The organism is Chryseobacterium sp. GP-SGM7, from assembly GCF_049166575.1.
GTDB lineage: Bacteria > Bacteroidota > Bacteroidia > Flavobacteriales > Weeksellaceae > Chryseobacterium.
In genome coordinates, this window is the sequence record NZ_JBMHFF010000003.1 from 288,064 (window position 1) to 345,734 (window position 57,671).

Consider the following 57,671-nt stretch of genomic DNA (forward strand, 5'->3'; position numbering starts at 1 on the left):
GCTTATATTATGTTGCAGGAATTATTTACTTCTTTGCATTTTTCACGCTTTATGCTTTCATGGCAAACGGACAAAACGGAATCAAAAGTTTTTGGAAAAATGCAGTTTATCCCACTTTGACAGCATTAAGCACCTGCAGCAGCTTTGCCACGATGCCTTCCAATTTAGCAGCTGCATCGAAGATTGGAATCTCAAATCAGGTTGCTAATCTGGTGATCCCTATCGGAACAACACTTCATAAAAACGGCTCGTCGATGTCATCAATTATTAAGATTTACGTAGCTTTTCAGATTATCGGAAGAGATTTTTTTGAGCCATCAAATCTTCTTTTGGCTATAGGAATTACTGTTTTCGTAAGCATTGTAGCGGGCGGAATTCCTAATGGCGGATATATTGGTGAAATGCTCATGATTTCGGTTTACAGTTTACCTCAGGAAGCTGTTCCTGCAGTTATTATCATAGGAACTTTAGTTGATCCTTTGGCAACTGTTTTAAATGCGGTTGGTGATATTGTGGCAGCTATGTTTGTGAACCGGTTTGTAAAGGTCTGATTGATGAAATTTTAATTTAAGCTTAAATGTCACTTCATTTCATGTTTAAAATAAAGAAAGCATCTTACGTGAGATGCTTTCTTTATTAATTTTATTCTTTAAACACGTAATATCTTGCTCCAATCAACACAGGATTTTCCAGTTCCACAGATTCCAGACCAAATCCTTTGTAATCGGGATTGACAGAATGCTGCAGTTGCTTTCTGTGGAGTTTTTCGTATGTATCAAAATCGATTGCTAAACGCTTGCGAAGATGATCAAATAAATTCCATTTTGAAACCACATTTTTCCAGTTCTCAGAAATTTTTCCGGCAAAAACTTTTGATTTTGAACCGCTTCCGTATGCAACAAAACCAATTTCCTCTCCGAATAATTCTTCATTTTCATTAAAAGAAGTCTGCAGTCCCGAAAGCAAAGCCATAAAAATTGAAGCAGTGTACATATTACCTATTTCAGAAGATGCACGCTGCGTTTTTTCAATTTTATTATTGATGAACTGAATGTAATTTTCAGATTTAGCGACCCCTTTCTGCTCTTCTGCATTTGAATAGGAAAGTCCTTTTTCTAAACTGTAAATTTCAGTAAAAACTCTTTTCCCGTGAAAAGCATACGGAAGATGGAAAATAATATATTTCCAGTTATCTGAAGGCTTTGTTTTACCAGAAACTTCCTCATAGTGTTGGTAAGCTTCTCTTATTCTGTCCTGATAACACTGGTTGGAATATTGTCCGTCAAAAACCGGTTCATCTGTAAAGATTTCTATTTTATCGGGAAAAGATTCGGGGGCGTTTGCTAAATTTTCTTTTTTAAAATGTCTTCTGGGTTTGAAAAAATCAAAAACACCTTCTGTAGAAATTCCCCAGTTATTTTCAATTTCAATTAAATCAGGTTTAGCAGAAACCAATAAAGCGACTGCGCCTCCACCCTGCGTATATTCACCAGAGGAAGCCAATTCGTATTTTGCATAGTCACTTGCAATTACCACTGCTTTTTTATCAGAATTTACCCTCACAAAATCAAGACAATTGTGAAGTGCATCAACAGCACCGATACAGGCAAAAGTAATGTCTACAACATCACAGTTTCTAAAACATCTTTCGCCAAACTCAGCTTCCAAAACCTTTTCTACCATGCCCATTGTATAAGTAGCCGTTGGTTTTGCTGCATCAATTGCGCTCTCTGTACCTAAATAAATACGGGAAATTTCTTTCGGGTTGAGATGATAATCTTTTATTAATTTTAATAATGCTTCTGCTGCAAATGTTGCAGCGTCTTCATGTACATCGGGCAAGCCCATTTTATGTAAACCCAACCCTTTTTCCAGCTTTGCAGATTCAATTCCTCTTTTTTCTGCTAAATCTTTAATTTCCAAATACAAAGATGGCACATAATAACTCGCTGCCTCAATTCCAAAACCCATAATCGTCAAATTTTAAACTAATTTATGAAAGATGTTGCAGAAAGACTGTAAATCATTCAAATTTTTAACAAATAAATTTCTAAAAAAGCATCTCGTTTGAGATGCTTTTTACTTTAATCTGATATTATTTGTGAATATCTATTTTTAATCTTAATGCTAAAATAAGCAGTCATTTTAATAATAGCCGCCATTCATAATATTATTTATTTAAAGCTTTCAATTGCTTTATTAATAGCATCAATCTGGGGATTAATGCTTGAAGCTTTCTGTGGATTTTGTTTAAGAAGTTCCATTTTCTTATTCAGACCATCTTTTAACATCTGGCTAATCATCATTTTTACTTGAGGATTATCTCCCATTTGTCCTTTAGCCTGATCTAAAATCTTTGTAATATTTTCAGTAGCTTTCAAATTATCTGAAGACATGATCCAGTTATATCCTTCTTCTGCTACTTTCCCCAATTCAGGATTCTGGAATTTGATGAAAGGGTAAAAAGCAGCAACCGGAGTAATATTTGCCATCTGGGAAGTCACTTTATTCTTAACGACAATCGGCAATAATTGATTCAACATTTCTTCTGAAGCACCTTCTAAATCAATTTTATCTGCTACAATATTAACTTTTGAAGGATCTACAGCAACAATTGCAGCCAGTGAATTTATTTTTACCGAGTTGGAAACTGCATTCATTCCTTTTTCAAAAACAGAAACGTATTTTTTATCTTTAGTTTTAGCTAAAGCCGCAATGGCAGCACCCTGAACTAGTGTTTTAGGATCATTTGAAGCTAATTTTTCTACATCCGCACCCAAATTTTTCATTTGTTCCGGAATACTTAGATCTATTAATTCCAAAGCCTTAATTCTTATTCTGAAGAAAGGATCTTTCAAAGCTGCAGCCAATAATTTTGTAGCCGCAGGATTTTTTCCTACCTGATCTTTAATACCATTCAAAGCAATATATTTACTTTTAAATTCTTTTGAACCTGCAAACTGTAATAAATTCTGCTCAGGAGTTTTAGAATCTGTAACATCCGCAAGCAAAATTCCATCCGAATTAATATTGATTAAATCAGGATTTTTAGATGAATCAAAAGTGAATATATTTTTTGCCGTGGCATTTGCCCAAACATTATATCTTTTAGGTTTTCCGTTGTCATAAACATCAATTGCCAAAGGAAATTCGAATGGTAAATCCTGAGACTGATTCAAAGTAACCGTAACCTGTTTTTTTACGGGTTCATAAGAAGTTGTATAATTCAATTTCGGATTTCCGCTGCCGAAATACCATTGATTGAAAAACCAGTTTAAATCTTTACCGGAAACTTTTTCAAATGATAACCTCAACTGATGCGCTTCCGCATTTTTATATTCATTGGTTTTAAGATAATCGTTCATTCCTGCAAAGAATGCATCGTCACCCAAATAATTTCTTAACATGTGGAGAATTCCTCCTCCTTTCTGATAGGTTACCAGATCAAAAACATCTTCACGAGAACCATAATCAAATCTTACCAAGTTTTTCTTAAAATCTGACGGATTGTGAATATAATGATTCACATCTTCCATCTGATGATAATCTGCCTGATCTTTTCCATATTTAAATTCATTCCAAAGATATTCTGAGTAATTTGCAAAAGATTCGTTAACCGTTAAATTACTCCAGCTTTCCGCCGTCACCAAATCTCCGAACCAATGGTGGAACAATTCGTGAGCAATCGTGTCTTCCCATTTATTTTCGTCGATTAATTGTCCCGGTTTTTGAAGAATATCACTTCCATGAAGCGTTGCAGTGGTATTTTCCATCGCACCGCTCACATAATCTCTGCCAGAAATCTGGGAATATTTCGCCCAAGGATAATCGTAACCTAACTTTTTAGAGAAAAAGTCAATCATTTCGGGAGTGTTTCCGTAAATCTGTTTTGCATACGGCTCGTATTCCTTTTCTATATAATAATCTACGGGAATGTTTTTCCATTTGTCTTTTACCACAGCATATTCACCAACTCCCATGAAGAAAAGGTACGTTGAATGCCTTTTATCCATCACCCAATGATCGGTTCTTTCTCCGTTGGATTCTTTTTTTGATTCTTTTAAAATTCCGTTGGAAAGAGTGACATATTTATCCGGAACGGTCATGAAAATTTCCTGTGTTGTCTTTTGATTCGGTTTATCAATTGTCGGAAACCAGGCTGAAGAAGATTCAGTTTCTCCCTGAGTCCAGATTTGTGTAGGTTTATCAGTGTCTTTACCCTGAGCATTGATGAAATAAAGACCTTTTGCATCACTGATTGCTTTGCTTCCCTCTTGTTTTACTTCATTAGGACGTGCTGTATATTTGATATAAGCTGTATAATCCTGATTTTTCGTGTAAGTTTTATCTAAATATATCTTTAAAACATCATCTTTATAATCATATTTTAAAGGCGATTTTTTACCATTATTGTCTAAAGCCACTTCATGAATCAGCATTCCTTTCGCATCGAGAATCAGTTCGTTGGTAGAGTAAAAATACGGAGAAGCTGTCAACCATTCTTCACCATTCATCTGTTCTTTTTGATAATCAAAATTCACTTTCAGTTTGGTGTGTTTAAGCTCAGTAACTTTAGTATGAGTTGCTCTGTAGACTTTTTCTCTTCCTGAAGTTTCTGTTTGTGCAGATACATTTGCGGAGAATAAAACTCCAAGTATTGCAACCGATAATATGGCCTTTTTCATTAGTATTGTATTTAAACTTGGCTACCAGAATCTCAATATTCTGAAGCTTATTTTTTTATTTTTTTTAGATTATTTTTTGATTAGAATGTTGAAAATATCGTTGACCAATGTTTCATAATCGCCCTTTTTCAGCTGTTCTTTTGTTTTTGAGAAAGCTTTTTTCAGTTCACTTTCGGGATTTTCATCGTCGATGATTTCAATATCATTAATTCCTTTTACCTGAAGTAAAAGTTCTTTTAATTTTTCTACATCGGTATTTTCTTCAATATTAATTTTAAGTGATTTCATAATGAATAAGTAGGAATTTAGGCCTTAAAGTTACAAAAAAAGTGAAGTTTGCGAACTTCACCAATATGATTTTATAGATCTAGAATTCTTTTTAATAGTTCTGGATTCTTTTTGTTGGCATGAAATAAAAGAATTTCTATCTTTTGAGAATTAATTTGTCTGAAAAATATTGTTACCTGCTTTTTCCCAATTAAAGCGGTTTGAATCTTTGAATCTTGATAATAAGGATATTTAATAACTTTTTCAATGTCATTTCTCATTACCTTAATCTCTTTTTGCGACCATCTATGTTTTAAGAAATCGTAAATCTCTTGTAATGAAATCAAGGCAATATCTGTTAGCCTGACTTCCATTATTTGAAAATATCATTCAATAGCTCGGGAGTAAGTTTTGTTGTTTTGCCATTGTCCGCTTGCTCAATACTTTTTTCTAAAACTTGGTTCAAAAGACTTCTATATTTCTCATCATCTATTTCATTTTCAGAAATCTCTACGCTTTTAATACCCTTAATTTCCTCAAGAATTTTCTTCAATAAAGAAACATCTGCATTGTCTTCTAGTTTTACAGTCAGTTCCATCTCATCAAATTTTAATCAAAGTTAATCAATTTATTACAAAAACTTAAATTGCAACAGGCGCTTTAATTCCCGGATGCGGATCGTAATTTTCTAAAGTAAAATCTTCAAAATCAAAATCAAAAATATTTTTGATTTCAGGATTCAGTTTCATTGTTGGTAAAGGTCTCGTTTCTCTTGAAAGTTGTTTGTTGACCTGCTCAAAATGATTATTATAAATATGAACATCGCCAAAAGTGTGAACATAATCTCCAACTTCAAGACCCGTAACCTGCGCAACCATCATCAATAAAAGCGCATAACTCGCAATATTGAATGGAACGCCCAAGAAAACATCTGCACTTCTTTGGTACAACTGAAGCGATAATTTTCCATCTGCGACATAAAACTGAAACAAAGCGTGACAAGGTGCCAAAGCCATATTCGGAATTTCGGCAGCGTTCCAAGCGGAAACTATCAATCTGCGGGAATCGGGATTTTTTTTGATTTGATCAATCACTTCGGAAAACTGATCAACCACTTTTCCGTCTGCTCCGCTCCAACTTCTCCATTGTGCACCGTAAACCGGACCTAAATCTCCGTTTTCATCTGCCCATTCGTTCCAGATGGAAACGCCATTATCTGTAAGATATTTCGTATTTGTATCTCCTTTGATGAACCAAAGCAATTCATAAATAATAGATTTCAAATGAACTTTTTTAGTCGTTACCAAAGGAAAGCCTTTCGATAAATCATAACGCAGCTGGTAACCAAAAACACTGCGTGTTCCCGTTCCTGTTCTGTCGGTTTTATCGGTTCCGTTATCTAAAATATGCTGGAGTAAATCGAGGTAGTTTTGCATTACTGGAAAAATGAGATGTTATAATATTTTACAAAAATACGGTAAATATTACCATATAATTTCAATTTTTTGATTGATATTATTCAACGAAAAAACTTCATTTTTATATTTTCCATTCATCGCTTTTGCCAATGGGGATTCCGGAGAAATACAGATGATTTTTTTGTTTTCGAAAGTAATTTCTCCTAAAGAAACAGAGATGAAAAACAACCCTCTTTCTGTCTTTACAATCGCTCCTTTCTCAGCTTTTTCAGAAGATTTTGAAAGAATCGTTTTCAGAAAATCTCGTTGTTTTAAAACTTCATTCAGTTGAACCTGAAGATTATTAATTTCCTGCTGAAGCATCTCTCTTCCCGTTTCATATTTGTCGCCCATCGAACTTTTGGTATCGTTGCTTGAAGCTCTGGTTTCGGTAATGAGCTTTTCGAAATTTTTAATTTTTTCGGAGAGTTTTAGTTTAATACTATCGATAAGTGAAGATTTATTCATGTTACATTTTGGCTGAAGCCTTCCTGAATTAATTAAAAAGCGAACTAAAGTCCGCTTCTGTTCATCGTTTTAAAGCTATATATTTTGATTTTATCTCGGAAGAAAATTTCTCACATATCTTTATTCAAATTATTTTTCAAAAACTGCATAGTCTGAAACTCTGAAGCTGAATTTTTGATCGTTGCTGAAATCTCTTTTTGTTTTATCAAAAACGTTGATAAAAACTCCGGATACATTTTCATCTTCAATAGTAAATTCAACCTCTTCTTTTGAAAAATTTAATACGGCTAAAACTTCATTCTGCTTATATTTTCTGATGTAAGCGAAAATTTTATCGTTTGCAGAAGTATTTAAAAGAAAAGTAACGACATTCGAATCACCGCCTCTTAAAGCAGGATTTGAAGATTTCAGATGTAATAAAGTTTTATAAAAATCAGCCATCTCATAATTATTCGTCCATTCTATCGGATCTTTCTCGAAAAACTCCAGTCTTTTTAAATTGGGAAGTTCCTGACCTGAATATAACAATGGAATTCCGTTCCAGGTTGCAGAAAATATCGCCATTGATTTTGTAATATCGCCATATTTTTCAAATTCGGTTCCGTTCCAGGAATTTTCATCATGATTGGTTGTAAACCATGCTCTCATTGAGGAATCTCCAATTTGAGAATATTGTTTGAGTAAATCTGTCAATTCACTTATCGGTTCATTATTTTTATAAAAATCAGCAGATTTGTGCATCCATTTCCAAGAATAACTTGCATCGAAAACTTTTCCGTATTCCGGACATTCCAATTCGTCAAACTCACCGATCCAGAAAAGAGGTTTTATTTTTTCGACTTCCGGTCGAGCTTCTTTCCAAAAATCAACTTCCACCCAAGAAGCCAGATCACACCTGAAACCGTCGATATTAGTTTCTTCAATCCAAAATTTCATCGCATCAATCATTTTTTGACGCATTTCTTTGTTTTGATAGTCCAATTCGATAATGTCGTCCATTCCGGAAGCCATTTTGAAAGTGCCGTTTTCTTTTAAATAAAATTCAGGATTGGTTTTCGTCCATACATGATCCCAACCTGTATGATTCGCAACCCAGTCGATAATTACTTTTAAACCTAACCGATGCGCTTTATTGACCAAGTGTATAAAATCATCCATCGTTCCGAATTCCGGGTTGACAGATGTAAAATCTGAAGATGCATAAGGACTTCCCAGACTTCCTTTTTTATTTTGCTGTGCAATAGGAGTAATTGGCATAAACCACAAAGTTTTTACGCCCATATTTTTCAGACGGGGCATTTCTTTTTCAAATGCTCTGAAAGTGCCTTCTTTGGTATATTGTCTTACGTTGACTTCGTATATATTAGTGGTGTGTTTCCAGTCTTGAGGTAAATCCATATTCTTTTTCATTTTAAAATAGCTGAAACAGTTTCTTTTCCGTAAATCAAGGTTTATCTAAAAACTGTCTTATAATTAAATTAAATATAACTTCTCGCTGATTTTACAGATTTAGCAGATTATGAAATAAAAAATCAGCTTAATCTGTAAAATCAGCGAGATGAAATACTTCAATTTAAACTCTAATAAGCTCAAATCTTCTACAAAAATAAGGAATTGAGTTTTAAATTTTATTAAAACAAAAAACCCTGAATGTTTATTCAGGGCTATATTTTAATTTTATCTTTCGTTGTCGTCGTCTTCATCATCGAAAACGTCGTCATTGTAGTCATCTTCTTCCTCGTCATCAAAATCGTCGTCTTCATCTGCAAAATTGGCGCTTCCACCACCGAAATCATCATCAAAACTAAAATCATCATCCATTAATGGCATTGTAGATTTTTTGTTTTTTGGTGAAGCTGAGCCACTTTTAACAGGAGCTTTCAAAGGCGCATTTCCGAATCTGTAAGTCGTGATCGGATAATTTACGCCTTTCGTTTCGTCTACAACTTCTATCAATTCGCAGAAAAACTCCCAAAGATCAAGAAAACCGTACTGGAATTGTGCTTTGTCACCTGCAGATTCGAAGGCTTCATCGATGTAAACATCTGACATAATTTCGCCATCACCATCATCACTCATATCTTCAAGAGGTACGCTTTTCACGACAGTACCGTCTTGCTCGAGAAGATTAAAGGTAGACAACTCATCTCCACTAAGATTGAATGCACTTTTAATTCCCAAATGTAAGTTCCAGAGTGTTTGTTTTCCTTTGATTTCTACATCGCGGAAAATATCTTCTTTCGTATCTAATATTACACGGATTTTATAAACCATATCAGTATTTCAATTACTTTTACCTTTATTTATTATGATAAATTCTTGTTGCAAATATATAATAAATGAGATTTTACAAAAAAATATTTAATGATTTTTTAGAAACTTTTTTTTCCTTACATTCCGCAAAATCATTTACTTTTTTCGAGCATAAAACTGAATTTTGTACCTTCCAGGTAAACGCTTTCTACCGTTATATTTTCATTATGAGCTTCCAGAATGTGTTTTACGATTGCCAATCCCAAACCAGAACCGCCCTGTCTTCGGCTTCGGCTTGTTTCTACGCGATAAAATCTTTCGAAAATTCTTGGTAAAAGTTCGGCTTTTATTCCCATTCCGTTGTCGATCACTTCGATGAGTACTTTATTTCTGAGAACACTTGTCTTCACTACGACTTTGGCTTCCTGCCGATTGGCGTAGTGAATAGCGTTTGAAATTAAATTAATAAAAACCTGCGAAACTTTTTGTTTATCTGCCTCCACAAAAATCTGGCTGTGTAAGGTCTGAAGCTGCAGAACGGTATTGTTTTTTTCGGCTTCCAGATCAAGAAGGTCAAATATTTCTTTTATCAGGATATTAACGTCAAATTTTGAAACGGTGAGGTTAATTTCTCCGGCTTCCAGACGGTTAATCATATCGAGATCATTTACAATTGCAATCAATCTTTCAACAGAAATTCCGATCCTTTCTAAATATTTATCACGAATCGTCATATTGTCTACTCCGCCATCGACCAGAGTTTCCACATATCCCTGAATGGAAAAAAGAGGAGTTTTCAGCTCGTGCGAAACATTTCCGATGTATTCTTTACGATAACTTTCCATTTCTTTCATCATATCCATCTCGGTGACTTTCTGTTGATTAAAATCAGAAAATCTTTCGCCCAATTCTTTCAGTGTAATATTATTCTGATCACTGTAAACAATTTCTTCGGGAAGAATTTTTGAGATTTTAATGACCTGTTTTTTAGCATAATAATTAAACAGCAGTTCAAGAACCACATAATTAATGATAAACATTAAAACAATACATACAAAAAGACCAATCTTAAACTGCGAACTATGGTAATAAATATCTTTCAGCGAATCAAATATGATTACTAAAACAAACATCACTAAGGTGAGGAGACATGATGAAACTAGGGTAAGTCTGTAAAATTTCAATTTTACAACATTTTGGGGTTGAATGTAAAGGTAGGAATTCTGAAATTAAACGATCAGTTTATATCCGATTCCTTTTAAAGTCTGAATGGTATTGATACCAAGTTTTTCTCTCAGTCTGCGGATGTGTACATCGATTGTTCTTTCACCAACAATAACGTCATTTCCCCAGACTTTTTCAAGAATTTCTTCTCTTTTGAAAACTTTCTCGGTGTTTGAAGCCAAAAGATACAATAAATCGAACTCTTTTTTAGGCAACAAAAACTGCTGACCGCTTTTTGAAACGCGGAAATTGTCTTTATCAATCACCAAATCGCCAATTTCGATTAACTTAGCATTATCAGAGACCTGAGAAGTCAGCTGAAGCAATGCATTAACTTTAGAAATAAGAATTTTCGGTTTGATAAGCTTTACAATATAATCGTTTGCTCCTGCCTGAAAGCCAGCCAACTGAGAAAACTCTTCGCTTCTTGCCGAAAGAAAAACAATAAGAGATTTTTGAAGTTCTTTTATTTTTCTGAGTTCCTGACAAGTTTCGATACCGTCTTTTTCGGGCATCATAACATCTAATAAGATCAAATCTGGAATAATTTCTTTGGCTTTATCTATACCTTCGTTACCGTTTGTAGCAGTATAAATGTCATAACCTTCTTTTTCCAGATTGTAAGACAGAATCTCTAGAATATCGAGTTCATCGTCTATTAGAAGAATTTTCTTTTGGTTCATTTTCAATTTTTACGGTTCAAAGTTAACAATTTTTGAATGACGGATTAACACAAAGGCTATCGTTCACATAAAGTTAACAATAATTTCCATTTCGTAATATTTAGTTAAGAAAAATTTAAATTTCCCTAAACCATTTACCCGACTAAACTTTTATTCCTTTGCACCGAAAGTAATTAGTAAAAAAGAAATGAATTTTAGAAAACTGAGTATCGCTGCGTTATTCCTTACCACAACAGGAACTTTGATGTACGCTCAAGAAAAAAATGACACTGTAAAAAACGAAAAGAAAATTGAAGGTGTTATCATTAAAGGTTCTACAAAAAAAGGTACCGAAGCCAATTTGATCAACATGCAGAAAAAATCTGTAGAAGTTATTGAAAGAGTTGGATCTGTACAGTTAGCAAAACAAGGTGTAGGCGATGCTGCCACTGCAGTAACAAAAGCTACCGGCACACAAAAACAGGAAGGTAGCGGGCAGATTTTTGTAAGAGGATTAGGCGATAGATATAATAGTACTACGCTTAACGGACTTACAATTCCTTCTGATGATCCTGAATTCAAAAATATCAATCTTGAAATTTTTAAAACTTCAATGGTTGAATATATCTCTTTAGATAAAGTATATAATCCTAAGTTTCTTGGTGATTTTGGTGGAGCAAACGTAAATATTGTTTCTAAAGAACATTCTGGAAAACCTTACTTCAGAATCGGATTGGGAAGTAGCATAAACTTGCAGACTTACGACAAAAAAGATTTTAAACTTCAGGATGGCGCACCTGGTTTCTTTGGATTTAAAGAAACGACTTTTATAAAAGGAAATCCTTACCAGACATACCCATTTACATCTAAATGGAATTTCAAAAATGCTGAAAATCCTTTTAATTCTGATTTGAATATTGAGGGTGGAGCTAGCTTCGGTAAAATTTCAGTATTTGCTTATGCAGGGTTTGAGAACAGTTATGAATTCAGTAAAGGTAGCGAAGGATTCTTTTTCGCTGACGGAACTCCAAATAAAGATTATAAAGATGTAGAGCGTTCGGCTTACAAAACAAACACTACAGGATTAATTAATTTAGCATATAAGATAAACAGCAATCATAAAATTAACTTCACTTCAAATTATATTCATTCATCTTCTCAGACAGCAAAGATTTATAGAGGATATTCTTATGATGTTGCAAGAAATGTGATTATTAATAGAGGAGACAATAAAATCACTGATACTTGGATCAACCAGTTATTCGGAACCCACAAACTTGGAGAAACCTGGACCGGAGATTGGGCTGTAGGATACAATATGCTAAACAGCAAAAGACCAGATCGTCTTCAAAATACCATAGATGCTGAAAACCTGAATCTGCTTGCAGGAAGTGCTATCAATAACCACAGATATTTTGATGAGTTAAAAGACAATACTTTTTTAGGACACGCAAATCTTACAAAAACTTTTGAAAACGTAAAAGTTACCGTGGGTTACGACGGATCTTACAAAGACAGAAGATTTGATAATACAACGATTGGTATGAACTTTAATTTCATTACCGCTGTAGATCCTAATAACATTGATGGTTTCATCAATGCAGGAAACAACAGTTTGTTTAGTTACCAAACTTTCCAACCGAGTGATAAACTTTTCACGCCATTCTATTATACAATCAAGCAAAATACTCAATCGGGACTTGCTAACGTAGATGTGACATTCTCTGATAAGTTTGTGGTACAATTAGGTGCACGTTATGACTTCATCGATATGCAAACAGCTTGGACGGATGTTTTAACAAATGGTGAAGTAAAAAAGAAAAATAAAACTTATAATAAGTTCTTGCCTGCCTTCAATGCAAAATATACTCTTAATGACAAACAGAATTTAAGATTATCTTTCTCAAAAACATATACACTACCTCAGCCAAAAGAAATTATTCCTATTGCATATTATGATGTAACAAGTAATAACTATGGTAACGCTTCATTATATCCTTCAGATAATTACAATGTAGATTTAAAATACGAAATCTTCCCTAAATCGGGTGAATTAATTTCAGTTACAGCTTTCGGAAAATACATTCAAAATCCTATCGCAAGAACTACATATTCTACAGCGGCACCAAGTGATATGACTTACTTCAATATTGCAAACTGGGGTTATATCGCCGGAGCTGAAGTAGAATTCAGAAAAGATATCTACTCTTGGAGCAATTCTAAAATTTATACATTCTTGAACGGAACTTATATGCATTCTGAACAGGAATTGAAGAGTGAAACAGAATTAGCAAAAGAAAACGAGGGAACACTTGCACAGTTCAGCGGACAAACAAAAGATGATATTCAGGGTGTTGCAGATTTTATCGCAAATGCCAATGTAGGATACAACTATAAATGGAATAACAATGTAAACAGTCTTGATTTTGTAGTTTCTTATTCTCGTGTGGGTAAAAACCTTTACTCAATCGGAACCAACGATGGTGGTAACTTCTACGAAATGGCAAGAGACATCCTTGATCTGAATTTAAACTTCACCTTAAACAATATCGGAATTGGCGTTTCAGCTAAAAACCTACTAAATCCGGATTTCAGAATACAGCAGGAAAACAAAGCCGGAATTTTTACTCACAAAGATTACACAAAAGGTCGTCAAGTGGGACTAAACTTATCTTATAAATTTTAAAAAATAGAAATAAATATTAAAAAATTAGTTATGAAAAAGACAATCTTAAAAGCAGTTTTATGTTTTTCTCTAATAGCAGCGTTTTCATCAACTGCAATCTCATGTAGTAGTTCTGATGATGAAACAACAGAAAACGTTTCTACATTAGATCCTAACAATTTTCAAGGTAAAATTGCTGCAGGAACTACGGTAACTTTAGATGCTTCAAAAGTATATAACCTTAAAGGTAAATTATCTGTAGAAAACGGTGCCTCTCTTATCATTCCTGCAGGTACAAGAATTGTAGCTTCAGAAGGTGCAACTTATATAATCGTAGAAAGAGGTGGGAAAATCTTTGTTAACGGTACGTCATCAAGCCCGGTTGTATTCGAAGGTTCTACTCATAAGCAAGGACATTGGGGAGGTCTTGTAATCTTAGGAAATGCTCCTTCAAACAGAAGTGCTTCAGGAACTTCAACTTCAGAATTAGGAGAACTTATCTATGGTGGTACAAACCAGGCAGACAGTTCTGGTTCTATAAAATATCTGGTAATCAAGGATAGCGGTTTCAAATATAACCCGGAAAAAGAATTCAACGGATTATCATTATTCGGTGTTGGTAGCCAAACTACAATTTCTTACGTAGCTGTTGTTGACGGTGCAGATGACGGTATCGAATTCTTTGGTGGAAATGTAAATGCCGATCACTTACTTGTTTTAGGCGTTGGTGATGATAGTATCGACTGGACTGAAGGATGGCAAGGTACAGCAAACTATATCTATGCAGCCAGAAAAAAACAATATCAAACTGCTGCCGAGCCAGGAAACAGAGGTGTAGAAGCAGATACTCAAGACACAAATGCTAATACTACTAACGGAAACGGTGCATCAAACCCTAATATTACCAACGCAACTTTCTTAGGAAACACTGCTGGATCAGAATCTCAAGGTCTTAAAGTAAGAGCTGGTTCTAACGGTAAATTCGACAATATCGTTTTAGCAAATTTCTCTACAGGTTTAGATTTTGAAACAGACAGAACTTTAGCTTGGTTCCAAAGTGGTTCTTACATTAAAAATTTAAAATTTGTAAATATTACCACTAAATCTAAGGCTAAAAACACTGCAGGAACTGCTGTAGATATTTCTACTGTATTTACTGAAAATTCTGCTGCTTTAGGAGCTGGAAGCGGAACTGCTTTACCAGAATGGGCAAAAGGTTGGTCAGGAGTTTCTTCATTCGATACTACTGATGCAATGAACTAATATCTAAGTAATTAGTTTCTTCATATCACATTCAAAACCAGGCCCGGAAATTTTTTCCGGGCCTGGTTCTTTTTATTGACATTTAAAGTTAAATATCAATTCATTTTGTTTTGAAGTGGGAAATATATAGAAAAAATGGTAATTTGGTCTTCTCATTCAAATAGATCAATAAAAATACCGTTGAAAGAGAAATAACCCGACAATTATGAAGAAAAATCACTTTAAAATAATCATTGCAGCTTTTATTATGGGGGTGTCATTCACTATTTATTCATGTAGTAAAGATGAAGACACGTTTACAACCATTACTCCTACAGGAATTGCTGTTGATCCTAATAATTTTAAAGGTGATGTTACAAACGAACAAGTTGTAACGCTTGATCCCATGAAAATATATAAACTTAATGGTATCGTTAAAGTAAAAAATGGCGGAACTCTGGTTATTCCTGCAGGAACAAAAATTGTGGCAACTACAGGTGCGGCATCTTATGTTTTAGTAGAACAGGGCGGAAAAATTTATGTTAACGGAACGGCAGGCTCTCCTATTTTATTTACCTCAGAAACAGCTGTAGCAGGAAATTGGGGCGGAATTGTAATTTGCGGAAAAGCTCCTGTCAACACAGGAAGTTTCAATTCATCAGAAATAGGAAATTTACCTTATGGAGGTTCAGAAGGAACAGATAATTCAGGTGCTTTAAATTTTGTAAGAATTGAATACGCAGGAGCAGAATTTACTACCGGAAAAAAATTCAATGGGTTATCTCTTTTCGGAGTTGGAAATGAGACAAGAGTTGAAAGTGTGGCACTCTTAAACAATGCTGATGACGGAATTGAAATTTATGGCGGAACAGTTAATATTTCAAATATTGTTTCTACTGGGAACAGCAACCACTCCATTAGTTATAAAGATGGCTGGATCGGAAGTGCAACAAATATTTATACCAAACGAAAAGCAGACGGTACCGGAAACACCGGAATTACCGGAATCAATAATTCCAGCAACGATAATGCTTCACCCAGATCAAATCCTACGATTAAAAACGTTACTTTCATTGGTGCAAGTTCAGGTGACTCAAATGGAATAAAATTAAAACAAGGAACGTTCGCTGTTTTAGACAATATTGTACTTTCTGATTGGTCAACAGGAATTAGCATTGAAAGCGATTCTACAGTAGCTCGTTTTAATGGTAAAAAGAAAATTACCCATGTTTTGTTTGATAACACAACCACAGAAGTCTTATTAAAATCTTCAGCAGGTACAACGGTTGCAATAATCGATACTACTTACACTAAAAAATCTGACGCAACGGGAGCCGGAAATGGAAAGCTTACTCCAACCTGGGCAATTGGCTGGTCAGGATTACAATAATTAAATTTAATGATAAAGTTCTTTAGAAATTTACAAACAAAAAGGATGAGGTTTACACTTCATCCTTTATATTTTTATGATTTAAAACGTTAAGAATACTGAAATTTCCTCACGGCTTCCAAAGTCATATCTATTTCTTTGTCTTTAATGGCATCACTGATGAAATACGTTTCGTAGCCACTTGGCGGAAGATAAATCCCGTTATTTAGCATCTGATGAAAGAAATTATTGAACAGTGAATGATTGGCATTTTGTGCTTCATCAAAATTAGAAACCGCATTGATGTGGAAGAAAACCGACATCATAGAGCCTTTTCTGTTGATTCTGTGGGCAATTCCTTTTTCGCTTAAAATTTTTCCGATTTCAAAATCCAGTGTTTCTGTCGTTTTTGATAATCTGTTGAAAAATTCCGGATCGTTTTTAATGATTTGCAAAGTCTTCAAACCTGCTCTCATTGCTAAAGGATTCCCACTTAATGTTCCAGCTTGATAAACTTCGCCTTTTGGGGCAAGATGATCCATTATTTCGTTTCTTCCTGCAAAAGCACCAACCGGAAGTCCGCCTCCGATTACTTTACCATAAGTTACCAAATCGGCTTTTACATTATATAATTCCTGCGCTCCGCCAAAAGCGAGTCTGAAACCAGTCATTACTTCATCAAAAATCAATAATGCGCCATTTTTATCACAGATTTTTCTTAATTTCTGAAGAAATTCGTTTTCAGGTAAAACACAACCCATATTTCCGGCAACCGGCTCAATAATTACTGCAGCAATTTCACCCTGATTATGTCTGAATAAATCTTCAACCTGCTCAAAATCATTATATCTTGCCAACAAAGTATCTTTCGCTGTTCCCTGCGTAACTCCCGGAGAATTAGGATTTCCAAAAGTTGCAGCACCGCTTCCCGCTTTGATCAAAAACGAATCGGAATGACCATGATAACAACCTTCAAATTTTATAAATTTATCTTTGCCGGTAAAGCCTCTTGCCAATCTTATAGCACTCATACACGCTTCCGTTCCGGAAGACACCATTCTGATCTGATCGATATTCGGAACATTTTCGGTGATGAATTTTGCAATTTCAGTTTCCAGTTCTGTCGGTGCACCGAAGGAAAAACCCTTTTCTGCCTGAATTTTTAATTCTTCCAAAACTTCAGGATGAGTGTGTCCCAAAATTGCCGGTCCCCAGGAATTGATGTAATCGATATACGTATTATCATCTGCATCGGTAAGATAAGCACCTTTTGCCGATTTCATAAAAACGGGAACTCCGCCCACTGATTTAAAGGCACGAACAGGAGAATTTACTCCGCCGGGAATGTATTGGTAAGCTTCTTCAAATAAAGCCGAACTTCTTTGGTATTTCATTTTGTTAGTTGATGATTGTCAGTTAATCGTTGATAGAATTTTATCAGTTTTAAAACCAACAACTATCAATCAAATCCCAACAACCAATTTTTAGTTTCTAGGTTTTTTATCGATTAAATAGATCAACTGTCCGGCTAAAGGCTTCTGACCTTCATCCATTCTGTTTTTGGCATATAATTTATTAAGCTTAATGCCAAATTTCTGTGCTATATCGTACATATCTTCACCAGATTCGGCTTTATAAGTAGGAGTATTTCCCTGAGAGTTTTTAGATTCAAGAAAGACTACTTCATTTTTGGCTAATGCTGTTCCTTCAAGCTCATTCCATTTTATCAGTTTACTTTCACTGATCTTAAATTTTTTAGCAATATACTGTACATCAGTATCTTCAGGAATCACAATATATTTTAAACCACCATTCGGATGACTTTTAATTAAAATAGAATTCAGAATTTCCGCTTTAGATTTTATTCGTTCTACTCTTTCCTGTTGCTGTGCATACGAAGTCGCTTTGTAAGGAACTTTCACGGTTACGGGAGCTGTTGCCTTTTTTGTAGGTTTTGCAGGTTTCATTTTTGCCATAAAAGTACGATCATCTTTCAAATCAGGATATTTTTTAAGAATAGCGTATAAAACTTCTTTAGAATTAACCTCATCAAATTCGTACAATTTGTATCTCTCAATTTTATCTATAAGAATTGATGCGTAACGAGGATTTGTAGCGTAGCCTGCTTTTTTCAAACCATGCGCCCAAGCTTTGTAATCTTTCATATCAAGATCAAAAAGTTTGGTGTAATATTTTCTTGTTGCCAAAAATATCGAGTGATCTTCATAAGATTGTTTAGGATCGTCATACACGCGGAAACATTCGTTTGGTGCATCATCGGTGTGCTTCATTGTTCTCCCGGTCCAGTCTTCTTTGCATTTAATTCCGAAGTGATTTTTCCCTTCCTGCGCCAAACGGCTTTGTCCGCCTCCTGTTTCCAAAAGCCCTTGTGCGAGTGTAATTGAAGCAGGAATTTTGTATTTTTCCATTTCTTCAACGGCGTATTGCGCAAATCTCTGGATGTACTGATCTTCTGTAGCCCAGGTCTGAGCCGAGAATTTTGATAAAACTAAAAGGCTAATTAGTAAGAATAGTCTTTTCATTTTTTATTTTTTTTAATAAACAAACACTTTAAATTACGTAATGAATGTTCTATAATTTTAAATTTATAGTATTAAATTTCTGTTCTGTTTTTGTAAAAGCAGATTGACTCCTTCAATTCCCTGCAAACCACCTGTATGAAAACAGAGGATCTTGCTTCCTTCGAGAAAATAATCAGCATCGATCATTTCAAAAACTTTCTGCATCATTTTTCCTGTATAGATCGGTTCTAAAGGAATGTCAAACTTCATTTTAAAATCATTGATAAAACGGATATTTTCATCATTTATTTTACCGTAGCCGCCAAAAGCAGCATCGGTGAGATGAAAATTTCTTTTTGAGGTTAATTCTGAAATTTTGCTTTCCAAAGAAGAATCATCAACTACTGCAAAACCGATAACCTTCTGATTTTCTTCACAAAACTTTGAAATCCCCGCCAAAGTTCCGCCGGTTCCAACTGCGGTGCAAAGATAATCAAAATCTTTTGTATCATTATTAAGCATCATTTTTACGCCCTGAACGGCATATTCGTTAGTTCCACCTTCCGGAATTATTAAAGCATCGGGAAATTCGCTCCGCAAAAATTCGGTCAGTTTTTCTTTGTGGCGATATTCTTCCCGAGTGACGAATTTTAAATTCATCCCGTTTCTTTTAGCGAAAACCAATGTTGGATTATGAAGCCATTTTTTTTCAAGTTCTTCGCCTCGAATGATTCCTAATGTTTTGATATTCGACAGATTTCCTGTTGCAGAAACGGCAGAAATATGATTAGAAAAAGCTCCGCCAAACGTAATGATAAAAGGGTTTTGGGGTTTAGTTTCTAAATAATTATTGATATTATAAAAAAGTTTCCAGTATTTGTTACCAGAAATTTGAGGATGCACTACATCTTCTCTTTTAATAAAAAGTTTTATATTTTTCTGAACCGGAATCTCCTGAATCGGAATTTTTTCTGATGGAATATTCAACATTTTAGAATGAAACTGTTTCGCAAAATTAAGGTTTTCAAATTATTTTAATAATATTTTAATTTTCATTTCATAAATTTTATGAAGCCCCAAAATTTTCTTTTTCGGAGATAGCTTAAATCGTGTTCCATCGCATAAGCTTCCCGTTCGAAAGATATTGATTTGTAGGCTTGATAAGGGTTTTTCAGCTTAAAAAAATGATAATAGTATTCTGCAATATATAGAATGTAAAAGAAAATCACCAGAAGCTCCAATTGCTGTCTGATGTGAATTTTTTCATGATTTATTAAGACTCTATTCTTCTTATCTTCAGGATTTTTGATGAAAATAAAAGGAAAGAGTGTAATGCCGTTTATTTTTGTATTTTTGAGGAGCTTTTGGCACACAATTATCATAATAACAAATATAAAAGTTTTGATTTAACTTATGGCTCTTTTTGATATCAAAGAGGGTGAAGACTTTTACTTCAACGAGCAAGGTTACAAAGTTTTTACCGAAAAATTTCATCTTAAACGGGGACATTGCTGTAAAAGCGGTTGCAAACACTGCCCTTACGGATATGATAAAAAGACTGACACATTTATAAAAACCAATAAAAAAGATAAATAAAATGAAGAAATATATTTTTATTTTGCTAGCGGCAAGTTTAGGTTTGTCATCTTGCAGCCCTTTTAAAGTACGTTCAGATTACGCTGAAACTGCATCTTTCACTTCTTACAAAACTTATAAAATAAGAATCGACGATTTAAAATTAAATGACATCGATAAAGACAGAGTTTTGAACGAATTGTCGAAACAACTACAAATGAAAGGTCTTCAATCTGGTGAAAACCCTGATTTGATCGTAAATGTAAAAGCAAATCACAAAAAAATCACCGACATTACGACTTCAAATCCCGGCGGAATGTGGGGATGGGGAGGCGGTTTCGGATGGGGAATCGGTATGAACAGAACCTGGTCTAGTAATTACAATGAAGGCGCAATTATTGTAGATATGGTTGATGCAAGAAGTCAAAAATTAGTTTGGCAGGGAATCGGCAGCGGAATTTCTGTTGACCGACCAAAAGCTAAACAAAAACAAATCCCTCAGATTGTAGCCGAAATTATGGCAAACTATCCTCCGGGAATGAAAAAATAAATTTTTATTTAAATTATATTGAGAGTCGACACAGAAATTTGTGTCGACTTTTTTGTTTTAAAACTTACAGTAATGATGATGCAATTTAAATAGAAATTAAAGATTAATTCAAACAAAACAGTTCATCTAAATTAATAATAATGTAATTTTACATTCACCAAATTATTATAATCTTACCAAATATTATATTATTATGAGAAAACTAATTTTATGCTTGATATTCTCACAGTTAGCTTTTGCACAAGCTCCTGCAGGATATTACAACTCCGCAAGCGGATTATCCGGCGCACAGCTCAAAACTGCCTTAAGCAATATTATTACAAACGGACATCAGGACAAGGGTTACAACGGTCTTTGGACTGCCTACAAAACCACAGATATCGATAAAAATTACGAAAACGACGGTTCTATTCTCGATATTTATTCTGAAAAACCAAGTTCCGCAGATCCTTATAAATTCACTCCGGGAAGCAATCAATGCGGAACGTATTCTACAGAAGGAAATTGCTACAATCGTGAACACATTGTTCCGCAAAGTTTATTTAATGAAGCTTCTCCAATGAGAAATGACATTCACTTCATCAGAGCTACAGACGGAAAAGTGAACGGAATGCGTTCCAATTATCCTTTCGGAAAAGTAGGAAGTGCAAGCTTTACTTCTTTAAACGGTTCTAAACTAGGAAGCTCATCTTCATCAGGATTTTCAGGGACGGTTTTTGAGCCGATTGATGAATTTAAAGGCGATGTTGCAAGAATGGTTTTCTATTTTGTGACAAGATACCAAACTCAACTTTCAACATTTTCCACAGGAAATATGATTGGAACTTCAGCATTTCCGGGACTTCAGACCTGGGAATTGAATGTACTTTTAGCTTGGCATAATCAAGATCCTGTTTCGCAGGCGGAAGTTAACAGAAATAATGCTTCTTACACTTTTCAGGGAAACAGAAATCCTTTTATCGATAATCCAAGTTACGTAAATCAAATTTGGGGTGGACAAGCTCCGACAACCGATACACAAGCGCCGACAACTGTAACTAATTTAACGGTTTCCGCAAAAACAACCAACACGATTTCTCTTTCTTGGAATGCTTCAACAGATAATATAGCGGTAACTTCTTACGATGTTTATATGAATGGAAGTTTGAAAACAAATATTAATTCGACTTCTACAACTGTTACAGGATTAAATCCATCTACAGCGTATAGTTTTTATGTAAAAGCAAAAGATGCAGCAGGAAATGCTTCTGCAAACAGTTCAACAATTTCTGCGACGACAAATGCAGCAACAAGTAACCCGAATACTACAGGTTGTGTAAATGAAACTTTTGAAACGATTCCGTCGGCAAGCGCATCATCTTATTCAACAAAAACCTGGACGAGCAACGGAATTACATGGACTGCAACAGATTCCAGAACCGACCAGACAATTTCTAATAAAGCGATTACTGTAAGAGACGGTTCGTTAAAATCTAGCAGCTCTGCAAACGGAATAGGATCTTTAACGGTTACAACTCAGCTTAAATTTAGCGGAAGTAACGGAAGTTTTAACGTTCAGGTAAATGGCGCAACAGTAGGAACAGTTCCTTACAGCACAACTGCAACAACGACGACGATTAATAATATCAATATCTCAGGAAATGTTGTCGTGACTTTGATGAATACCTCTTCAAGCAACAGAGTTGCAATTGATAATCTGAGCTGGACCTGCAACGGAACTTCTGCAAGAACAAGTCCGGCAACTAATAATTCTACAACTCAACAAAAAGAATTAAAAATTTCTCCTAATCCAATTTTGAATCAGGAAATTTTTGTGAAAGGTGAAACTGAAAACATCAGAAAAGCTGAAATTGTAAATCTTCAGGGAAAAGTAATGCAAGTTATCAACAATCCGTTTAAAAATGGAAAATCAATTAAGATAAACAGTCTTTTGCAGGGTGTTTACATTCTAAAGCTTGATGAATCGAATTTGAAATTTGTTATAAAATAATTATTTGATTTTCTACAATTCATCATAATGTCTTTTTTAACGCAAAGAGCACAAAGTTTTTTTAACTACTAATCGTTTTAAAGGTTCGCAAAGGCGTTTCACTCAGCAAAGACAATTATGAAAAATTAGGGATATTCAAAATAAAATTTATAAAGGCTTTTCAACATTTGAGACAGCCTTTTTTATTGATGACAAATATCTAATTTATGTAGAAATTGCAGCCCGGCTTGAGCGAAAATCCTTTTTTTGAAATGGAAAAAGATTGGCAAAAAAAAAGATTGACTTCGTCGAACCACTTTGTTAGGTTTGGGAGCGGAAGACATAAATGAGAAAAAGCGAAGGCTTTATCGAAATTTACGAACGAAATTCATATCTGCCAAAAATTTTCTCTCGCAGATTTAGGAGATTATGCAGATTTCAAAATATGAATTTTAATTCTTTAAAATAGAAAAGACCGCCTTTTTGAGACGGTCTTTGACTTTGTATATATTAATACTGAAAAGGTGATTTTCGAATTAAACCGGCCAGATTCCTTCATACGCTGAATTACCGTAATTGATTTTCTCTGCACTGATTACGAAGCTTATCAACATTGAATTTTCGTCTACTGCGTCGAAGTCTACTTCGTGCTGAATAACATAACCGTTTTCCCAGTTTAAAGTAATCAATGTTCCTTCTTCGTGAGATTTGTTGAAAGTAACTTCACCTGTTGTTGGCTTATATTTTCCGTTAAGAAGAGTTTCCAGGATGTCAGATTTTTCTGTTGCCTCGATCGTTAATTTAATAATTGCATTGGAAGGATCTGAAGCTACTCTACCAGAAACGTCTGTAGATCTTGAAACACTGTAATTCAGCTTTAACAATTTTTGTCCTTCGCCACCGTTGAATTTTAAGATTCCTCTTGAATTTGCTGCCATGATTTGTAAATTTTAATCGTTAATATTTTGTAATTTTTATACTTCAAAGATAAAACCAAGACAATTATTTTTCGAGTTTTTGAATCATTATTTTGAAATTTGTAGTAATTCTACGATTTGATGTCGTAAAACTACGATTAGTAATAAACATATATTAAACAAATCCTTACAAAACTTCATTTACAGAAAAATCAGTAGAATATTCAACGGAATATTCTTTATAGGAGTAAAAATTATTCATTTTTTTTATCATTCCGTTTTCTTTTGAAATGGTGAGATTTCCATTAAATTTAAAATCTTTTTCTTTTTGATTGCTTAAAAATTGATTTAATGAAATTTCCTCTAAATTATCTGATTTTTCTACCATTTGCTGAAGTTGAACGAAAGATTGATTTAAAAATATTTCAAAAAAAGATTTTCCGTTTCTAAATGGATTTCTGAATGATGAAAAATACATTTTCAGAAACCAGTCTTCTTTCATTTTCTTATCAAAAACGTCGGGATTCAAAACAACGTATTCAAATTCTTCAAGATAAATTTCAGCGTATTGATCGGGAAATACGTCTGAAAGTTTTGCTTTAATTTCATTAAAATTATTCAATATTTGCTTCGTTAGAGCTGTCCGTAAAATTTCACCTTTAGAATTTACATATATTTCAATCGGAAGTAGAGATTTAAACGTTGCAATGGCCATAAACTCCATTTTTGTGTCGTGAAGATTGGAAAATCTGTCTTTTGTGAAATGAAAAAGATGCTCGTTGAACTCATTTTTTATCCATTTCAAATTGGCGACATATGAAAAACGATTTTCACTGATTTTCCCTTCATCATTTTTAGATTCTGTAAAAACAACTTTAAAGTTTTGATTAAAATGGAAAGGATTAAAATTTATGTCCGGATTGACTTCGGGACTTTTGAACGGTGCATCATTTTTTGAATTATAGGTTTTAATTCTTCCTAAATCCGGCAACAAAAGTTTTTTCCCGGGAATCAAATCATTGATAATGAAATCTTCTTTGATACAATGATTGTTGTGAAATTCTTTCAGATAAGCGGGATTTTCAAGCTGGATTTCTTCTGCAATTTTTTGCAGCGTATCTCCGGGAAGTATAAAATGTACCATCATAGAATGACAAATATGGAGCTAAAAATTAAATTATTACAAATTACGGATATATATAAATTATTTGTTTCTCAATCTTAGTAAAAAATTTTCATTAACATTTTCAAATTTAACCTTACCAAAATCTTTTACAGTCCATATTTTATCCGGTATTTTCCTTTCATGATTGGCTTTATCAAAATACGTTTCTCCGTATTTATGCAGATAAATTTCATTACCATCAACCTTGAAAGTTATGTATGAATCCACTAAAACATAATCATAGCAAGTTTGCTGTTCGATGGTGAAGTAGTTATCTTTTGTTGCAACGGTGGAAAAACCTTCTGAAATACAATTTGAGTTATTAGAAAAAACCATATTATTATTTGATTTTTCAATTGAGCCACTTTTTGAAGACAGCAAGATTTTAAGAGGTAACACAAAATGAGTTTTGTCGAAATCATCTTTTGCTGTATCATTTTTGTAAACGGAAATTTTATCTTTTTTACCGTCTCTGTTTAAATCTGAAACAAATTCATTCAAAGCATTTCCGCCATTTTTATTCTGTTGAAGTTGTGCTAAATCCTTCTGAGCTTGTTTTGTAGAAACCGGATAAGCATCTTCTTTAGAAAAAATACATTTAGTTTTAGAAGTTTTGTCGACCATGAAAAAGATTTCATTTTTATTATCTAAAAAGATTTCTCCGTCTTTACAATTGTGAGTATTTAGCGATAAAGCCTGATTAAATTTAAAATCCTGACTATTAAATTTATACACAGTGAAATTTTGAAATTCTTCTGAATAACCCGGCAAAAACAGATAACCATCTTTTCCGTTGTATATGATTTTTACTCTTTTTTCAGCATTGACATAATCCGAATCGTAAGTAAAATTATACACTACCTGTTGAAAATCTCTAATCATTTTATTTTTAAAACTTGCTTTCAGGTAAGCTCGATCATCAACAAACTGAATTTTGAACAGGAAATCTGCAAAAAAAATCTCGAGATTTTTTTTAGAATTATCTTTATAATCAGATTTTACATTGAAGTGTATCTCTTTATAACTGCTATAATCTTCCTTTACAGCTGTCTGATTTTTTGCATCAGTTTCATTTACCGTTTTCCCGTCATTTCCTTTGCATGATAAGAAAACTAAAATGAACGAAAATAATATTAAAAATTTTGTTTTCATATTTTATCCTCCTTGAAGATTAATAACTCTACCTGCTTCTGCTCTTGTTTTCTGCTTCTGAATTTCAGCCTCAGACTGATCTGAAGGTCCTTTAAAATGTACATAATATCCTGGATTACATCTGTAATTCAGGCCTTGACCGACAGCATAAATCGTAGTAAATATTTCGAAGTGCAAATGCGGAGCACAAGTTCCTCCTACAACCCCCGAAACTCCTGTTTTAGCAATTACAGCGCCAGATTCTACCTCATCTCCTACAGCAACCAACACTTCATTTAGGTGAGCATAAAACAAAAATACATCCTGATCTTTATCAAAAGAAGGTCCCTGAGAAATTTCTCCACGTGCAGAATGTATAAGTGCGTATTCCCGTTTATGATTTTTGAAAGCTTCTTTATCGGTGATTTTTATTGTGACAGTATTACCATATCCTCCATGCCATTGTGCTTTGTGAACAACGCCGTTTGTACAGGCAAAAACATCTTCTCCTAACTCTGCAAAAAGATCGAGACCTTGATGAGTGCCTCCATTTCTTGTACTTCCAAAAAGTCCCCAGTTCTCACCGATACTGTCAATACCGCCACCGCCACTTTGCATATATAAAGTCGACATCGGATTCGCAACAGGTTCGTGCCATCCTGCAGATTCTTCACCGCTACATTCACTTACTTTGAAAGTAATGACTGTTTTCTGCAAATTCTGCCATCGGCTTTCTCGCGTAGGTGTTCTACTGTTGACAATATCTACAATAGCATCGAAATTCGGTCGCTCAACACCTTTATTGGCATGAGTTTGACAACCGTATTCTTCCCAGTATGCCATACTCGCAACGGTACCTTCATTAAGATTATTAATATTATTGGCATCGATATCAATTCCGAATTCTGGGTAATCGCTGTCTATTCTTGCATTTATTTTATCATATTTATTTTTAAATGTAATCTGAATGATTCCTCTTCCTCTGTACTTCCAGCCGTCTCCACTTGCAGCATCACCGTTTCCTTCACGGTTTGCATAAGCAATGTTAGCAATCATTTCCGGGTTTGATCTGTAACCATTCTGCGCACTTCTTCCGTATTGAAAAGCAAGATTGTTTGGTGGTCCATTTAATCTTCCAGTAGTTGTAAATCTAGAAAAATGCTCCGGAAGTTTTTCTGCAGCATAATCCAGACTTTCTCCGTTGCGAACATTGATAGATTCCCCAACTTCCTGTAATACCTGAGCAAAAAACTGAGCTTTTTGTCTGCAAGTATCAAGACCAAATTTTGTATTTGCTCCGTTGAAAGCATTCATCAGCTGAGTTTTTTTCTCTTCTGTAGCTCCTGTAAATATTTCAGAAAGCTCCTCCATGGTTAAAACTCCGCAACGAGGACATTTTTTGGCAACTTCAAAATACGAACCGTCTGCTTTTAAGAAGTTTTTGTCATGAGATTTTTCACCTTGAGCTTTTACCTGAAGATAAAGCAGTTCAGGCATTTTTTTATGCAACTTAAATGTTATGGTATCGTCTTTCTGATAATTTTTTATTTCTAAAACTTTGATAATGTCATCAACATACGCATTTTTACCATCAGCAATTTTTTCATTATTTGCATTTCCGCTTTTTGCGTATCTAAGAACAGCATCTGCAACTGTTTTTCTAGAAGCATCATCCGTAACCTTATTTTCGGCTCCGAATTTATAGATATAATCGCCGTCTTCTTTACCTTTGGAAACTTTATCTCTCCAGATTTTTAAATCATCATTAGATTTTGGTCTCAAATGAACAGGAATCTTAACCATTCCATTTTCAATCCTTCCTATAAATTCAGATTTTTCCGTTCCGGGAACTTCTCCTGAAGACGGAGTAGCCTGATTCATTTGTTCCTCCGTAATTTCTAAAATCGGTAAAACAGAATCTGCGGAGCCTTTGATTAATCCATCTTTTTCTTTGATGATAATTGTAGCCTGTTTGTCGCTTAACCCAGAACCAGCGGTTTTTGCAACCAGATATAATTTCGTGTCTAAAGGTGAATTATTAACTCTCTTAAACTCTTCTCCCAGCTTAAATGTTGGGAAAGTTACCGTTTTATCATTTTGAGTATCGGTTCCGTATTCGTTTGCAGTCAGTGCAACAACAATTGCTTCCTGAGTTGTATATTTTTTATTGGTTTTTAATGTTTCCTGTACTTTTCCTAAAATGGTTTTGGCTACATTATCTTTTTGAGCAGCCGTTGCGGTTTGGTTATTGGCTTTCTTACCTCCAAAAGTATAAATATGATTTCCATCAGCCTCACCTGTAAGTTTTGTAAATTCTTTTTTAGCAAAATAAGCATCCAATAATTCTTCTATAGAAGAATCCTGAACTACGCTTACTGTTTTTCCTTCATTAGTCTGCGGAGTTGGTGGTTGTTCAGCCTCAATTTTACCTTGAGCTTCCTGATAATCGTACAATTCTCCCGATGGATTATTGCTTTGCCCGGCAACTCCTCTTTCTTCCATTTGCGAGGCAGACTTTTCAGCAGCCGGAGAATTTTCTGCTCTTGGCTGGGTATTATTTGATGGAGTTTCTGCAGGTGTTGATTGTTGTCTTTCAGCAGGCGTTGGAGCATACAAAGGATTGTTTAATTGATAATTATCCGTTGCATGTTTTATATGCGAAAAATATTCTACTGTAACATAAAATTCCAATTGTTTTATATCTGCTTCGCCTTGCATTGCTTTCTGCATTAATGCTCTTGTCAACATAAATTCTGCAACTGCAACTCCCGTCTGATCTACTCTGGCTTCTTTAGTTTCAATTAAAAGATTTTTTGCATTATGACCTTTGCCGGCTTCATCATCTTCCCAAAGCGTAAACTTTAGTTTTTTTCCATTCAAATTGACACACTGTGCACGAGCTCTCATTTTTTCGGTAAAACTAAAAACTGTTCCCGGTGAATCATCCACATATTGCAGTTCCACTTTTTCAATTTTTGGAATTGCAGCAGGTTGCGGAGTAATTTCTATTGTTGAATCACCACTTCCTTCCGGCTCAAAGAGATAGGCTTCAAGACGATACGTATGTTTTTGTGAAACTTCGCCAAATGTAAAATTACCATCGCCGATTTTTTTAATATTCGTTGTTGTAAACCTTCCGTTAGATCTTTTTTTGAATAATTCCCAAGTTACCCCGGAAGAATTACGCTGATTTTGAGGTGTGGAAGGATACCAGTCATCAACAGAATAAGTGGTTGCTTCACCTACTTTCGGAGAAGCATTTCCTGATATTTTTGAAACTCCTTTTTTTGACATTTCAGAAAATTTAATTGTTAGTAGGCGTCGATCTCACCTTCCGCTACTCTTTCCTTAAAGTCATTCATATCCACGAGAGGATTTATATGCCTGATTACTTTTGTATCAGCATTTTTCACATTCTTTTTACTCATTTCACCACGTTGTCCGTGATCTTTAATCGTGATTTTTCCGCCTGTTGTACACTGAAGTTCTGAAACTTCTGTGACTGCTTTCTTTCCCATTATCATCACTTTTTCATAGGTTTTCTGCCACTTTCCTGCCGGAGCATAAGCACATGGTAGATAACCACCAGAACTGGGCTTTAATTTACATTTTCCAAAACTCGGACCTGAAGGACTGAACTGAAGATCGTCTTCTGTAACGGCTAAATAATCTGCGTTACCGGCAGAATCATTCCAATAATTCTTATTGTGTGTACTGACGATATGCTTGGGAAACTGATCTCCTTTGTCACACTCGCATGTTCCTTTTTGAACAACGAAGTGTTTCCCATCATGAGATGATGATTGAGTAGACATATTTGTGATATTTGGTACTCAAAGATAACAAAAAGTAGCTTAACACAAAAGAACGGAAAATTAATTTTCCGTTCTTTTTATGCATAACTCATTAATGTTTAGTATATTCTGGTTCTTCTACAGGAAGCATTGTTGGCATAAAGTATTCGTTTAACCAATAAAATTCCTGTCCGTTGTGTTTAATTTTCACTGCCGGATTATTTCTGTAAGTCAGCATTCTGTCTGCGAGTTCTTTGTAATATTTAAAGTAACTTTTTGCTTCTTCGTTGGTGATGATATTAGATTTCGTCCAGCCTTTCAGCATAAATTTAGACATTTTCTCTTCTTCAGAATTATCAAAACCGGTACTTACGCCAACTGCATAAGACATGGGTTGCTTATACAATTCCCCTTTGTCTAAAAATTTCAAAGTAGGATTATATTTTTTTAATAATTTAATATATTCTCTTACCGCCCTACCTTGTTTAAAATCTGTTCTTGCAGCACCTGTATTGGCATAAACTTCAGAATAGAAAGCTTTCAGCTGATCGTATTCTGTTTCAGAAATAAGAATCCCTTTTTCTATCCCTGCTTTGTAATCCATTAACTCTTTTGGAATATATCCTTTCGCTAAAAACGGATTTCCATAATTAATCAATTGAGCAGCAATTCCTGCAGGAACCGGGTTCGTTAACCCTGGATAAAGATATTTATATTTAAAATCAACCTCTGTCTTTCCGGCTCCAACCGTAGAATGAAAGCGTTCATTCAAAGATTTATCGATCATTTCATTATCAAAAGATACCTGAGCAATCAGACTATCGACAGATTTTACCAAAAGTCCAGGAGCTGTAATATCTCCTTTTTTAGGAAAAATCACAAATCCCTGAGCCATACTTTGCTTAGGAAAATCAAGCGAGAAGAAACCTGCATCGCCTTCGATCAGATTAAAATTATTTTTGGTTAAAACATCACTTTGCTTGATAATTTTTTGTTTTTTTAATTCAGCTACATTCTTTGCGGTGTTGGTAACAATATTTTCAGACATCAATACAAAATCATTGTAAGTATCGGAAGAACGTGCATTGGTCTGGAACATGATCAATTTTGCCTGAGCCTGAGTTAATGAACCAATAACACCGGACATATTTCCGCTTCTGTCGGCTGAAGTACCTATTGTAATGACAATATTGGTTTCATCAGGAACGTTAGAAAGTAAATTCCCGGCAGCAATTAGCCCTTCATTTAAGGGCTGGTTTCCCATATTACTCGGACAGTTCATCTCATTGGTTTTTTGCTCGATAAAACTCATCACCGTATTGTAATCATTGCTTAAAGGTGACGGAGCCACATTTTCTCCACAAGAATTGTTTTTGTAAAGCACAACCCCGTATTTGATTGATTCAAAATAATTAGGCTTTTCAAATTTTAACTGAAGATCTTGTAAAAGCGATCCTACAATGGGAATATAGGGTGTATTTGAAGCACTTATGTCTAAAACGAATACAATATTTGCTTTTTTATTTTTATCAATTATTTCTTTGTAGCGGTCAAAATTAATAGGATCTCCCAGTACGTTTTTAACAAAATTTTTGCTGTAATCTAAAACATTCGTAAAATATTTTGTTCTGGTATCCGGTTTTGCTTCTTCGGCTAAAGACAATGTTACAGGAAAAATATTTTCAAGTGGTGGTCTTTTGTTCACATCCGTCAATAAAACAGCTGTTCGTTTTTCTGCATCTGCTCCACCCGGCGCACCTTCATGAATCCCTAAAGCTGTTTCTTTAATTCCTGTTGTATTTTTCATTTTAACGGCGGAGCGCTCTCCCCACGCTGAAATTACGTTAGAACTTACCCAACCGTATAAACCTTTACTGATGCTGTCTATATCGACTGATGGTTTTTTTCCTACTAAGAAACGCTTATTATTTTCTGCCTGTTTATACACATACACCATTTGACCATTCGGAATTTTTACATTGGCCGCCTCAATAAGACTTGGCGAATTAAAAACCATAATGGAATCATTTTTATAATATTTTTCAGCACTTTTGATGACATCAGGATTGCTTGGAACTACGGCAACTTTCACCGGAAAACCTGTTTTTTCGCTTTTCAAAGAATTATTCCAGAGCAAAAGATCAGATTCTGGAATCCAGCCGTAGGTTTTTATCTGTTTTGACGATACTTTTTTCATTAAAGCATCGGGAATATATTCCGCTACTTTTACCATTCCGTCCCGATGTTTCAAAACCATTAAAGGTTCTAAAAATTTAACTTCTTTATAAGATTTTTCATCGCTTTTATCAAGATAAGCTGTGTTTCTTGATCGATCCGAGATCGCAATCCACGGAACAGATTTCTTAGGAAAACCATTTACTACGGAAGCATTATCAATCTGCCCATATTGTTGTGGCTCAGGAGTTTTTTTTGAAGGTAACTTTACCTGACAACTCGTCAACATAACAGAAATACCTATGTAATAAGCCGCTAAAGGAAATTTATTTTTCATCTTAATTTTCTTTATAAATTGGTGTGATGCCCAAAAAAAGGGCTATTTTGTTATTTGCTTTGGTTGATATCAACTTTGGTTACACAGGTCATACCGTCATCATAATTCAACTTTACCGTCTGTATCACTATATTTTTATCAAACTGAAGACCCGCACAATACAGATAAAAATTGTTTACTTTACTGTCTGCAACTTTTACGATTGTATTTTCATTGTTACACAAATAGGTTTTCAGAAGATAATTGTAGTGCATATTAAAACTGTTGCCATTGGCAATCTGCTGCAGGTGATATTTAAAATCGTTATCTTTTTTAGCATACATTTCATCAAGAGTCGGCTCTTCATCCTGCATTGAATTATATGCCGGATCGACTTTAATATGATGTTCAATTGGTTCTAAATCTTTGTCTGTATAAAGTGTAACTATATAATTTCCTGGTTTTTGATATGCATAAATCGCCAGTTTGTCTTTAGAATCTATTTTTCCTGTTTCTCCGAATCTCCATGTAAAATTGGCAGCATCAGAAAGCGCACGAAACTGTACATTTTCATATTGCATTACCTGAGTCGGAGCATCAATTCTGGTAATTACGGATGCGCTATCTTTAGATTTAGGAATTCCTCTTGCAGAAACCATAATCGGGAAAGACTTAGAATATTTGTTATCGATAATCAAGGTTACATTATAATACCCCGGCTTACTGTAAAAATGTATTCCTTTGTCTTTGTCTGAAGTTTGCCCATCGCCAAAATCCCATTTTTTGAATTTAGCAAACGGTGTTTTATCCTGAAATCTTAAAGTATCACCTGTAAAAAGCGAAGACGGGAAAACTACTCCTTCAATATCACTCTCCGAATGAATGACCTTTTTTTGCAGCCACAATGCGACGAGTGCGGCAATAAGCAGTGTGGCAATTACACCAATAATGATGTTTTTCCTGTTCTTTTGAAAATAATTCATAGTAAGTTTTTGTGATGTGTTTTGTATATTTTCTGGTGTTATCTTGGGTTTAAAGCATTATTCCGATCTCTCAGAGTTTTGCTTTTTTCTTTGTATCCTAGTTGACAGTCTTCAAACTGTTTTTCGAATGTTTTCGTCGTTTCATTCATTTTCATGATTCTTTCTTTATCGACCATATTCATTTTAAAGAATTTTCCTATTTGTGGAAAAGCCATTTTCCGGGAATCGTTGACAACAACATTCTGGAATGTATTGGCTAAATCCTGCACTGCATATTCAGCATCATTCTTTTCTACAGGCTGCTGAATTTCTACAGATAATCTGTTAACTCTCGCCGAAGCGGTATCTATTAATTTTAGACCAATTTTTTGCTGCTGATCAAACTTCACCTTCTGATCCAAAATCTGTAACGAATTGGTATCTGCTTCAGAAAACGGTGATGCAAAACCTTTTAGAAAAATAACTCCCAGAAAGAAAAGTGCCACGATAAGCATTAATATGAGGTAAAAAAACTGATAGTGTTTTTCTTTTTTTGATAACGTAACTTGTCCCTGCATAATTTCTAAACTTTAAAATATAATTACCTTCTTCGCCCTGTAAAATTTCTGGTAGGATCTATTTTCATCTTGTTATTGATCTGATTGGATTTCCCTTGACATTCCTGAACATTACGAATCGCAATCTGTTGTTTAAAAGAAACATTGAGAATTTGACTCTTCAGATTAAGCATTGGTTTAATTTTCTGCATCAAAACTGCATAATGTTTTAAGTTATGGGCACTGTCGGCTGCCATAAGCTGTTGAGCTTCACGAACATTGTCGAGAATATAAGTACGTAAATAGTTATCGTTATAAGCTTTGTCAGAATCCAACAGCTCCATTCTTGCATAAATACTGTCAACATGAATACGAAGAAGGTTATCCTTGGCCAAAAGGTCACGGTATGCACGTACTTCTTCATCAACACCGGCAAGCTGCCTGTCGTAACTCTTAAAAAAGAAGAATACACTGGTAAATGAGATCGCAGATAATATAACAAATGAAAATATAAATTTCCAAATACCTGATCTTACATCAGATCTGTTTAGTTTTTTTTCTCTGTTAGAAGACATGTTTGTAATTTGGTTTGGAATGTGAAAATACTAAAAAAAGACTTATGCACAAAATTAAATTCAATGCATACAATAACTATTTACAATTTTTTAATGTAAAGTTTAATTTCCAGATCCGAAAGATTTTCATATTTTAGTCAACAGAATTTTATTCTGTACCACCAAATCATGATAATAGAATGAGTAAACTAATTACCAATATGGTACGGTTTTCTATTGCCGACAGCGATTTTTATTTTAAAAAAATAATGATCAAGACGCTTTTGGAAAACCCTTTCAATATGCTTCTCAATGATTGCAACAACGGTCACGAGCTCATTAACCGTATTTACAGAAGGCAGGAAGATGTTTTTATCATTGAATTATTTATGCCTGTTCTCAGCGGAATTGAAGCTATAAAATTCATCCGTAAAAACAATAACGAAACACCTATTATCACCTATTCCGGGACTTATCAGGAAGATATTGCAGAAATTTTATCTAAAATACCCAACATTTATTACTGTCAAAAAAACAGCAATACCATAAAAGATATTATAAAAGGGCAGATTTCCTCAAAAGATTTTGACTTTGACGCTTACTACAAATCATGGCAACAGCAACCTCTAGCAGTTCAGGAATATATGAACCGTCAGAAAAAAAGCCAGGAAGAACTGTCTCCCACAGAGATTCAACTGATGAAATTTTGCTACGAAGGTTTCAGCAATAAAGAAATCGGAGAAAAGCTTAATCTAAGCACACGTACCATCGATACATACATTAACAGACTTACAGAAAAGCTTGGTTTAAAAACAAAACTTCACCTCATTCGGTTCTGCGTAGAAAACGGATATTACAATTCCAGCATGTAAAAATGACGTCATTTCAGCGGCACTTTATACTAAACATAAAATTCTCAGCAGTTTATGCAAAATATTTTTTGTGTGAATTCGCTACTATTCCTTTTTTTTTACTAAATTTGCACACCTAAAATTTAAAATTTACAAAGGAAATGACAAAGGCAGAATTGGTAAACACCATCTCAAATAAATTGGGGACCGAAAAGAATGAAACACAGAAAGTTGTAGAAGCTTTTATGCAGGAGATCAGAACTTCTATGTACAATGGAGACAACGTTTATCTAAGAGGTTTTGGATCTTTCATCGTAAAAACAAGAGCAGCAAAAACAGGGAGAAACATCTCTAAGAACACTGCAATCGAAATTCCTGCACACAATATTCCTGCTTTCAAGCCATCAAAATCTTTTGTGGAGAAAGTAAAAACTAAAGTTGCAGTAAAATAAAGAGAAATAAATTAATATTAACTAGTTACTAAAAATTTAACATTATGCCAAGCGGAAAGAAAAGAAAAAGACACAAGGTTGCTACACACAAAAGAAAGAAAAGAAGAAGAGCGAACAGACATAAGAAAAAATAATCTCCTTCGGGATTTTAATATATAATATAGTTGGTGATTTTTAAATTTTTTTAATGTTCACCGACTATATTTTGTTATGTAAAACAAGTAAAAATTTGAGAAAAATGATCCATCATATCCTCAAATTTCATCATCAATCTTTTTATCTTTAATTTTAAAAATGAAGAAAGAATTAATAGTTTCACACGAAGGTGATCTCACAAAGATTGCTTTACTGGAAGACGGTAGACTATGCGAACTTCATGAGGAAGAAGACAAAAATGATTTTGTAGTCGGTGATTTGTTTATAGGAAAAGTAAAAAAACTCGCTCCGAATCTTAATGCAGCATTTGTAAATATCGGTTACGATAAAGATGCTTTTCTGCATTACCAGGATCTAGGACCGCAATATCTTACGTACCGAAAATTTTTAAAAGATTCGGTTTCTAATAAACAGACAGCTTCAAGCCTGAAAAATTTTGAAATTCAGCCTGAAATTGACAAAAACGGAACCGTAGATAAGATCATCGCCAAAGATGATATCGTTTTATTACAAATTACCAAGGAGCCAATCTCCACAAAAGGACCCAGAATTTCTACTCAAATTTCTTTAACAGGACGTTTTTTGGTTTTGATACCTTTCGATAACAAAGTTTCTATATCAAAAAAAATAAGCAGTTCTGAAGAAAAAATAAGACTTCGCACATTGATTGACAGTATAAAACCGGAAGGTTTCGGCGTCATCATCAGAACAGTGGCAGAAGGAAAGAAAGTAGCTGATCTTCACAATGATATGAATCAGCTGATTCAAAAATGGGAGAATACTTTTAAAAATATTCAAAAAAATAAAGTCCCTTCTAAAGTCCTAAGTGAAGACGATAAAGCATCGTCTATTTTAAGAGATAACTTCAATCAGGATTTTGTAAACGTCTTTTGTGATGACGAGCAAATGGTAGACGAAATGAAAAATTATCTGGAAGTGATCGCACCGGAACGTAAAAATATCGTTCAGTTTTATGATTCCCATATTCCTCTTCTCGAATATTATAATGTTGAGAAACAGCTTAAACAAAGCTTCGGAAAACACGTAAATATTCCAAGTTCAAAAGGTGCTTATTTAGTGATAGAACATACAGAAGCACTGCACGTAATCGACGTCAACTCCGGAAACAATATTACCACCGGAAACACTGCCAATAAAGAACACGCACTGAATGTGAACAAAATGGCAGCTACAGAAATTGCAAGACAATTGCGTCTTCGTGATATGGGCGGAATCATTGTTGTAGATTTTATCGACATGACCAACCCTGATCACAGAAAAGATCTTTATGAACATTTCAGAACCGAAATGAGCCGGGACAAAGCCCGTCACAAGATTTTGCCACCAAGTAAATTTGGTTTGATACAAATCACAAGACAGAGAAACCGTCCGGAAAAACAGATCGACATAAAAGAAGAAAACCCCAACAAAGACGGAGAAATTATAGCTCCAATCGTCGTTGTTGAGAAAATGGAAGACACCATCAGAACCATCATGCAAAAAGGTGATAAAGGAAAACTTTACCTGCATGTACATCCTTTTGTTGAAGCTTACCTTACTAAAGGTCTTAAAAGCATTCAAATGAAATGGTTTTTGAAATATAAAAAATGGGTAACCATTATTCCTAGGGATTCTTTTAAGTATTTAGAATACAAAATCTACAATTCTAAAAAAGAAGAATTGAGCGGATATTCTAATTAAAAAAACATTTTACAGCCTCCTACTCCGGAGGCTTTTTTATTTTAATTTTTTCAATTTTTCATCATAATTTCCAATATTTAAGCTTAAATAGCAGAAAATACTGATTTTTTTAAATTAAATTTTAGGAATTATTCGTGTTAGTTTCAAGGAAATTTTTAGCAGTTCATTTGTCATTCTGGAAGAATCTAATTACCGTAAAATCTATCGTTAAGTTTTAATAAAATGAAAAAAAACTGTAAAATGATGGAATCAATTATTAATTTGGAACACTAAGTTCACTAAGATTTTAATTTAAAATATTTATGCATAAGTTTCGCAAAGCCGCTAAAGCTTATAAAAGTTTAAACATCTTTATTTTTGTGTGAGTATCAGAATTTATGGTATTTTAAATTTCTGATTAAATATTTCAAAATACTGATTGCAAAATTTAATTTTCAAAAAATAAATAATTCTCTAAGCAAATGTACAATTCCCTACTTGTTTATTAAATACACACTTAATACCACACAAAATCTTCGCTAAGTCTCTATTATAAACAACTTTAAATTTTCTAAAAAAACTAAAAATAAAAAATATTCACTAATACATGATTTAAAAACCATCAAATTATAGTTTTTACAATAAAATGCTCATTTTTTCAGCAAAAACATCAAATAAATGGATTATTTGGGCTAAAATGTGATATTTTTTCATTATATTTATATACTGAAAACTAAACCTGATGAAGCCTAAATTAACCATCTTTGATGAACCTTTGCTGTATGCGGAAGGTTTATCAAAACTCCTAGTTCAAGACAAGATTTTTAGTTCAATTGAAATCTTTAATTCATATGATAATCTTTTTAACCATATCAAAAATGACCCTCCCGACTTTTTAATGATCAGTTCCCGTATTTTAGTTCTTACCGAAATGCATTCTTCAATCGAAAAAATTCTCACTGAAAACAAAAGCATCAAAATCATTATTATCGGAAATTCTTTTGATGTATCATCGATCAGAAAACTTTTCAACAAGGGCATTAAAAGTTATCTCGATAAAAACAGTTCTTATGCTGAGTTTCTGAAATCAATTCAGTCGTTACTTCGGAATGAGATCTACATTTGTGAATACGCAAAAGAAATGATGATCAATTACATCAGTCATGAGCAGGAAAAACAGAATTCTCACATTAAAGATCCTTTAACCAAAAGAGAAATGGAAATTTTAAAACTTATCTGCGACGGATTGAGCAGTAAAGACATCAGCGAAGGACTTTTCATCAGCATTAACACAGTGGAAACACACAGAAAAAGAATTCTTTTAAAGCTGAATGTGAAAAATTCGGTGGGTGTTGTGAAATATGCTTTGGAGAATAATATTTTCAACTAAAAATTTAATCTTTAAAACAAAAAGATCTAAACTCAAAAAGTTTAGATCTTTTTTTGCTACAAATCTTATGAAATTAGATGCAAAAGTTTACAAAATTAATAAATATTTGAACTGCTTATTTAAATTTTGATGGTGCGATCAATTATGAATCTTAATTTTAACACAAAGTGCACAAAGTTTTTTTTTTAAAATCATTTTTTTTTAAGTTTCACTTATAAAAGATTTCTATTTTTGATGTATGTCCTTTTTAGGTCATATCCATAAAATCAACAGCCTTTTTGTCATTCCGGAGGGATCTAAATTATTTTTTTTCAGTGTATTAAGATTCTTTCAGAATGACAAAATAGAGATAAAAATTAATTATTGCAAACTATGCGTATGCATAATTTTTTCAATTATTTCAAATTACAAATAAGTTTATTTAAAGTTTTACTTTGTTTCTTATTCTCACAGATTTTAATCCCATTATAAATTTAACAACCTGCGAGAAAATGTTTAGTTAATAATCTTATTCATAATCCGGCATTTCGGCATTGGTAAAAAGTGTGGTTCGAACAAAATCAATCATTGAAGTATTCAGGTCAATAACTACGACGTTTTTCTGTGAAATATTATCATTGGATGTATTCATCAAGATAATCTGCGAGTCATTTGGTGAAAATCTCGGATCAAGATCGTTGGTTCCTGTAGGTTTATCACTTTCTGTAGAAACATCCAAAATCACATTCGTTACTAAATTATAAATAAAAATTCGGGAATCGAGTTGTCTGTAATTTGAATCCTGATAGCCTGAAACATCTCTTGTGTACAATAATTTTTGTCCGTCAACAGAAAAATTCAATCCGCCTGCAGCTCCGGAACTTCCACTTAAAATATTTTTAGTAACATTTCCAAGCATATCAATGATATAAATCTTCACATTATATCCGTTAAAATTGTTGGTTTTTAAAGCGATTTTACTGTTATCATAACTCCAGTCACATTCTGTAATCAAGCTTCCATCGGGTGTTGTGTACAATAATTGCTGACCGCTTCCGTCTTTGTTGATTCTATATAATTTATCAAAACTGGAGTAAATCAAAGTGTTTCCATTGGTACTCCATGCAAAATCCATCTCATAATTATTAAAACCTGAAACCGGAATCTGCGTTACTTTAAACGGGTTTGAACCGTCCGGATTTGCCGTATAAATATGAGTTCCGCCACCTTCAGTTCTTAGAAATGCAACTAAGCCTGCATTATTGTTTTTTCGCGGTCGCCAACTGTTGTACATGGTTTGTGTAAACTGAAAATGACTTCCCTGACTGTCACTTGAAACAATCACAAGATTTCCGTTTTGTTTTTGTACGTAATGATAACGGTTTGAAGGAACTGTACTGGTTGTAAACTTGAATACAGCACTCAAAACTTCTGGGTGAATACCATCTGAAACTGCAATCTGCCAAAAATAGCTCACTCCGTATTGTAAATTATTCAGTGTATAATTTTTAGCTGTAAGATCATTCACCTCAACAACGTTGGTATTGATATTATTTTTAACAATTAATCTGTACTTTAAAACATCAGAAGTATCGGGATCAGTAGAATTCCATTTTAATTCAACTGTTAAAGGTTGATTCACCGCATTATCAATCGGGCTCAGCAATACAGGAGTTGTAGGCGGCGAGTTTAAAGAATCATCATCGCTCATTTCAAAAACTATGGTAACGGTTTGATTTTCACCCTGAATATTGACTGCCTGAAAATTGGCAACATATCCCGACAATTCAGCCTTCACAGAATAATTTCCTAATGGAATATTTTTTATTTCGAACAAACCATCTTTATCACTAAATACGGTTTGCGTACTCGGCGTTGTGATTACTTTTGCATTGGGAATAGGTTCGTTGGTTCCTTTTTTCACAACTTTACCTTTAAGAACACCAGATTGTGATTGCTCTACCAATTCTTCGTTGCACGATCCTAAAGTGAAAAGTAAAACGAAAAGGGTAAATATTTTTATAAAAGTTTTCATATGTAGTTTTTATTTTTTTAGAGGTCATATGTTATCGCCAATCTTTACCACTGTTTTTTTACAAAGTTTACTAATGGCGATTTCATCATTATTAGTTTTTATTGCCAAAATAAAAGTTAAGACCTAAACCAAATCTCAAAGCATGATCATTTCTCTTTCCGTTTTTGAGAAGATCCCAATCATCTGAAAAACCTATATCGTATTGGGAAGAAAGTCTCACTCCAAGGTTTTTAAAAGCCAGATATTCAAAACCACCTCCGAATTGTGATTTGTATTTTACATCTTCAGTGGAAAACATGGCACCGACTCCGGCATAGATAAATGGTGAGAATTTATATTTTGGTAAAAGAAAATATTCTAAATTAAATTCGGGAGATATGAAAGTGCGTCTTCGAATCCCCTGGTTTTCCAATCTATATGCTGAAGCGTTTAATTCTACATTGAAATTTTTATCGAAAAAATATTTCACGCCACCTTTTAAACCAAACTGTGCAACAGGATTTACATAATCGTTTCTCACCTGATTAACTTCAACCTGACCAAATAAAGAAAATTTTGATCTTTCTGCAGTAGCGTAAATATTTCCAATTTGTCTGTTGGTATTTTTTTGAGCTTCCAAATCATAATCGTCTACAATTTTTTGATAGTTTGCCATGTTGTCTAATGACTTGCCCCAAATATTATCTTTAATACCTTCAATAATCAGTGATTTTACCGCTTTTTCGATCGCATCTGTTACAGCCAGCTGAATCGGTTCGTTCTGCGTGAAACCAACCTCAGCTTCCATTAACCTTTCAGTATCGATATATTTAAAAAAACTTCCGTTTACACTGGTAGAAAGGATGGTTTTAGAAACGTAAACGGTTTTTAGAATTTCACCATTTAAAGTAGAAACTGCACGAAGGTAAATCGTAATTCTGTCTTGTCTGTATTGTGAAGAAGCACCGATCCCGAAATATCTTGCGCCAATTCCGCCGGTCATAACATTGCTGTCGTAAGAAATTACTCCGCCTTCCAAAAGCATCCCTGCATATAATAATGGCGGTAAATTTTGACTGTTCTTATCTGAATCTTTTAAATATTCCTGTCTTGTAGACCGAATAATCTGTCTTTCGTTGAGAAGATTGGCAATGTTTTCTCTTTCGATGGGTTTAAACCACCTGCTGTCTTCCAAAGCTTTGATAAGGATGGTGGTTGTACCTTGCGGTACTGCAGTACTCCAGTTTGCCCCGTTTTCAGAGGGTTTATATTGCCCGGTCTGATCCCGGAACTTATAAACACCAATGACAATTTTCTCTTTAGGCAATGGTAAATTTCGCAATTCTGTGGTGTGAGCAGTAATCTCACCCATCGTTGAGACCTCTTTATTAGAAGTAAAACTCATTGCGGTTCCACACGATTGTAGGGCATACAATAAGAGCATACAGAATATAATTCTGATAGTTAAAAAAAATCTCATGGTATAGTTTTTAGTTTTTTTATTTTGGAATCACAATCTCAGACTGTTCTCCCGTATTGGTATCCAAGATACTGATCATCGTTCCCTGTGCTGTTGCAGTAATCTGCAGATAAAGAGAACCAAAAAGATAGTTTCCTGGCTGTATTACCCCACTTCCAAACTGATCCTGAAAAAGTTTTGAAGAAAGCTGGCTCAAAACCTGCCGGTTAAGACTCTGAGTAAAACTATCTAAAGAACTGGAGTTACCCAACAGATTACTGATTTTGTTATCGTCAAACTGATTTTGGGCGCTTGCGGAACTTAATAACCACTGGTAATTAAAGGTGTCACCACCAAAAGCAGGATTGATGGGTTTATAGACCAATTGTTGTGACTTTATCAGGCAAGTTCCTGACAAGAAAATTAAAAAAATTGCTATGGTTTTCATGGTAGCTGGTTTTAGTAGATAAATTCATTTTTCACAAGGTTTTTGCTCGCTGTAAATTCTTTAATGTATCGAAGAGCATTAAAAACCTGCTCGGTAATAAATTCTTCACTGGGATTGGTGACAAAGCCGTAGATCATTTTATCGTCAATCTCAATAGTAATCTGTCCGCTTGTACCTCTTGTCGGCAATTCAATAATTTTAATTGCAGAGCTGCTCTTTTCCGGAAGCTGATTGTATTGAATATAAAACTGGTCGTAGAAATCTTTGCCAACTTTTGTCTTCGTTTCGTCAATGGTAAGACCTCGCAATTCAAAAACGACATCACTTTCTACTTTTGCAATCTTATTTTTCAGAAAATTCTGATTGATTTCAAGACTGTCTTTCGAAATAAGTTTTTGGTTTTCTTCGTCTCTTATGTATAAATAAGCTTTAAGGGCATCATTTTTATCAAGATTTACGCTGAGTTCAGATAAAGATTTGGTTTCACCCGGATTTATAGAGAACTTTCCGCTTTGTTTATTGTTTGAAAGATTTCCGCTGCTTCCTTTTTTAATAGCGACCAGGAGATAATTTAGCTCTCTGTAAATGGAAGAATTATTAGTAACAGCCGCTTTCACTAAAAGCTGTTTCTCTATTACGTTTTTCTCAATTTTTGCAACAATGCCTTTATCTTCCTGTGCATATAAACAGACAGACAAAAAGATAAAGAAAGCTTTCAGAAATAAAAAGACTAAATTTTTCATAGAGATTTTATTAATAATTTCTCATAAATATCGTCTTATTATCACTTTTAATATTGAGATGTAAACCTTCTGAAATACTGTTGGTACCGGTTATATCTATAATATTATTATTTCCCTGGGTGGTAATTGCCGATTTACTTTCTTTAGTAGAAAAAGAATTATTAAAATAAATGCTGTTTTGATCACCGAGTTGCTGTATAACAATATTTGTTTTTGCATTAAGCTGTAAATCTGCATTGTTATTACTTCCCATTTGCACAACTTGTGAACCGTAAGATGTAGAAATTGCAGGATTTGAATTCTGAATACTGATCATATCGAGTGCATTTTGACTATTGATAAGATTCCAGTCTGTGGTCTGTGACTGTGTTGTTATTGCAAAAAGCAAAGCAAGGGTAATAAATATTTTCTCAAAAGTTTTCATGTTTTATTTTTTTTAAAGGTACTTGAATACAACGCCTTACGAAACACGTTAAACAGTTACTCACAAAAAATCACTGATTTCGGTTATTGCACACCGTATAAATACGCATAGACAAAAAAAAGAGAAACCGAAGTTTCTCTTGCAAAAAAATGTATTTTAAATTTACTGATTGACTGTCACTGTATTTGAATTACCCATTTGCATTGAAGTATGAGTATTACCGCTTGTCATTTGGCTTACAGCAGCCATGTTTCCATTACCGTTTTGTGTAACGTAAGACTCGTTACTGTTTGCTGCCATTGAAGATGAACCCTGGTTGATTGTTGCAGTGTTACTACTTCCGATTTGGTAGCTTTCAGAACTATTATCATTACCATATTGGTTAGCAATTAAATTATTGCTATTTCCAATAGACTGTTCTCCGATAGCGCTGTTATCATTTCCTTTTTGATACATTTTAACAGAATTCATATTTCCTGTGGCACTTGCAGAACCACTTTGGTTTGATCTTGCATAGTTATCATTTCCGATTTGGTCGATATCAGATTTGTTATAATTATTATTTTGAGTAGCAAATGCTTCATTATCATTACCATTTTGGTTCATGTCTAATGAATTACGATTACCAGTTTGGTCGCCATCTGCTAAGTTTCTCAAACCTGTTTGGTATTGTCCGGCTTCGTTATAACTTCCTACCTGATCCAAAGATGCATTGTTTCTGTTATTACTTTGCGACTGCATTGCTGCGTTGTAAATACCGCCTGATTGATTAGCAGAAACAACATTGTTGTTACCGTTTTGAGATTGTACATTCCAGGAAGAACCACCAGATTGATTAGTTGTCGCACGGTTTGAATTTCCGTTTTGATTTTGTGTTACAGAATTATCATTTCCTCCCTGTGTAGCAGAAGCATTATTTAAATTACCATCCTGATTCTGATTTGCAGTTTGATGAACACCGGTCTGTGTAGCAGTCGCAACGTTTAAGTTTCCATCCTGATCTTGAGATGCAGTATGTCTTTCACCAATCTGTGTAGAAGTAGCTCGGTTTAAATTACCATCTTGAACTTGATCTAAGTCATTTAAATATCCAACCTGAGTACCTGTAGATGTGTTAAAATTACCATCTTGAATTTGCTTAATATCATTTGCTGTACTCCAAGTTCCGGTCGGACGCACATAACTTCCTTGACTTTGTGAAGCTGTAGCTGTATTACTTAAACCGTCCTGATCTTGTTTAATATTAGATCTCACATCTGCACCGCCTTGTGTAGCTCTTGCAGTATTGAAGCTTCCTGCTTGTTTTTGATCAATCTTCGACTGCCATGTATATTCTTGTGTAGCCGTAGCTCTATTTAGAATACCATTCTGATCTTGTTTTACTTCAACTCCGCCAGCAGAAAAACCCTGTCCTTGAGACACGGTAGCTTCGTTTAACAATCCGTTTTGAGTTGTTTCGGCTTTGTTACGACCTGTATTACTTCTTTGTTTTACATTGATTGTGTTTCCTGTACCATTTTGGTCAGATACATTCTCATTACCAAATGTACTAAGACTTTGCTGCGTAACAGTAGCAGAATTACTGTTTCCGGTTTGTGTTACAGTATTATCACTGTTTTGGGCTAAAGCGAAGCTTGCTGATAGAACAACAAATGCTCCTGTTACTAATTTTTTCATTTTAATTAAAATTTAGTTGGTTAATAGTGAGACAAAGATAGAGGCACAAAATGAGGAAAAAACCACGGGAAAATAGTAAATTGAAAAAATCACTGGATGCAGTTTGTATTGTAACCGTTTCCAGTTTTGCCTTCTAACGGCTATTAGTTACAAAGTGAATCCGTATAATTACGGGGTAAGTTTTAATCTTAAAATTATCGATAATTAACATTTTCCGGCTTCCTTTCTACAAGATATATTAGTAAATTTGAGCTATGGAAAGTTTTGGAAAAGATCTTTTAAGAAAAATAAAAAATGCTGAATTGGCTGGCTCAAATGCACATGGTGTTTTTTCGCCGCCTTCCCGACCAATATTTACTTATGATGAGGTTTTAGAAAAAAATCCAAAATTTGCTGCCGTAAATATTGTTTTATATCTAAAAGATAATGAATGGTATTTTCCTTTAATTGTAAGAAGTACCAACGAAAGAGACCGACACAGCGGACAAATCTCTCTTCCGGGAGGAAAACGTGAAGAGATGGATAAAGATTTTGCCGAAACCGCCATTCGTGAAACATCCGAAGAAATAGGTCTTGAAAAACATTATGTAAGGATTATTCGAGAGTTATCACCAATCTACATTCCGCCAAGTAATTTTTATGTTTATCCGTATATTTCTTACACCAAAAAAAATCCGGAATTTATTTTACAGCAAAGCGAAGCGGTAGAAGTGATTGAATTTCCGATCACCTCATTTCTGAATTTACCAGACAGTCCTGAAATTATGGCGCTTCCGGGAGCAGGAGGTCATGAAGTTCCCGTCATTAATTTTAACGGATATATTATTTGGGGAGCTACAGCCATGATCCTTAGTGAATTCAGCCAGTTGATAAAAAAAATGTAATTTTGCACACAAATTGTTTGATTTAAAAAATGGCGAAGAAGAACATTTTTACCGACTCGTTCGGAACACCGTATTTCTTAAAAAGATTTATCATTTTTATTCTGGGAATTGTGTCTTACAGAAGATTCAACGGCTTCAATAAGCTTAAAATTACCGGAACAGAGAATTTAGTAGATCTTCCGGATTCAAATGTACTTTTCGTATCCAACCATCAAACTTATTTTGCTGATGTTGCAGCCATGTATCACGCTTTTTGTGCGGTAAATAATGGCTATTTGAATACGATTAAAAATCCTATTTATCTATTGAATCCAAGAGTAGATTTTTATTATGTAGCTGCGGAAGAAACGATGAATAAAGGGATACTTCCAAAAATATTTAAAATTGCAGGTGCGGTTACCGTAAAAAGAACCTGGAGAGCAGAAGGTAAAAATGTTAACAGAATGGTAGATCTCGGTGAGATTGACAATATTATGAAAGCTCTGGACAACGGTTGGGTTGCTACATTTCCTCAAGGTACGACTGCAGCTTTTGCTCAGGGAAGAAAAGGAACGGCAAAACTGGTTAAAAATCAGCGTCCAATTGTAATTCCAATTAAAATAAATGGCTTCAGAAGAGCGTTTGATAAAAAAGGTCTTCGTGTAAAAGTAACCGGAGTAAAACCAACAATGGAATTTAAAAAGCCATTAGACATCGATTACGATAACGAGAATGCCCAGCAAATTCTTCTTAAAATAATGACAGCCATTGAGCAGACTGAAGATTTTAATATTCTCCATACTTACGATGAAGAAATTAAAGCTAAAAAATCTGACCCAACCAATTCTCAAAACTAAAACGATAACAATGAAGAAGATTTTAGGAGTATTTTTAATTATTTTGATGGTACTTTCGTGTAACAGTCAGAAAAAATATTCAGATTTTGATATCAGTTATTCTAAAAGTGGTGGTTACGCACCGTCTTACGAAAACCTTTTAATTAAAGGAAATGATGCTCATTATTCCTTTGAAGGACAAGATAAAAAAATAAAGAAAAACTTTAAAATATCTAATGAAGACCTGAAAAAATTAGACGAAACACTTTCAAAAAACAATTTCAGGAGAATTCAGGAAGATCACAAGAAATTTTATGATAATGTGACAACATCCATCAACATTAAGAAAGGCGCAAATGAAAGCAGCAAGAATGATGGAAGTTTAATTATGCCTAATTACAAAACCAATTGGGAAAATATTACGGTACATTTTCAGGAAATCATTAATAACAACGTAAAAAACTAAGAAAATAAGTTGAGAACTCATTTCATTGCTATTGGTGGAAGCGCAATGCACAACCTTGCCATTGCTCTTAAAGATAAAGGATATCAGGTTACAGGTTCGGATGATGCTATTTTTGAACCCTCGAAGTCGAGATTAGAAAAAAAAGGAATTCTTCCTGAAGAATTGGGATGGTTTCCTGAAAAAATTACGTCTGATATTGATGCGGTAATCCTTGGAATGCACGCTCATCAAGACAATCCTGAGTTGGCTAAAGCAAAAGAATTGGGTTTAAAAATATATTCATATCCTGAATTTCTTTACGAACAGTCGAAAACCAAAACCAGAGTCGTAATTGCCGGTTCACACGGAAAAACAACGATTACATCAATGATTCTCCACGTTCTGAATTTTCATCAGAAAGAGATAGATTATATGGTTGGAGCGCAATTGGAAGGCTTTGACTGTATGGTAAAACTGACGGAAGACAACGATTTTATGGTTTTAGAAGGCGATGAATACCTTTCCTCTCCTATTGATTTACGCTCAAAATTTCTTTTATACCAACCCAATATCGCTTTAATGAGCGGAATTGCTTGGGATCATATCAATGTTTTCAAAACGTTTGACGATTATATTGAGCAGTTCAGAAAATTTGTTGCAAGCATTACGCCGGGTGGCGTTTTGGTTTATAATGAAGAAGATTCTGAGGTTGTAAAAGTAGTGGAAAATGCTGAAAATTATTTCAGAAAAATGCCGTACAGAACTCCGGAATACGAAATCAGCAACGGAAAAGTGCTTTTAAAAACCGAAATGGGAGACATTCCGCTTTCTGTTTTTGGAGCGCACAATTTATTAAATCTTGAAGGTGCAAGAAATATTTGCCACACTTTGGGAATTATGGATGAAGAGTTTTACGATGCCATCATGAGCTTCAAAGGCGCATCAAAGCGTCTTGAAAAAGTAGAAAGAGAAGACAAAGGAATTTTGTATAAAGATTTTGCGCACGCACCAAGCAAAGTAAAAGCTGCCGTAAAAGCATTCTGTGAACAGTTTAAAAACGAAAAAAAATATGGCTTTCTTGAACTTCACACTTATTCTAGTTTAAATCCTGTCTTTCTTGAACAATATGACCACGCAATGGACGGATTGGATGAAGCCATCGTTTTCTATTCTGAAGATGCTTTAAAAATCAAAAGAATGGAACCTATTTCTCCTGAATTAATTAAAGAGAAATTTGAAAATGAAAACCTGAAAGTCTTTACCAATGCCGAAGAACTTCATGCATACTGGGAATTATTAGATAAAACCCAAGGCGTTTATATGATGATGAGTTCCGGAAATTTCGGTGGTTTGGATTTAACAAAATAATAAAAAACTCCTTTCGATTTGAAAGGAGTTTTCTTTTATTCATAATCCTGAATGAGTTTTTCTAAGATTTCTTGTGTAAAATCTTCACTGTAATTCATAATAGATTGACCTACCCAAAGATTGACAAACTCAGCATTTTTAGTCGTTCTTGCGATTCTTCTCAATTCTCCCGTCAGTTTATTTTGATAAGGGTACGGTAAAATATATTCTGAATTTTCAATGGTTTCGATAAATTTGTTTCTGATTCCTCTTGCATAACGCCCAGAGAAACTTTTCGTTAAAACAATCTCATTTTCATTGACTTTTTTTAATCTTTCCTTTTCAAAATCCTGCAAAGCACTTTCTTTTGAAGCCAGCAAAATGCTTCCCACCTGAAAACCCTGCGCTCCCAATTCCTGCGCAGCTTTTAAAGTTTTACCATTATAAATTCCACCTGCATAAATCAACGGAGCTTTTACCAAATCATAAACCTGAGAAAGCAAAGAAAATCCACCGATTCGAGGGATATTTTCAGAAGCAAAACTTCCTCTGTGACCGCCTGCTTCAATTCCCTGAACACAAATAACATCAATTCCGGATTTTTCTAATTCTAAAGCTTCTTGTACAGAAGTACAAGTTCCTATTAAAACCGTTTCGTTTTCTTTTAATTTTTGAATGCTTTGCTGGTCTAAATTTCCAAAAGTAAAACTTAAAATTTTACAGTTTTCTGCAATTACAGCATCGATTTGTTCGTGATAAGAATTGACTTTAATATCTTCTAAATCAGTAAGATTGGTTTCTATATTATTTTTAAATGCCAATTCCTCAATGAATTTTTTGGTTTTAAAATACTGCTGTTTCAGTTCATCCGTAATTTCTGGGATCTGATGAACAAAAATATTGGCCGCAAAATGTTGATTGGTTAGTTTCTTTGTTTTTTGAATTAATTCAATGGATTTTTCAGCAGAAAGATCCGCCAATGCCAATGAACCTAAACAACCCGTTTTTGCAGCTGAAACTGTCATTTCCGGAGTACTTACGCCAAACATCGGAGCTTGAACAATGGGATATTTTGTGTTGAATATTTTGCTAATTGTATTTGAAAAATGCATAAATTTTCTTTTAAATCCCGCAGATTAAGCAAATAATACAGATTTCAAAATTCAACATCTGCTAAATCATCAAAATCCGCGAGAGATTCTGTTAAATATCCGCTACCACATTCAGCATCTTCTCTTCCCAAGCCGGATCTTTAGGATCAAAAAACAATCTTTTTCCGGTATCTAAAGAACGGACAACATTCATTTCATCTTCAGAAAGTTCAAAATCGAACACATCAAAATTCTGCTCAATTCTCGAAGGCGTCACCGATTTTGGAATCACACAGAAACCTTCCTGCAAATGCCATCTCAAAATTACCTGAGCAATTGATTTATTATGATTAAATGCAATCTTTTTAAGCAAAGAATTGTCTAAAAGTTCTGCATTTCCGTTTCCAAGCGGACTCCAAGGTTGCGTAATAATATTGTTTTCTTTGTTGTACACACGAAGTTCTTTTTGCTGGAAAATAGGATGCAGTTCAACCTGATTGATAACCGGAGAAACGGTAGAATTTGACTTTAATTCTTCTAATTTTTCAATCGTAAAATTGCAAACCCCGATTGCTTTGATTTTCCCCTCATTATACAATTCTTCCATCGCTTTCCAGGCTCCTGGAAAATCTCCGAAAGGCCAGTGAACAAGATACATATCAAGATAATCCAGCTGTAAACGGTCAAGCGTTCTCTGGAAAGCTGATTTTGTCTTTTCATAACTGTGATCCTGAACCCAGAGTTTTGAGGTCACAAACAAATCTTCACGGTCTACTTTACTATTCTTGATAGCATTTCCAACTGCAGTTTCGTTTTGATAAATTGCGGCGGTATCTATCATTCTGTAACCTACTTCAATTGCTTTAATGACCGCCTTTTCGCATTCTTCAAGGTTTTCCATCTGCCAAACTCCGAAACCTAAAGCGGGAATTTCAACGCCGTTATTCAATGTAATCACAGGTTGTCCTGAATATTTCTTTTGATTCATAATATTTTGTTTTGATCTTTTAATGTCTTTCAAATTTCGGATAAAGTTTTATAATTTGACACACTGATTTATTTAAAAAATTGATTTTTATAATATTTTTAACTACTCATCTTTTTATTTACAGAACTCGCCCCTCTCGAAAAAAAAAATTTTATTTTTATAAAAACAAAAAATGTATCACTCTATCAGAATTGCAAGTGCGGAAGATTATCCTAAAATTACGGAAATTTGGGAATCTGCTGTAAAAGCTACTCATGATTTCCTATCTGAAGCCGACTTTGAATATTTCAAAGAAATTATTCCTAAAGATTATTTGCCCAATCTCGAAGTTTATTTAATTTCTCTCAACAATGAAATTAAAGGATTTGGTGCTGTTTCAGAAGATACGCTTGAAATGCTTTTTATTCACAGTAATTCCCACGGAAAAGGCCTCGGCAAAATTTTATGCCAGTTTTTAAAAGACAAAACAGATTTTACAAAAGTGGATGTCAATGAGCAAAATCCACAAGCGATTGGGTTTTATCAAAAGATTGGATTTAAAAAAATTAGAAGATCAGAGAAAGATGGTTCGGGTAAAGATTATCCTATCATTCATATGAGTTTATAGATAATTCAGGAGCAAATTATAAGCTATTTCGGACTAATTTTTGTAAATTGGTTTAGCCAAATACATCTAGTTTAAACAAATGCCCACCAATACCTCTCCCCGTCAAACCGTAAAAAAAGTTCTGCCTTTGATCTTAGCAACTGCCATTTTCATGCAGATGCTCGATTCTACCATTCTTAATACTTCTTTGCCTTCTATTGCTAAAGATTTAGGAGAATCTCCACTGAATATGCAGAATGCTATCATCAGTTATGTTCTTACTTTGGCAGTTTTTATGCCTGCAAGCGGATTTTTAGCTGATAGATTTGGTACGAGAAGAGTTTTTGTTTTTTCTTTGGTGTTGTTCAGTTTGGGGTCTCTGTTTTGTGCGATTTCTCAGAATCTGACACATCTGGTGATTTCAAGAGTTATTCAGGGAGTTGGTGGAAGCTTGATGACGCCCGTTGGAAAATTAGCTTTAATAAAAACCTTCGATAGAAATGAGTTGCTAAAAGCAATGAATTTTGCAATTATTCCTGCATTGATTGGTCCGGTTCTCGGTCCTTTGGTTGGTGGTTACATGGTTGATTATCTTTCCTGGCACTGGATTTTTCTTATTAATATTCCGATTGGACTGTTAGGAATTGTTTTAGGTTTGAAATTTATGCCGAATTACAATTCGAAAGACACCGATTTTGATGTAAAAGGATTTTTAATTTTTGCAGCAGCTTCACTTTTATTATCCGTTTCGCTCGAACTTTTTGGAGATATGCAGAACATTACACCGGTTTTGGTGGTTTTCATTTTAGGATTTTTATTTCTTTATTACTATTATCACCACGCCAAAAGAGGCGGAAACCCTATATTTCCATTAAATCTATTCCAGGTAAGAACTTTCAGAGTAGGAATTGTAGGAAATCTCGCCACAAGATTAGGAATCAGTTCCGTTCCGCTTTTGCTTCCATTGATGATACAAATTGCGTACGGTCAATCTGCAGTGATTTCAGGTTGGATTATCGCTCCGATGGCTTTAACAGCAATGTTTGGTAAAACTTATGTTATTAAAATCCTCAATAAATACGGATATAAACGAACTTTAATGCTTAACACCATTGTAATTGGAACCTTAATTTGCTGTCTGGCTATTCCGGATATTCACACTTCGATATTTTGGTTTATTCCGGTGATTGCAATTTTAGGATTTTTTAATTCTATTCAGTTTACATCAATGAATACGATTTCTATTGCAGATTTACGAAACTTTCAAACCAGCAGCGGAAATTCCCTTTTATCTGTAAATCAACAGCTTGCAATAGGATTTGGAATCGCTTTCGGATTGATTGTTTTAAAAATTTACGAAAGCAATACCGAATTAATTCGAAACGAAACCCACAATGCTTTCCGGTATACATTTCTTACAATAGGGCTTCTTACGGTAGTTTCGTCGCTGGTTTTCAGGAGACTCCACGTTTCAGACGGCAGAAATATGAATGCTAAAGAATAAATTTCAGCCATCCTCAAAACTTATCACACATCAACTTCACTTGTGATAATGTGTAGTAATTTTGTTTAAATTAAAAAATAAAAATTATGAAAGCAGAATTTGAAAACATTCCATTGGTAAAAAATGAAGATAAAAAAAGATTTGAAATAGAATTTAACGGTCATTTTGCATTTATCGATTATAAAGAAACAAGTCAGCAAATTGCTTTAATTCATACTGAAGCCGAACCAGAATTGGCAGGAACCGGAGCTGCAGCAGCTGTCGTAGAAAAGACTTTGATGTATATTGAGGAAAGCAGCAAAAAGCTTCTTCCGTTTTGTCCATACGTTTTTGCATTCATCAAAAAAAATAAAGATTGGAAACGTATTGTTGATGAAAGATTTGAAGGTTACAACAAACTTTAATTTTATTGAACCGCAAAAGTCACAAAAAGTTTTAGCACACAATTCACATTAGTTTTTTAAAATCTTTGATTTCTATTTTGTGTTCTTATATTCATTGCAATTATACTTAAAAACAAAAGTATTTTTTGTGATTTTTGTGATAAAAATAATATGCTTACCTGTAAAACTTTAATTAAATTTAAAAACTAAAATCACCAATCATTATGTCGAATATAGGACTTATCATAGAAGAAAAATCTGCAGATATAGGAAATTTTTTGGTAGGAAGATTATTGCCTTTCCGCGAAAAAAGAGCAGTCGGACCTTTCGTTTTTATCGATCATATGGGATCTTCAGAATTGAAAGATTATCAGAACCTGGATGTTCCGCCGCATCCTCACATCGGGCTTTCTACACTGACTTATCTTTTGGAAGGATCTATTTTTCACAGAGACAGCATCGGAAGTGCTCGTGAAATAAAACCCGGAGCAGTAAACTGGATGACCGCCGGAAAAGGTGTTGTACATTCTGAAAGAACTCCGGAATATCTTAGATCAACTGACAAAAAACTTCACGGATTTCAGGTTTGGGTGGGTCTTCCGAAACATTTGGAGCAATCAGAGCCTACTTTTTATCATATTGAAGCCAATGAAATTCCGGTCTGGGAAGAAAACGGAATTCAGTATAAATTAATTGCAGGCGAAGCTTTTGGAAGAAAGTCTGCCGTTCCGGTTCACAGCAAATTATTTTTTATTGAAATTAAAACCAAGGAGGCCAAAAAAATCAGCATCGGAAAAGATCTTTACGGTGAAGCAGCAATGTATGTTTTAGACGGAACCGTTTCAACAGACAGAAATTCTTATGGCTCAAAACAACTGATGATTGCTAAAAACACCGAATTATGCGAATTTGAAATGAGCGAAAACGGTACAGTTTATCTTTTTGGAGGCGAACCGTTTGACGAAGAACGTTTTATATTCTGGAATTTCGTCAGTTCAGATAAAGAATTAATCGACAAAGCAAAAGTGGACTGGAACGACCAAAATCACGAATCTTTCCCTTTAGTTCCGGGAGATGAAAGAGAATATGTTCCGCTTCCGAAAGCTATTTTGAACAGAAAATAAATTTTAAAGCTTATTTTTTCGATTTTAAACCAATTTCTATGAAAAGAATATTTTTTCTATTATTAATCATTACATCTTTTTTAAGTAATGCTCAAACTGTTACTGAGCCTAAAAACAACCCCGCAGAATGGTCGCAAAGTTATGAGCCATTCAAAATCGTTGGAAATCTTTATTATGTAGGAACTTATGATCTGGCATCTTATTTAATTGTTACCAATAAAGGGAATATTCTTATCAATACAGGTTTGAAAGATTCTCTTCCTGTTATTAAAAATAATATCAAGAAATTAGGTTTTAATTATAACGACATTAAGATTTTAACATTAACACAGGCTCATTTTGACCACATGGGAGCAATGGCCGAAATAAAAAAAGAAACCGGAGCGAAACTGTACGTTGACGAAAAAGATGCTGCAGAACTCAAAAGCGGAGGAAAATCTGACTATGAAATGGGAAAATACGGAATCACTTTTCAACCTGTAAATCCTGATTTTCTTTTGAAAAATAACGATAAGATAAAATTGGGAAACACAGTTTTAACGCTGCTTCATCATCCCGGTCACACGAAAGGATCTTGTAGTTTTATACTTGAAACCAAAGATGGAAACAAAAATTACAAGATTTTGATTGCCAATTTGCCTTCGATCATCATTGATAAGAAATTTTCTGAGGTAAAAACCTATCAAAGTATTCAAAAAGATTACGCTTATACTTTCGAGGCGATGAAAAAAATGAATTTTGATCTTTGGGTAGCTTCTCACGCAAGCCAGTTTGACCTTCATAAAAAAAGAAAAGAGGGAGATGCTTATAATCCTAAATTGTTTATGGATAAAGAAAATTATTTCAAAAAATTAAAAGATCTGGAGAATGATTATCTTGAAAAAGTGAAGGAAGATTCAGTGAAAAAATAATTTAAATAATAAGAATATTAATCATGAAAATATTAGCATTTGCAGGAAGTACTTCTTCTACATCGATCAACAGAGAATTGGTAAAATTTGTTATGAAAAGTTTTAAGGAAGATGAAATCAATTTAATCGATTTGAATGATTTTGATATGCCTGTTTTCTCGGTTGACAGAGAAAAGAAAGGTTTTCCGGATGAAGCGCACAATTTTTTAAAGCAAATTGAAGAATGCGATGTCATTATCTGTTCTTTAGCAGAACACAACCGTTCTTATTCGGCTGCTTTTAAAAATATTTTCGATTGGGCTTCAAGAATCAATGTAAAAGTTTACCAGAATAAGCCAATGTTTTTAATGTCGACTTCTCCGGGAGGCTATGGTGGCGGAAATGTTATGAATACAGCAAAAACATTTTTCCCGAACTTCGGAGCCGATATAAAAGAAACATTTTCTCTATCTAAATTTTACGAAAACTTTGATTTGGAAAGTGGAGTTATCAACCCAGAAATGCTGAAAGATTTGAACGAAAAAATTGAAAGTTTTAAAAATAAAATCAATAACTAACCCATACATAAAAAACACAATAAAACAATATGGAAACACATGAATACGTAAACGGAGAAATCACAGTGATTTGGCAACCTAAAAAATGTATCCATTCTGCCATTTGTGTAAAAACACTTCCAAAAGTGTATAATCCCAAAGAAAGACCATGGCTGAAAGCTGAAAATGCAACACCATCAGAACTTAAAAATCAGATAGACTTATGCCCTTCCGGAGCATTAAGTTATAAATTTAATATTGAGAAATAATGTCAGTTATTGTAAAAGCAAGTTTAGGAACAACAAAATATTACACAGAAGTTGTCGCAGGTGAAAACCAATTAATAACCGACGAACCCGTTGATAAAGGCGGACAAAATAAAGGCTTCAATCCCTTTGAAATACTCGCAACATCTTTAGCGAGCTGTACCGCAGCAACTCTCAGAATGTACATCGACAGAAAAGAATGGAACGTTGAAAACATCGACGTAGAAGTAGAACTGGAAAATTTCCCACTGACAAAATTGGCAGTCTTCAAAAGAAACATTAGTTTTGAAGGAAGTGATCTCAGCGAAGACCAACTGAAAAGGCTTCATGCTATTGCAGATGCTTGTCCGGTACACAAAATATTACTTAACGAAATTCAAATTCAAACCAAATTTTCATAATATGATAGACATAAAACAAAACAACGACGAAAAACACGGAAGCTTCGAAGCAACAATCGATGGAAACAGAGCCGGATTAATGACTTATACTTGGGCAGGTGAAGAAAGATTCATTATCGACCACACCGAAGTAGAAGAAGCTTACAACGGAAAAGGAGTTGGAAAAGAAATGCTGATAAAAGCTGTACAGTTTGCAAGAGAAAATGGCAAAAAAATCATTCCTCTTTGTCCGTTTGCAAAAGCTACATTTCAGAAAAATGAAGATTTGCAGGATGTTTTGTAGAGTGAGGCTTAATATAAAGGCTAAGAAAATCCTACGGATTATATAGATTTTCTCTGATGATTGAGAATATTTTTTTGCCACGAATACACGAATAAATTTTAATAACTAAATGAAAAATTCGTGTATTCGCGGCTAACTTTTTATAGCAAATTAAAAAATCTGTGGTAATCTGTGTAATCTGCGTGAAATCTTAAACTACATCTTGCATTCATCATCCAACATCTTGCTACATTCTAAAAAAAACTATATTTGCTGAAATTAATTTCAAGCATGAATTCCGGAACTATCCTTTTGTTATTTGTTTTTGTTTATTTCATCGGTTTATTAGTAATCTCTTATTTTACAAGCCGAAACT

The 57,671-nt window shown here is 34.1% G+C and carries 57 protein-coding genes (2 of these 57 only partly in view); 25 read left to right on the plus strand and 32 right to left on the minus strand.

Annotated elements, in window-relative coordinates; translation table 11 throughout:
- Positions 1-551 carry the 3' end of a dicarboxylate/amino acid:cation symporter gene (locus ACOOWA_RS13750; RefSeq protein WP_421376029.1) on the plus strand. Its footprint begins 649 nt before the window's first position, so 551 of the gene's 1,200 nt are visible here — the last part of the coding sequence; its start codon lies beyond the left edge, outside the window; its stop codon occupies positions 549-551.
- 91 nt (positions 552-642) lie between these two features.
- Here ACOOWA_RS13750 and ACOOWA_RS13755 read toward each other — a convergent pair whose 3' ends face one another.
- The 11 genes from ACOOWA_RS13755 to ACOOWA_RS13805 form a co-directional block, all read right to left on the minus strand.
- Positions 643-1,971, minus strand: a complete 1,329-nt coding sequence (locus tag ACOOWA_RS13755; protein ID WP_421376031.1) for a hydroxymethylglutaryl-CoA synthase family protein — start codon at positions 1,969-1,971, stop codon at positions 643-645.
- 203 nt (positions 1,972-2,174) lie between these two features.
- On the minus strand, positions 2,175-4,685 hold the full coding sequence (locus ACOOWA_RS13760) for a M1 family metallopeptidase (RefSeq protein WP_421376033.1): 2,511 nt from the start codon (positions 4,683-4,685) through the stop codon (positions 2,175-2,177).
- 69 nt (positions 4,686-4,754) lie between these two features.
- The gene (locus tag ACOOWA_RS13765) at positions 4,755-4,973 is read right to left on the minus strand and encodes a hypothetical protein (protein WP_421376035.1); all 219 of its coding nucleotides are present in this window, start codon (positions 4,971-4,973) and stop codon (positions 4,755-4,757) included.
- A gap of 71 nt (positions 4,974-5,044) precedes the next feature.
- Entirely contained in the window at positions 5,045-5,326 is a 282-nt protein-coding gene (locus ACOOWA_RS13770) for a hypothetical protein (protein ID WP_421376037.1), read from the minus strand.
- Complete coding sequence (locus ACOOWA_RS13775; RefSeq protein ID WP_421376039.1) at positions 5,326-5,550, minus strand: hypothetical protein; 225 nt, start codon at positions 5,548-5,550, stop codon at positions 5,326-5,328. The genes ACOOWA_RS13770 and ACOOWA_RS13775 overlap by 1 nt, the downstream gene beginning before the upstream one ends.
- A 43-nt stretch (positions 5,551-5,593) precedes the next feature.
- Positions 5,594-6,388 (minus strand): thymidylate synthase, encoded by a 795-nt coding sequence (locus ACOOWA_RS13780; RefSeq protein WP_421376040.1) that lies wholly within the window; start codon positions 6,386-6,388, stop codon positions 5,594-5,596.
- Positions 6,389-6,436: 48 nt separating this feature from the next.
- Positions 6,437-6,877, minus strand: coding sequence for a hypothetical protein (locus tag ACOOWA_RS13785; RefSeq protein WP_421376042.1), 441 nt, complete (start codon positions 6,875-6,877; stop codon positions 6,437-6,439).
- 129 nt (positions 6,878-7,006) lie between these two features.
- Positions 7,007-8,275 carry an alpha-amylase family glycosyl hydrolase gene (locus tag ACOOWA_RS13790; RefSeq protein WP_421376044.1) on the minus strand — a complete coding sequence of 423 codons (1,269 nt, stop codon included), beginning with the start codon at positions 8,273-8,275 and terminating at the stop codon, positions 7,007-7,009.
- 279 nt (positions 8,276-8,554) lie between these two features.
- Positions 8,555-9,151 carry an IS1096 element passenger TnpR family protein gene (locus ACOOWA_RS13795; RefSeq protein WP_421376046.1) on the minus strand — a complete coding sequence of 199 codons (597 nt, stop codon included), beginning with the start codon at positions 9,149-9,151 and terminating at the stop codon, positions 8,555-8,557.
- A 131-nt stretch (positions 9,152-9,282) separates the two neighbouring features.
- On the minus strand, positions 9,283-10,314 hold the full coding sequence (locus ACOOWA_RS13800) for a sensor histidine kinase (protein ID WP_421376047.1): 1,032 nt from the start codon (positions 10,312-10,314) through the stop codon (positions 9,283-9,285).
- A gap of 45 nt (positions 10,315-10,359) precedes the next feature.
- The gene (locus ACOOWA_RS13805; protein ID WP_267266776.1) at positions 10,360-11,037 is read right to left on the minus strand and encodes a response regulator; all 678 of its coding nucleotides are present in this window, start codon (positions 11,035-11,037) and stop codon (positions 10,360-10,362) included.
- 187 nt (positions 11,038-11,224) lie between these two features.
- Here ACOOWA_RS13805 and ACOOWA_RS13810 point away from each other — a divergent pair, with 187 nt between their 5' ends.
- The 3 genes from ACOOWA_RS13810 to ACOOWA_RS13820 all read left to right on the plus strand — a co-directional run bounded on the left by ACOOWA_RS13810 (position 11,225) and on the right by ACOOWA_RS13820 (position 16,313).
- Complete coding sequence (locus ACOOWA_RS13810; protein WP_421376049.1) at positions 11,225-13,702, plus strand: TonB-dependent receptor domain-containing protein; 2,478 nt, start codon at positions 11,225-11,227, stop codon at positions 13,700-13,702.
- Positions 13,703-13,732: 30 nt separating this feature from the next.
- Positions 13,733-14,944, plus strand: a complete 1,212-nt coding sequence (locus tag ACOOWA_RS13815; RefSeq protein WP_421376050.1) for a hypothetical protein — start codon at positions 13,733-13,735, stop codon at positions 14,942-14,944.
- Between the two features lie 205 nt (positions 14,945-15,149).
- Positions 15,150-16,313 carry a hypothetical protein gene (locus ACOOWA_RS13820; protein ID WP_421376052.1) on the plus strand — a complete coding sequence of 388 codons (1,164 nt, stop codon included), beginning with the start codon at positions 15,150-15,152 and terminating at the stop codon, positions 16,311-16,313.
- Positions 16,314-16,402: 89 nt separating this feature from the next.
- On the opposite strand, the gene hemL is transcribed toward ACOOWA_RS13820, so the two are convergent.
- From hemL to ACOOWA_RS13840, 4 genes are all read right to left on the minus strand, one after another.
- On the minus strand, positions 16,403-17,686 hold the full coding sequence (gene hemL / locus ACOOWA_RS13825) for a glutamate-1-semialdehyde 2,1-aminomutase (RefSeq protein ID WP_421376054.1): 1,284 nt from the start codon (positions 17,684-17,686) through the stop codon (positions 16,403-16,405).
- 90 nt (positions 17,687-17,776) lie between these two features.
- The gene (locus tag ACOOWA_RS13830; protein ID WP_421376055.1) at positions 17,777-18,835 is read right to left on the minus strand and encodes a glucosaminidase domain-containing protein; all 1,059 of its coding nucleotides are present in this window, start codon (positions 18,833-18,835) and stop codon (positions 17,777-17,779) included.
- Positions 18,836-18,898: 63 nt separating this feature from the next.
- Positions 18,899-19,804: a 1-aminocyclopropane-1-carboxylate deaminase/D-cysteine desulfhydrase gene (locus tag ACOOWA_RS13835; RefSeq protein WP_421376056.1), complete on the minus strand. Its 906-nt coding sequence runs from the start codon at positions 19,802-19,804 to the stop codon at positions 18,899-18,901.
- Between the two features lie 62 nt (positions 19,805-19,866).
- Complete coding sequence (locus ACOOWA_RS13840) at positions 19,867-20,196, minus strand: hypothetical protein (protein WP_421376058.1); 330 nt, start codon at positions 20,194-20,196, stop codon at positions 19,867-19,869.
- Positions 20,197-20,227: 31 nt separating this feature from the next.
- On the opposite strand from ACOOWA_RS13840, the gene ACOOWA_RS13845 reads away from it, so the two are divergent.
- The 3 genes from ACOOWA_RS13845 (at position 20,228) to ACOOWA_RS13855 (ending at position 22,929) form a co-directional block, all read left to right on the plus strand.
- A complete protein-coding gene (locus ACOOWA_RS13845) occupies positions 20,228-20,410 on the plus strand; it encodes a DUF5522 domain-containing protein (protein WP_421376059.1) in 183 nt (60 codons plus the stop codon).
- 1 nt (position 20,411) lies between these two features.
- Positions 20,412-20,939 carry a DUF4136 domain-containing protein gene (locus ACOOWA_RS13850; protein WP_421376061.1) on the plus strand — a complete coding sequence of 176 codons (528 nt, stop codon included), beginning with the start codon at positions 20,412-20,414 and terminating at the stop codon, positions 20,937-20,939.
- Between the two features lie 193 nt (positions 20,940-21,132).
- The gene (locus ACOOWA_RS13855; RefSeq protein ID WP_421376062.1) at positions 21,133-22,929 is read left to right on the plus strand and encodes an endonuclease; all 1,797 of its coding nucleotides are present in this window, start codon (positions 21,133-21,135) and stop codon (positions 22,927-22,929) included.
- A 515-nt stretch (positions 22,930-23,444) separates the two neighbouring features.
- On the opposite strand, the gene tssD is transcribed toward ACOOWA_RS13855, so the two are convergent.
- The 9 genes from tssD to tssO (ACOOWA_RS13900) form a co-directional block, all read right to left on the minus strand.
- Entirely contained in the window at positions 23,445-23,846 is a 402-nt protein-coding gene (gene tssD, locus ACOOWA_RS13860) for a type VI secretion system tube protein TssD (RefSeq protein ID WP_421376063.1), read from the minus strand.
- A 166-nt stretch (positions 23,847-24,012) separates the two neighbouring features.
- Positions 24,013-24,972, minus strand: coding sequence for a hypothetical protein (locus ACOOWA_RS13865; RefSeq protein WP_421376065.1), 960 nt, complete (start codon positions 24,970-24,972; stop codon positions 24,013-24,015).
- Between the two features lie 57 nt (positions 24,973-25,029).
- Positions 25,030-26,142: a hypothetical protein gene (locus tag ACOOWA_RS13870; protein ID WP_421376067.1), complete on the minus strand. Its 1,113-nt coding sequence runs from the start codon at positions 26,140-26,142 to the stop codon at positions 25,030-25,032.
- Positions 26,143-26,145: 3 nt separating this feature from the next.
- The gene (locus ACOOWA_RS13875) at positions 26,146-29,415 is read right to left on the minus strand and encodes a peptidoglycan DD-metalloendopeptidase family protein (protein WP_421376069.1); all 3,270 of its coding nucleotides are present in this window, start codon (positions 29,413-29,415) and stop codon (positions 26,146-26,148) included.
- 17 nt (positions 29,416-29,432) lie between these two features.
- Positions 29,433-29,936, minus strand: coding sequence for a DUF4280 domain-containing protein (locus tag ACOOWA_RS13880; RefSeq protein WP_421376071.1), 504 nt, complete (start codon positions 29,934-29,936; stop codon positions 29,433-29,435).
- 91 nt (positions 29,937-30,027) lie between these two features.
- Positions 30,028-32,427, minus strand: a complete 2,400-nt coding sequence (gene tssR, locus ACOOWA_RS13885) for a type VI secretion system protein TssR domain-containing protein (RefSeq protein WP_421376072.1) — start codon at positions 32,425-32,427, stop codon at positions 30,028-30,030.
- A gap of 50 nt (positions 32,428-32,477) precedes the next feature.
- On the minus strand, positions 32,478-33,389 hold the full coding sequence (locus ACOOWA_RS13890; RefSeq protein WP_421376073.1) for a PKD domain-containing protein: 912 nt from the start codon (positions 33,387-33,389) through the stop codon (positions 32,478-32,480).
- Positions 33,390-33,427: 38 nt separating this feature from the next.
- The gene (gene tssO, locus ACOOWA_RS13895; protein ID WP_421376075.1) at positions 33,428-33,946 is read right to left on the minus strand and encodes a type VI secretion system TssO; all 519 of its coding nucleotides are present in this window, start codon (positions 33,944-33,946) and stop codon (positions 33,428-33,430) included.
- Positions 33,947-33,969: 23 nt separating this feature from the next.
- Positions 33,970-34,500 (minus strand): type VI secretion system TssO, encoded by a 531-nt coding sequence (gene tssO, locus ACOOWA_RS13900; RefSeq protein ID WP_421376076.1) that lies wholly within the window; start codon positions 34,498-34,500, stop codon positions 33,970-33,972.
- A 179-nt stretch (positions 34,501-34,679) separates the two neighbouring features.
- Here tssO (ACOOWA_RS13900) and ACOOWA_RS13905 point away from each other — a divergent pair, with 179 nt between their 5' ends.
- The 4 genes from ACOOWA_RS13905 (at position 34,680) to ACOOWA_RS13920 (ending at position 39,008) form a co-directional block, all read left to right on the plus strand.
- A complete protein-coding gene (locus ACOOWA_RS13905; protein ID WP_421376077.1) occupies positions 34,680-35,351 on the plus strand; it encodes a LuxR C-terminal-related transcriptional regulator in 672 nt (223 codons plus the stop codon).
- A 140-nt stretch (positions 35,352-35,491) separates the two neighbouring features.
- Positions 35,492-35,782: an HU family DNA-binding protein gene (locus ACOOWA_RS13910; RefSeq protein WP_034674127.1), complete on the plus strand. Its 291-nt coding sequence runs from the start codon at positions 35,492-35,494 to the stop codon at positions 35,780-35,782.
- Between the two features lie 294 nt (positions 35,783-36,076).
- The gene (locus ACOOWA_RS13915) at positions 36,077-37,639 is read left to right on the plus strand and encodes an Rne/Rng family ribonuclease (protein WP_421376079.1); all 1,563 of its coding nucleotides are present in this window, start codon (positions 36,077-36,079) and stop codon (positions 37,637-37,639) included.
- Positions 37,640-38,360: 721 nt separating this feature from the next.
- The gene (locus ACOOWA_RS13920; protein ID WP_421376080.1) at positions 38,361-39,008 is read left to right on the plus strand and encodes a response regulator transcription factor; all 648 of its coding nucleotides are present in this window, start codon (positions 38,361-38,363) and stop codon (positions 39,006-39,008) included.
- A 508-nt stretch (positions 39,009-39,516) separates the two neighbouring features.
- On the opposite strand, the gene ACOOWA_RS13925 is transcribed toward ACOOWA_RS13920, so the two are convergent.
- From ACOOWA_RS13925 to ACOOWA_RS13950, 6 genes are all read right to left on the minus strand, one after another.
- Entirely contained in the window at positions 39,517-41,022 is a 1,506-nt protein-coding gene (locus ACOOWA_RS13925) for a carboxypeptidase-like regulatory domain-containing protein (protein ID WP_421376082.1), read from the minus strand.
- A gap of 91 nt (positions 41,023-41,113) precedes the next feature.
- On the minus strand, positions 41,114-42,481 hold the full coding sequence (locus ACOOWA_RS13930) for a CsgG/HfaB family protein (RefSeq protein ID WP_421376084.1): 1,368 nt from the start codon (positions 42,479-42,481) through the stop codon (positions 41,114-41,116).
- 19 nt (positions 42,482-42,500) lie between these two features.
- Positions 42,501-42,908, minus strand: a complete 408-nt coding sequence (locus ACOOWA_RS13935; RefSeq protein ID WP_421376085.1) for a curli assembly protein CsgF — start codon at positions 42,906-42,908, stop codon at positions 42,501-42,503.
- 11 nt (positions 42,909-42,919) lie between these two features.
- Entirely contained in the window at positions 42,920-43,651 is a 732-nt protein-coding gene (locus ACOOWA_RS13940; RefSeq protein WP_421376086.1) for a CsgE family curli-type amyloid fiber assembly protein, read from the minus strand.
- Between the two features lie 10 nt (positions 43,652-43,661).
- Complete coding sequence (locus ACOOWA_RS13945) at positions 43,662-44,075, minus strand: hypothetical protein (RefSeq protein ID WP_421376087.1); 414 nt, start codon at positions 44,073-44,075, stop codon at positions 43,662-43,664.
- Positions 44,076-44,237: 162 nt separating this feature from the next.
- Positions 44,238-45,752 (minus strand): hypothetical protein, encoded by a 1,515-nt coding sequence (locus tag ACOOWA_RS13950; protein ID WP_421376089.1) that lies wholly within the window; start codon positions 45,750-45,752, stop codon positions 44,238-44,240.
- A gap of 254 nt (positions 45,753-46,006) precedes the next feature.
- Between ACOOWA_RS13950 and ACOOWA_RS13955 the strand changes: the two genes are divergently transcribed.
- Genes ACOOWA_RS13955 through ACOOWA_RS13970 form a run of 4 tightly spaced genes read left to right on the plus strand, consistent with a single transcriptional unit; the run spans position 46,007 to position 49,264 of the window.
- A complete protein-coding gene (locus ACOOWA_RS13955) occupies positions 46,007-46,636 on the plus strand; it encodes an NUDIX hydrolase (RefSeq protein WP_421376090.1) in 630 nt (209 codons plus the stop codon).
- Between the two features lie 29 nt (positions 46,637-46,665).
- Positions 46,666-47,472, plus strand: coding sequence for a lysophospholipid acyltransferase family protein (locus tag ACOOWA_RS13960; protein ID WP_421376092.1), 807 nt, complete (start codon positions 46,666-46,668; stop codon positions 47,470-47,472).
- A 10-nt stretch (positions 47,473-47,482) separates the two neighbouring features.
- Positions 47,483-47,917, plus strand: a complete 435-nt coding sequence (locus ACOOWA_RS13965) for a hypothetical protein (RefSeq protein WP_421376094.1) — start codon at positions 47,483-47,485, stop codon at positions 47,915-47,917.
- A gap of 9 nt (positions 47,918-47,926) precedes the next feature.
- On the plus strand, positions 47,927-49,264 hold the full coding sequence (locus ACOOWA_RS13970; protein WP_421376095.1) for a UDP-N-acetylmuramate--L-alanine ligase: 1,338 nt from the start codon (positions 47,927-47,929) through the stop codon (positions 49,262-49,264).
- Positions 49,265-49,299: 35 nt separating this feature from the next.
- Here the strand turns inward: ACOOWA_RS13970 and ACOOWA_RS13975 are convergent, their stop codons facing one another.
- Both ACOOWA_RS13975 and ACOOWA_RS13980 read right to left on the minus strand, forming a co-directional pair.
- Positions 49,300-50,355: an NAD(P)H-dependent flavin oxidoreductase gene (locus tag ACOOWA_RS13975; protein ID WP_421376097.1), complete on the minus strand. Its 1,056-nt coding sequence runs from the start codon at positions 50,353-50,355 to the stop codon at positions 49,300-49,302.
- A gap of 91 nt (positions 50,356-50,446) precedes the next feature.
- Positions 50,447-51,322, minus strand: coding sequence for an aldo/keto reductase (locus tag ACOOWA_RS13980; RefSeq protein WP_421376099.1), 876 nt, complete (start codon positions 51,320-51,322; stop codon positions 50,447-50,449).
- Positions 51,323-51,494: 172 nt separating this feature from the next.
- Here ACOOWA_RS13980 and ACOOWA_RS13985 point away from each other — a divergent pair, with 172 nt between their 5' ends.
- From ACOOWA_RS13985 to ACOOWA_RS14030, 10 genes are all read left to right on the plus strand, one after another.
- Positions 51,495-51,929: a GNAT family N-acetyltransferase gene (locus tag ACOOWA_RS13985; protein ID WP_421376101.1), complete on the plus strand. Its 435-nt coding sequence runs from the start codon at positions 51,495-51,497 to the stop codon at positions 51,927-51,929.
- A gap of 79 nt (positions 51,930-52,008) precedes the next feature.
- Positions 52,009-53,412 (plus strand): MFS transporter, encoded by a 1,404-nt coding sequence (locus ACOOWA_RS13990; protein WP_421376103.1) that lies wholly within the window; start codon positions 52,009-52,011, stop codon positions 53,410-53,412.
- 86 nt (positions 53,413-53,498) lie between these two features.
- Positions 53,499-53,816 (plus strand): GNAT family N-acetyltransferase, encoded by a 318-nt coding sequence (locus tag ACOOWA_RS13995; protein ID WP_421376105.1) that lies wholly within the window; start codon positions 53,499-53,501, stop codon positions 53,814-53,816.
- A 203-nt stretch (positions 53,817-54,019) separates the two neighbouring features.
- Complete coding sequence (locus ACOOWA_RS14000; protein ID WP_421376107.1) at positions 54,020-54,919, plus strand: pirin family protein; 900 nt, start codon at positions 54,020-54,022, stop codon at positions 54,917-54,919.
- A 38-nt stretch (positions 54,920-54,957) separates the two neighbouring features.
- A complete protein-coding gene (gene bla, locus ACOOWA_RS14005) occupies positions 54,958-55,830 on the plus strand; it encodes a subclass B3 metallo-beta-lactamase (protein WP_421376108.1) in 873 nt (290 codons plus the stop codon).
- A gap of 23 nt (positions 55,831-55,853) precedes the next feature.
- Positions 55,854-56,387 (plus strand): NADPH-dependent FMN reductase, encoded by a 534-nt coding sequence (locus ACOOWA_RS14010; RefSeq protein ID WP_421376110.1) that lies wholly within the window; start codon positions 55,854-55,856, stop codon positions 56,385-56,387.
- A gap of 29 nt (positions 56,388-56,416) precedes the next feature.
- Positions 56,417-56,635, plus strand: coding sequence for a (4Fe-4S)-binding protein (locus ACOOWA_RS14015; protein WP_421376111.1), 219 nt, complete (start codon positions 56,417-56,419; stop codon positions 56,633-56,635).
- Positions 56,635-57,033, plus strand: coding sequence for an OsmC family protein (locus tag ACOOWA_RS14020; RefSeq protein WP_421376113.1), 399 nt, complete (start codon positions 56,635-56,637; stop codon positions 57,031-57,033). The genes ACOOWA_RS14015 and ACOOWA_RS14020 overlap by 1 nt, the downstream gene beginning before the upstream one ends.
- Before the next feature lies 1 nt (position 57,034).
- Entirely contained in the window at positions 57,035-57,316 is a 282-nt protein-coding gene (locus tag ACOOWA_RS14025) for a GNAT family N-acetyltransferase (RefSeq protein ID WP_421376114.1), read from the plus strand.
- A 270-nt stretch (positions 57,317-57,586) separates the two neighbouring features.
- A protein-coding gene (locus ACOOWA_RS14030) for a sodium:solute symporter (RefSeq protein ID WP_421376371.1) crosses the window boundary here: on the plus strand, positions 57,587-57,671 show its 5' end (the start). The gene runs 1,490 nt beyond the window's last position; the window shows 85 of its 1,575 coding nt (coding positions 1-85); its start codon is at positions 57,587-57,589; its stop codon lies off the right edge, out of view.

Excerpts from the sequence above, each read along its gene's own strand:
- ACOOWA_RS14015 (WP_421376111.1), top strand. The coding sequence starts at position 56,417 with ATGGAAACACATGAATACGTAAACGGAGAAATCACAGTGATTTGGCAA.
- ACOOWA_RS13760 (WP_421376033.1), bottom strand. The coding sequence starts at position 4,685 with ATGAAAAAGGCCATATTATCGGTTGCAATACTTGGAGTTTTATTCTCC.
- ACOOWA_RS14025 (WP_421376114.1), top strand. The coding sequence starts at position 57,035 with ATGATAGACATAAAACAAAACAACGACGAAAAACACGGAAGCTTCGAA.
- ACOOWA_RS13795 (WP_421376046.1), bottom strand. The coding sequence starts at position 9,151 with ATGGTTTATAAAATCCGTGTAATATTAGATACGAAAGAAGATATTTTC.
- ACOOWA_RS13765 (WP_421376035.1), bottom strand. The coding sequence starts at position 4,973 with ATGAAATCACTTAAAATTAATATTGAAGAAAATACCGATGTAGAAAAA.
- ACOOWA_RS13945 (WP_421376087.1), bottom strand. The coding sequence starts at position 44,075 with ATGAAAACTTTTGAGAAAATATTTATTACCCTTGCTTTGCTTTTTGCA.
- ACOOWA_RS14000 (WP_421376107.1), top strand. The coding sequence starts at position 54,020 with ATGTCGAATATAGGACTTATCATAGAAGAAAAATCTGCAGATATAGGA.
- ACOOWA_RS13965 (WP_421376094.1), top strand. The coding sequence starts at position 47,483 with ATGAAGAAGATTTTAGGAGTATTTTTAATTATTTTGATGGTACTTTCG.
- ACOOWA_RS13790 (WP_421376044.1), bottom strand. The coding sequence starts at position 8,275 with ATGGATTTACCTCAAGACTGGAAACACACCACTAATATATACGAAGTC.
- ACOOWA_RS13910 (WP_034674127.1), top strand. The coding sequence starts at position 35,492 with ATGACAAAGGCAGAATTGGTAAACACCATCTCAAATAAATTGGGGACC.
- hemL (WP_421376054.1), bottom strand. The coding sequence starts at position 17,686 with ATGAAATACCAAAGAAGTTCGGCTTTATTTGAAGAAGCTTACCAATAC.
- ACOOWA_RS13950 (WP_421376089.1), bottom strand. The coding sequence starts at position 45,752 with ATGAAAAAATTAGTAACAGGAGCATTTGTTGTTCTATCAGCAAGCTTC.
- ACOOWA_RS13990 (WP_421376103.1), top strand. The coding sequence starts at position 52,009 with ATGCCCACCAATACCTCTCCCCGTCAAACCGTAAAAAAAGTTCTGCCT.
- ACOOWA_RS13835 (WP_421376056.1), bottom strand. The coding sequence starts at position 19,804 with ATGTTGAATATTCCATCAGAAAAAATTCCGATTCAGGAGATTCCGGTT.
- ACOOWA_RS14020 (WP_421376113.1), top strand. The coding sequence starts at position 56,635 with ATGTCAGTTATTGTAAAAGCAAGTTTAGGAACAACAAAATATTACACA.
- ACOOWA_RS13785 (WP_421376042.1), bottom strand. The coding sequence starts at position 6,877 with ATGAATAAATCTTCACTTATCGATAGTATTAAACTAAAACTCTCCGAA.
- ACOOWA_RS13770 (WP_421376037.1), bottom strand. The coding sequence starts at position 5,326 with ATGGAAGTCAGGCTAACAGATATTGCCTTGATTTCATTACAAGAGATT.
- ACOOWA_RS13880 (WP_421376071.1), bottom strand. The coding sequence starts at position 29,936 with ATGTCTACTCAATCATCATCTCATGATGGGAAACACTTCGTTGTTCAA.
- ACOOWA_RS13890 (WP_421376073.1), bottom strand. The coding sequence starts at position 33,389 with ATGAATTATTTTCAAAAGAACAGGAAAAACATCATTATTGGTGTAATT.
- ACOOWA_RS13955 (WP_421376090.1), top strand. The coding sequence starts at position 46,007 with ATGGAAAGTTTTGGAAAAGATCTTTTAAGAAAAATAAAAAATGCTGAA.
- tssO (WP_421376076.1), bottom strand. The coding sequence starts at position 34,500 with ATGTCTTCTAACAGAGAAAAAAAACTAAACAGATCTGATGTAAGATCA.
- ACOOWA_RS13830 (WP_421376055.1), bottom strand. The coding sequence starts at position 18,835 with ATGAAAAGACTATTCTTACTAATTAGCCTTTTAGTTTTATCAAAATTC.
- ACOOWA_RS13780 (WP_421376040.1), bottom strand. The coding sequence starts at position 6,388 with ATGCAAAACTACCTCGATTTACTCCAGCATATTTTAGATAACGGAACC.
- ACOOWA_RS13865 (WP_421376065.1), bottom strand. The coding sequence starts at position 24,972 with ATGATGGTACATTTTATACTTCCCGGAGATACGCTGCAAAAAATTGCA.
- ACOOWA_RS13810 (WP_421376049.1), top strand. The coding sequence starts at position 11,225 with ATGAATTTTAGAAAACTGAGTATCGCTGCGTTATTCCTTACCACAACA.
- tssO (WP_421376075.1), bottom strand. The coding sequence starts at position 33,946 with ATGCAGGGACAAGTTACGTTATCAAAAAAAGAAAAACACTATCAGTTT.
- ACOOWA_RS13845 (WP_421376059.1), top strand. The coding sequence starts at position 20,228 with ATGGCTCTTTTTGATATCAAAGAGGGTGAAGACTTTTACTTCAACGAG.
- ACOOWA_RS13905 (WP_421376077.1), top strand. The coding sequence starts at position 34,680 with ATGAGTAAACTAATTACCAATATGGTACGGTTTTCTATTGCCGACAGC.
- ACOOWA_RS13755 (WP_421376031.1), bottom strand. The coding sequence starts at position 1,971 with ATGGGTTTTGGAATTGAGGCAGCGAGTTATTATGTGCCATCTTTGTAT.
- ACOOWA_RS13820 (WP_421376052.1), top strand. The coding sequence starts at position 15,150 with ATGAAGAAAAATCACTTTAAAATAATCATTGCAGCTTTTATTATGGGG.
- ACOOWA_RS13930 (WP_421376084.1), bottom strand. The coding sequence starts at position 42,481 with ATGAGATTTTTTTTAACTATCAGAATTATATTCTGTATGCTCTTATTG.
- ACOOWA_RS13840 (WP_421376058.1), bottom strand. The coding sequence starts at position 20,196 with ATGATAATTGTGTGCCAAAAGCTCCTCAAAAATACAAAAATAAACGGC.
- ACOOWA_RS13985 (WP_421376101.1), top strand. The coding sequence starts at position 51,495 with ATGTATCACTCTATCAGAATTGCAAGTGCGGAAGATTATCCTAAAATT.
- ACOOWA_RS13915 (WP_421376079.1), top strand. The coding sequence starts at position 36,077 with ATGAAGAAAGAATTAATAGTTTCACACGAAGGTGATCTCACAAAGATT.
- ACOOWA_RS13935 (WP_421376085.1), bottom strand. The coding sequence starts at position 42,908 with ATGAAAACCATAGCAATTTTTTTAATTTTCTTGTCAGGAACTTGCCTG.
- ACOOWA_RS13815 (WP_421376050.1), top strand. The coding sequence starts at position 13,733 with ATGAAAAAGACAATCTTAAAAGCAGTTTTATGTTTTTCTCTAATAGCA.
- ACOOWA_RS13855 (WP_421376062.1), top strand. The coding sequence starts at position 21,133 with ATGAGAAAACTAATTTTATGCTTGATATTCTCACAGTTAGCTTTTGCA.
- ACOOWA_RS13775 (WP_421376039.1), bottom strand. The coding sequence starts at position 5,550 with ATGGAACTGACTGTAAAACTAGAAGACAATGCAGATGTTTCTTTATTG.
- ACOOWA_RS13920 (WP_421376080.1), top strand. The coding sequence starts at position 38,361 with ATGAAGCCTAAATTAACCATCTTTGATGAACCTTTGCTGTATGCGGAA.
- ACOOWA_RS13960 (WP_421376092.1), top strand. The coding sequence starts at position 46,666 with ATGGCGAAGAAGAACATTTTTACCGACTCGTTCGGAACACCGTATTTC.
- bla (WP_421376108.1), top strand. The coding sequence starts at position 54,958 with ATGAAAAGAATATTTTTTCTATTATTAATCATTACATCTTTTTTAAGT.
- ACOOWA_RS13805 (WP_267266776.1), bottom strand. The coding sequence starts at position 11,037 with ATGAACCAAAAGAAAATTCTTCTAATAGACGATGAACTCGATATTCTA.
- ACOOWA_RS13995 (WP_421376105.1), top strand. The coding sequence starts at position 53,499 with ATGAAAGCAGAATTTGAAAACATTCCATTGGTAAAAAATGAAGATAAA.
- tssR (WP_421376072.1), bottom strand. The coding sequence starts at position 32,427 with ATGAAAAATAAATTTCCTTTAGCGGCTTATTACATAGGTATTTCTGTT.
- ACOOWA_RS13925 (WP_421376082.1), bottom strand. The coding sequence starts at position 41,022 with ATGAAAACTTTTATAAAAATATTTACCCTTTTCGTTTTACTTTTCACT.
- ACOOWA_RS13975 (WP_421376097.1), bottom strand. The coding sequence starts at position 50,355 with ATGCATTTTTCAAATACAATTAGCAAAATATTCAACACAAAATATCCC.
- ACOOWA_RS13980 (WP_421376099.1), bottom strand. The coding sequence starts at position 51,322 with ATGAATCAAAAGAAATATTCAGGACAACCTGTGATTACATTGAATAAC.
- ACOOWA_RS13875 (WP_421376069.1), bottom strand. The coding sequence starts at position 29,415 with ATGTCAAAAAAAGGAGTTTCAAAAATATCAGGAAATGCTTCTCCGAAA.
- ACOOWA_RS13850 (WP_421376061.1), top strand. The coding sequence starts at position 20,412 with ATGAAGAAATATATTTTTATTTTGCTAGCGGCAAGTTTAGGTTTGTCA.
- ACOOWA_RS14010 (WP_421376110.1), top strand. The coding sequence starts at position 55,854 with ATGAAAATATTAGCATTTGCAGGAAGTACTTCTTCTACATCGATCAAC.
- ACOOWA_RS13870 (WP_421376067.1), bottom strand. The coding sequence starts at position 26,142 with ATGAAAACAAAATTTTTAATATTATTTTCGTTCATTTTAGTTTTCTTA.
- tssD (WP_421376063.1), bottom strand. The coding sequence starts at position 23,846 with ATGGCAGCAAATTCAAGAGGAATCTTAAAATTCAACGGTGGCGAAGGA.
- ACOOWA_RS13940 (WP_421376086.1), bottom strand. The coding sequence starts at position 43,651 with ATGAAAAATTTAGTCTTTTTATTTCTGAAAGCTTTCTTTATCTTTTTG.